This window comes from Mycobacterium sp. B14F4, assembly GCF_039871645.1.
In the GTDB taxonomy this organism is placed as follows: Bacteria; Actinomycetota; Actinomycetes; order Mycobacteriales; family Mycobacteriaceae; genus Mycobacterium.
The window spans coordinates 114127-171134 of sequence record NZ_JBDPMF010000001.1 but is presented as its reverse complement, the minus strand read 5'-3'; the positions used below and the strand labels follow the sequence as shown (position 1 = coordinate 171134).

Annotated in this window: 55 protein-coding genes and 1 other RNA gene (2 of these 56 only partly in view); 39 read left to right on the top strand and 17 right to left on the bottom strand. The window is 66.8% G+C overall.

Translation table 11 applies throughout. The features are described 5' to 3' along the window. A protein-coding gene (locus tag ABGB19_RS00820) for a DUF4189 domain-containing protein (protein ID WP_347683011.1) crosses the window boundary here: on the bottom strand, nt 1-499 show its 5' portion. Its footprint begins 227 nt before the window's first position; the window shows 499 of its 726 coding nt (coding positions 1-499); the start codon lies at nt 497-499; its stop codon lies beyond the left edge, outside the window. A gap of 298 nt (nt 500-797) precedes the next feature. On the opposite strand from ABGB19_RS00820, the gene ABGB19_RS00815 reads away from it, so the two are divergent. The 3 genes from ABGB19_RS00815 to ABGB19_RS00805 are packed head-to-tail and all read left to right on the top strand — an operon-like array spanning nt 798 to nt 1944. Then, complete coding sequence (locus ABGB19_RS00815; RefSeq protein WP_347683009.1) at nt 798-1127, top strand: metalloregulator ArsR/SmtB family transcription factor; 330 nt, start codon at nt 798-800, stop codon at nt 1125-1127. Further along, nucleotides 1124-1585, top strand: a complete 462-nt coding sequence (locus ABGB19_RS00810; protein WP_347683007.1) for an SRPBCC family protein — start codon at nt 1124-1126, stop codon at nt 1583-1585. The genes ABGB19_RS00815 and ABGB19_RS00810 overlap by 4 nt, the downstream gene beginning before the upstream one ends. 2 nt (nt 1586-1587) lie before the next feature. Further along, nucleotides 1588-1944 carry a VOC family protein gene (locus ABGB19_RS00805; protein ID WP_347684646.1) on the top strand — a complete coding sequence of 119 codons (357 nt, stop codon included), beginning with the start codon at nt 1588-1590 and terminating at the stop codon, nt 1942-1944. Nucleotides 1945-2287: 343 nt separating this feature from the next. Here ABGB19_RS00805 and ABGB19_RS00800 read toward each other — a convergent pair whose 3' ends face one another. Next, a complete protein-coding gene (locus ABGB19_RS00800) occupies nt 2288-3913 on the bottom strand; it encodes an alpha/beta fold hydrolase (protein WP_347683005.1) in 1626 nt (541 codons plus the stop codon). 38 nt (nt 3914-3951) lie between these two features. Next, nucleotides 3952-4686 (bottom strand): VIT family protein, encoded by a 735-nt coding sequence (locus tag ABGB19_RS00795; protein ID WP_347683003.1) that lies wholly within the window; start codon nt 4684-4686, stop codon nt 3952-3954. Between the two features lie 104 nt (nt 4687-4790). On the opposite strand from ABGB19_RS00795, the gene ABGB19_RS00790 reads away from it, so the two are divergent. Beyond that, complete coding sequence (locus tag ABGB19_RS00790) at nt 4791-9005, top strand: TIR domain-containing protein (RefSeq protein WP_347683001.1); 4215 nt, start codon at nt 4791-4793, stop codon at nt 9003-9005. Nucleotides 9006-9054: 49 nt separating this feature from the next. Here the strand turns inward: ABGB19_RS00790 and ABGB19_RS00785 are convergent, their stop codons facing one another. Beyond that, nucleotides 9055-10830 (bottom strand): NAD-binding protein, encoded by a 1776-nt coding sequence (locus tag ABGB19_RS00785; protein ID WP_347682999.1) that lies wholly within the window; start codon nt 10828-10830, stop codon nt 9055-9057. Between the two features lie 514 nt (nt 10831-11344). On the opposite strand from ABGB19_RS00785, the gene ABGB19_RS00780 reads away from it, so the two are divergent. Continuing rightward, nucleotides 11345-12106: a hypothetical protein gene (locus ABGB19_RS00780; protein ID WP_347682997.1), complete on the top strand. Its 762-nt coding sequence runs from the start codon at nt 11345-11347 to the stop codon at nt 12104-12106. Nucleotides 12107-13246: 1140 nt separating this feature from the next. Here the strand turns inward: ABGB19_RS00780 and ssrA are convergent. The 9 genes from ssrA to prfB form a co-directional block, all read right to left on the bottom strand. Then, nucleotides 13247-13615, bottom strand: a transfer-messenger RNA (tmRNA) gene (ssrA, locus tag ABGB19_RS00775). 78 nt (nt 13616-13693) lie between these two features. After that, entirely contained in the window at nt 13694-14548 is an 855-nt protein-coding gene (locus tag ABGB19_RS00770) for a maleylpyruvate isomerase family mycothiol-dependent enzyme (protein WP_347682995.1), read from the bottom strand. A 48-nt stretch (nt 14549-14596) separates the two neighbouring features. Next, nucleotides 14597-15577, bottom strand: coding sequence for an alpha/beta hydrolase family protein (locus ABGB19_RS00765; protein WP_347682993.1), 981 nt, complete (start codon nt 15575-15577; stop codon nt 14597-14599). A gap of 99 nt (nt 15578-15676) precedes the next feature. Then, entirely contained in the window at nt 15677-16171 is a 495-nt protein-coding gene (smpB, locus tag ABGB19_RS00760; protein WP_347682991.1) for an SsrA-binding protein SmpB, read from the bottom strand. A 2-nt stretch (nt 16172-16173) separates the two neighbouring features. Beyond that, complete coding sequence (gene ftsX / locus ABGB19_RS00755) at nt 16174-17070, bottom strand: permease-like cell division protein FtsX (RefSeq protein WP_347682989.1); 897 nt, start codon at nt 17068-17070, stop codon at nt 16174-16176. After that, nucleotides 17070-17759, bottom strand: coding sequence for a cell division ATP-binding protein FtsE (gene ftsE, locus ABGB19_RS00750; RefSeq protein WP_347684644.1), 690 nt, complete (start codon nt 17757-17759; stop codon nt 17070-17072). Before ftsE ends, ftsX begins: the two co-directional genes overlap by 1 nt. 36 nt (nt 17760-17795) lie before the next feature. Further along, entirely contained in the window at nt 17796-18233 is a 438-nt protein-coding gene (locus ABGB19_RS00745) for a hypothetical protein (protein WP_347682987.1), read from the bottom strand. Next, nucleotides 18230-19210, bottom strand: coding sequence for a mechanosensitive ion channel family protein (locus ABGB19_RS00740; protein ID WP_347682985.1), 981 nt, complete (start codon nt 19208-19210; stop codon nt 18230-18232). Before ABGB19_RS00740 ends, ABGB19_RS00745 begins: the two co-directional genes overlap by 4 nt. After that, a complete protein-coding gene (prfB, locus tag ABGB19_RS00735; protein ID WP_347682983.1) occupies nt 19200-20315 on the bottom strand; it encodes a peptide chain release factor 2 in 1116 nt (371 codons plus the stop codon). Before prfB ends, ABGB19_RS00740 begins: the two co-directional genes overlap by 11 nt. 153 nt (nt 20316-20468) lie before the next feature. On the opposite strand from prfB, the gene ABGB19_RS00730 reads away from it, so the two are divergent. Then, on the top strand, nt 20469-21833 hold the full coding sequence (locus ABGB19_RS00730; protein WP_347682981.1) for an FAD-dependent oxidoreductase: 1365 nt from the start codon (nt 20469-20471) through the stop codon (nt 21831-21833). A 38-nt stretch (nt 21834-21871) separates the two neighbouring features. Here the strand turns inward: ABGB19_RS00730 and ABGB19_RS00725 are convergent, their stop codons facing one another. Beyond that, complete coding sequence (locus ABGB19_RS00725; RefSeq protein ID WP_347682979.1) at nt 21872-22228, bottom strand: hypothetical protein; 357 nt, start codon at nt 22226-22228, stop codon at nt 21872-21874. Between the two features lie 118 nt (nt 22229-22346). Here ABGB19_RS00725 and hisN point away from each other — a divergent pair, with 118 nt between their 5' ends. From hisN to ABGB19_RS00700, 5 genes are all read left to right on the top strand, one after another. After that, nucleotides 22347-23123, top strand: a complete 777-nt coding sequence (gene hisN / locus ABGB19_RS00720; RefSeq protein WP_347682977.1) for a histidinol-phosphatase — start codon at nt 22347-22349, stop codon at nt 23121-23123. Between the two features lie 30 nt (nt 23124-23153). Continuing rightward, the gene (gene amrS, locus ABGB19_RS00715) at nt 23154-24233 is read left to right on the top strand and encodes an AmmeMemoRadiSam system radical SAM enzyme (protein WP_347682975.1); all 1080 of its coding nucleotides are present in this window, start codon (nt 23154-23156) and stop codon (nt 24231-24233) included. 126 nt (nt 24234-24359) lie between these two features. Continuing rightward, nucleotides 24360-24770 carry a hypothetical protein gene (locus tag ABGB19_RS00710; protein ID WP_347682973.1) on the top strand — a complete coding sequence of 137 codons (411 nt, stop codon included), beginning with the start codon at nt 24360-24362 and terminating at the stop codon, nt 24768-24770. Between the two features lie 134 nt (nt 24771-24904). Further along, entirely contained in the window at nt 24905-26296 is a 1392-nt protein-coding gene (locus tag ABGB19_RS00705; RefSeq protein WP_347682971.1) for an acyl-CoA dehydrogenase family protein, read from the top strand. 31 nt (nt 26297-26327) lie between these two features. Further along, complete coding sequence (locus ABGB19_RS00700; RefSeq protein ID WP_347682969.1) at nt 26328-27539, top strand: acyl-CoA dehydrogenase family protein; 1212 nt, start codon at nt 26328-26330, stop codon at nt 27537-27539. A gap of 17 nt (nt 27540-27556) precedes the next feature. Here the strand turns inward: ABGB19_RS00700 and ABGB19_RS00695 are convergent, their stop codons facing one another. Next, entirely contained in the window at nt 27557-28555 is a 999-nt protein-coding gene (locus tag ABGB19_RS00695; protein ID WP_347682967.1) for an MDR family oxidoreductase, read from the bottom strand. A gap of 89 nt (nt 28556-28644) precedes the next feature. Further along, nucleotides 28645-29616, bottom strand: coding sequence for an alpha/beta hydrolase family protein (locus ABGB19_RS00690; protein ID WP_347682965.1), 972 nt, complete (start codon nt 29614-29616; stop codon nt 28645-28647). A gap of 296 nt (nt 29617-29912) precedes the next feature. On the opposite strand from ABGB19_RS00690, the gene ABGB19_RS00685 reads away from it, so the two are divergent. The 11 genes from ABGB19_RS00685 to ABGB19_RS00635 all read left to right on the top strand — a co-directional run bounded on the left by ABGB19_RS00685 (nt 29913) and on the right by ABGB19_RS00635 (nt 39866). Then, a complete protein-coding gene (locus ABGB19_RS00685) occupies nt 29913-30470 on the top strand; it encodes a TetR/AcrR family transcriptional regulator (protein ID WP_347682963.1) in 558 nt (185 codons plus the stop codon). Between the two features lie 53 nt (nt 30471-30523). Beyond that, the gene (locus tag ABGB19_RS00680; protein WP_347682961.1) at nt 30524-31684 is read left to right on the top strand and encodes an acyl-CoA dehydrogenase; all 1161 of its coding nucleotides are present in this window, start codon (nt 30524-30526) and stop codon (nt 31682-31684) included. An 11-nt stretch (nt 31685-31695) separates the two neighbouring features. Next, nucleotides 31696-32082, top strand: a complete 387-nt coding sequence (locus tag ABGB19_RS00675) for a nitroreductase/quinone reductase family protein (protein WP_347682959.1) — start codon at nt 31696-31698, stop codon at nt 32080-32082. A gap of 85 nt (nt 32083-32167) precedes the next feature. Then, nucleotides 32168-33274: a homogentisate 1,2-dioxygenase gene (locus ABGB19_RS00670; protein WP_347682957.1), complete on the top strand. Its 1107-nt coding sequence runs from the start codon at nt 32168-32170 to the stop codon at nt 33272-33274. After that, nucleotides 33271-34491 carry an alpha/beta fold hydrolase gene (locus ABGB19_RS00665; RefSeq protein WP_347682955.1) on the top strand — a complete coding sequence of 407 codons (1221 nt, stop codon included), beginning with the start codon at nt 33271-33273 and terminating at the stop codon, nt 34489-34491. Before ABGB19_RS00670 ends, ABGB19_RS00665 begins: the two co-directional genes overlap by 4 nt. Further along, nucleotides 34488-35693, top strand: a complete 1206-nt coding sequence (locus ABGB19_RS00660; protein ID WP_347682953.1) for a CoA transferase — start codon at nt 34488-34490, stop codon at nt 35691-35693. Before ABGB19_RS00665 ends, ABGB19_RS00660 begins: the two co-directional genes overlap by 4 nt. Then, entirely contained in the window at nt 35690-36604 is a 915-nt protein-coding gene (locus ABGB19_RS00655) for a hydroxymethylglutaryl-CoA lyase (protein WP_347682950.1), read from the top strand. The genes ABGB19_RS00660 and ABGB19_RS00655 overlap by 4 nt, the downstream gene beginning before the upstream one ends. Nucleotides 36605-36709: 105 nt before the next feature. After that, entirely contained in the window at nt 36710-37321 is a 612-nt protein-coding gene (locus ABGB19_RS00650; RefSeq protein WP_347682948.1) for a TetR/AcrR family transcriptional regulator, read from the top strand. A gap of 12 nt (nt 37322-37333) precedes the next feature. Next, nucleotides 37334-38572: an acyl-CoA dehydrogenase family protein gene (locus tag ABGB19_RS00645; protein WP_347682946.1), complete on the top strand. Its 1239-nt coding sequence runs from the start codon at nt 37334-37336 to the stop codon at nt 38570-38572. Next, the gene (locus ABGB19_RS00640) at nt 38569-39531 is read left to right on the top strand and encodes a phosphotransferase family protein (protein ID WP_347682944.1); all 963 of its coding nucleotides are present in this window, start codon (nt 38569-38571) and stop codon (nt 39529-39531) included. Before ABGB19_RS00645 ends, ABGB19_RS00640 begins: the two co-directional genes overlap by 4 nt. Beyond that, complete coding sequence (locus tag ABGB19_RS00635) at nt 39528-39866, top strand: DUF6285 domain-containing protein (protein ID WP_347682942.1); 339 nt, start codon at nt 39528-39530, stop codon at nt 39864-39866. Before ABGB19_RS00640 ends, ABGB19_RS00635 begins: the two co-directional genes overlap by 4 nt. Here ABGB19_RS00635 and ABGB19_RS00630 read toward each other — a convergent pair. Next, on the bottom strand, nt 39851-40489 hold the full coding sequence (locus tag ABGB19_RS00630) for a class I SAM-dependent methyltransferase (RefSeq protein WP_347682940.1): 639 nt from the start codon (nt 40487-40489) through the stop codon (nt 39851-39853). The genes ABGB19_RS00635 and ABGB19_RS00630 overlap by 16 nt on opposite strands. Before the next feature lie 49 nt (nt 40490-40538). Here ABGB19_RS00630 and ABGB19_RS00625 point away from each other — a divergent pair, with 49 nt between their 5' ends. The 17 genes from ABGB19_RS00625 to nuoN form a co-directional block, all read left to right on the top strand. Beyond that, nucleotides 40539-40934, top strand: a complete 396-nt coding sequence (locus tag ABGB19_RS00625; protein ID WP_347682938.1) for a nuclear transport factor 2 family protein — start codon at nt 40539-40541, stop codon at nt 40932-40934. Nucleotide 40935: 1 nt separating this feature from the next. After that, nucleotides 40936-41469 carry a YceI family protein gene (locus ABGB19_RS00620; protein WP_347682936.1) on the top strand — a complete coding sequence of 178 codons (534 nt, stop codon included), beginning with the start codon at nt 40936-40938 and terminating at the stop codon, nt 41467-41469. A 15-nt stretch (nt 41470-41484) separates the two neighbouring features. Continuing rightward, the gene (locus tag ABGB19_RS00615; RefSeq protein ID WP_347682934.1) at nt 41485-41886 is read left to right on the top strand and encodes a hypothetical protein; all 402 of its coding nucleotides are present in this window, start codon (nt 41485-41487) and stop codon (nt 41884-41886) included. A 165-nt stretch (nt 41887-42051) separates the two neighbouring features. Further along, nucleotides 42052-42423 (top strand): NADH-quinone oxidoreductase subunit A, encoded by a 372-nt coding sequence (locus ABGB19_RS00610; RefSeq protein WP_347682932.1) that lies wholly within the window; start codon nt 42052-42054, stop codon nt 42421-42423. Then, nucleotides 42414-42968: an NADH-quinone oxidoreductase subunit B gene (locus ABGB19_RS00605; RefSeq protein ID WP_238888562.1), complete on the top strand. Its 555-nt coding sequence runs from the start codon at nt 42414-42416 to the stop codon at nt 42966-42968. Before ABGB19_RS00610 ends, ABGB19_RS00605 begins: the two co-directional genes overlap by 10 nt. Continuing rightward, complete coding sequence (locus ABGB19_RS00600; RefSeq protein ID WP_347682929.1) at nt 42965-43684, top strand: NADH-quinone oxidoreductase subunit C; 720 nt, start codon at nt 42965-42967, stop codon at nt 43682-43684. Before ABGB19_RS00605 ends, ABGB19_RS00600 begins: the two co-directional genes overlap by 4 nt. Continuing rightward, nucleotides 43684-45018, top strand: coding sequence for an NADH dehydrogenase (quinone) subunit D (gene nuoD / locus ABGB19_RS00595; protein ID WP_347682927.1), 1335 nt, complete (start codon nt 43684-43686; stop codon nt 45016-45018). Before ABGB19_RS00600 ends, nuoD begins: the two co-directional genes overlap by 1 nt. 58 nt (nt 45019-45076) lie before the next feature. Continuing rightward, nucleotides 45077-45934: an NADH-quinone oxidoreductase subunit NuoE gene (gene nuoE / locus ABGB19_RS00590; protein WP_347682925.1), complete on the top strand. Its 858-nt coding sequence runs from the start codon at nt 45077-45079 to the stop codon at nt 45932-45934. After that, complete coding sequence (gene nuoF, locus ABGB19_RS00585) at nt 45931-47247, top strand: NADH-quinone oxidoreductase subunit NuoF (protein ID WP_347682923.1); 1317 nt, start codon at nt 45931-45933, stop codon at nt 47245-47247. Before nuoE ends, nuoF begins: the two co-directional genes overlap by 4 nt. After that, a complete protein-coding gene (locus ABGB19_RS00580) occupies nt 47247-49640 on the top strand; it encodes an NADH-quinone oxidoreductase subunit G (RefSeq protein ID WP_347682921.1) in 2394 nt (797 codons plus the stop codon). The genes nuoF and ABGB19_RS00580 overlap by 1 nt, the downstream gene beginning before the upstream one ends. After that, entirely contained in the window at nt 49637-50890 is a 1254-nt protein-coding gene (gene nuoH / locus ABGB19_RS00575; RefSeq protein ID WP_347682919.1) for an NADH-quinone oxidoreductase subunit NuoH, read from the top strand. Before ABGB19_RS00580 ends, nuoH begins: the two co-directional genes overlap by 4 nt. Before the next feature lie 10 nt (nt 50891-50900). Continuing rightward, nucleotides 50901-51425: an NADH-quinone oxidoreductase subunit NuoI gene (nuoI, locus tag ABGB19_RS00570; RefSeq protein ID WP_347684642.1), complete on the top strand. Its 525-nt coding sequence runs from the start codon at nt 50901-50903 to the stop codon at nt 51423-51425. Then, the gene (locus ABGB19_RS00565; RefSeq protein ID WP_347682917.1) at nt 51422-52192 is read left to right on the top strand and encodes an NADH-quinone oxidoreductase subunit J; all 771 of its coding nucleotides are present in this window, start codon (nt 51422-51424) and stop codon (nt 52190-52192) included. Before nuoI ends, ABGB19_RS00565 begins: the two co-directional genes overlap by 4 nt. Then, on the top strand, nt 52189-52488 hold the full coding sequence (gene nuoK, locus ABGB19_RS00560) for an NADH-quinone oxidoreductase subunit NuoK (protein ID WP_347682915.1): 300 nt from the start codon (nt 52189-52191) through the stop codon (nt 52486-52488). The genes ABGB19_RS00565 and nuoK overlap by 4 nt, the downstream gene beginning before the upstream one ends. A 7-nt stretch (nt 52489-52495) precedes the next feature. Continuing rightward, nucleotides 52496-54376 (top strand): NADH-quinone oxidoreductase subunit L, encoded by a 1881-nt coding sequence (gene nuoL / locus ABGB19_RS00555; protein WP_347682913.1) that lies wholly within the window; start codon nt 52496-52498, stop codon nt 54374-54376. Then, nucleotides 54373-55938 (top strand): NADH-quinone oxidoreductase subunit M, encoded by a 1566-nt coding sequence (locus ABGB19_RS00550; protein ID WP_347682911.1) that lies wholly within the window; start codon nt 54373-54375, stop codon nt 55936-55938. Before nuoL ends, ABGB19_RS00550 begins: the two co-directional genes overlap by 4 nt. After that, nucleotides 55935-57008: the 5' portion of an NADH-quinone oxidoreductase subunit NuoN gene (nuoN, locus tag ABGB19_RS00545; RefSeq protein ID WP_347682909.1), read on the top strand. 507 nt of this gene lie beyond the right edge of the window; 1074 of the gene's 1581 nt are visible here — the first part of the coding sequence; its start codon is at nt 55935-55937; its stop codon lies beyond the right edge, outside the window. Before ABGB19_RS00550 ends, nuoN begins: the two co-directional genes overlap by 4 nt.

Sequence of the window (57008 nt, the reverse complement as noted above, 5' to 3'; positions counted from 1 at the left end):
CCGTCGGCCCCTGCAACGGCGCCGGCGGTGGCGGCGGCTCGTTCGGCGGCGGGGGCTGGCTGGCCCCACTCGAGCAGCCCGACACGATGACCTTCGCGCCCTGCTGATTCTGCAGCTTGCTCGTGGCCTTGCTCTGGGCGGTGCCAAGCGACGGGTCAGACGCACCGGTCATTTCGCCGTAATCGTTCGACGCGGCCGCGGCGCATTCGTTCTTGGCGATGACCTGAGTGACGCAGTGGCTGGCGCCGTTGTTCTGACAGTTGGTCAGCGCGCCCTGGCCGGCCTGTTCTTGGGTGGAACTGATCGCCGAGCCTCCGGCCATCGTGACGGGGGGGTTTTCATTGACATATCCGATGGCCAGCCCGATGTACTGGTCGGCTGCATACGCGGGCGCAGGGGCGCTCACCATGCCGACGACGATCGCGGCTGCGGCCGCCACGATGGCGGCGGCGATGGTCCGGCCTCGGCAGCCGGCGCGGCCCTGATAGGTGGTTGTCATGTTCGACTCCTGTGAGTTGATAGCTGCCCGGGGGCCGCGCTCCAGGAGTTGGACGCTGCCTACAGCCCGGACAGGGTGCGGATTGGCGGACTGATCGTTCGGCCTTTCGTTGCGGGTGTTGTATTCGTGCCTGCTGAGTATTCGCCCCTTACATCGCTTGTTCTACCCGTTTGGCAATATCGCCGTCGGCAAACGGCCGGCGTAGGGGCCCGGAGCCGATAGCCGCCCCTACTTCGATGCACCCGAATGGTTAACCAGTTACTTGACTTTTCGCTGATCGATCGCAATAGTTAAGTATGTGCCTAACCAATCCGGGTCTAACGAGGTCGGTCGCGTTTTTCACGCACTCGCCGACCCGACCCGTCGGGCGATCGTGGAACGGCTCGTTCACAGGCCAGCGCCGGTCAAGGCGCTGGCCGAGCCGCTGGCGATGTCACTGCCTGCGGTGATGCAGCACCTGACGGTGCTGGAAGGAGCTGGCGTCATCGTCACCGAGAAAGTCGGCCGAGTGCGCAGCTGCCGGATCGAACCGACGGCCCTGCGTGAGGCCGAACGCTGGCTCAGCGCCCAACGCACGGAATGGGAACGGCAGCTCGATCAACTCGACGACTACCTGAAGGGAACGTGATCATCGAAGTAACACACTCGACATTCACGCTGGAACGCCACTACCCGGCCTCGGTCGAGCGGGTGTTCGAGGCGTGGGCGGATCCGGAGGCGCGCAAGCGCTGGATGGCTCAGGGAGCAGAGCACTCCCAGAACTTCGTGGTCGGTGGCCTCGAGACCGTCAGAGGGATCGACGGACAGGGCCGCCCGTTGACCTACGAGGCGCGGTACGCCGAGATCGTGCCCAACGAAAGGATTCTCACGACGTCCACACTGCATACCGCAGACCGGCTGTCGACCGTCTCGGTCACCAGTGTCGAGTTCCGTGCGGACGGAACTGGCACCCTGCTGGTGCTGACCGAGCACGGCGTGTATCTCCCCGGCCAGGAACAACCTGCTTGGCGTGAGCACGGCACCGCCCAGCAACTGGACACCCTGGCCGCTGAGTTCGCCGAAACCACTGCGACAGAGGAGAACTGATGATGACTCACGTTGATTACGTACTGGCAGTGGTCGCGGTGAGCGACATCGAGGCGGGCAGGTCCTGGTACACAAGACTTTTCGGCCGCGAACCTGACAACAATCCGATGCCGAACCTGGTCGAATGGCAGGTCACCGAAGGCGGCTGGGTGCAGGTGACCGAGGATCGCCTGCGCGCCGGCAACGGGATGCTCAACCTGGCGGTGTCCGACATCGAGGAAGGCGCTCGCGAACTCCGTGAGATGGGTCTTGGGAATGGCGAGATCATTGATGCCAATAAGGGCGTACGACTCTTTGCGCTCGCCGATCCTGATCACAACATGATTCAGCTGGTCGGCAATTTCCGAGTGAAGTATTGACCACGGGAACGTCGCGCGGCTCTGGTGCGGACACGTAGGTGTCCGCACCGCGTGAGCCGGCCACCCGTCTCGCCCCCTCAGGAACGACCTAGGTCAACAAAGAAGGGCCGCATCTCTGCGGCCCTCTTTGTGGAGCTGCCGGGAATCGAGCCCGCGACGAAACCCCAGGTGAGCTGCGGAAACCCTGAGTTCCAATACGCGAAACAACGTAGAATGACGCAACGCACCTGCGGGTACGCGACAGGTGTTGACGGCGTCAACACGTAGTCGCGCCTTCCCAATTCGATTTCCGGGGTTTGCGGATCAGGTAGCCGCTTGCGCCGTCACGTGTTGCCGTCGATCTTTATGACCCCGGCGCTTGATCGAATGGTGATTGGTCTTGGTTGCAGCCGGTACCTAGGGGCGGCAGCAGGCCGGAAAACAGGTAATCGCGTTTGACGCGTTCTGCGCAGGTGCTCGCGACATACATACTGGTATGTCCTGAGCCCTCTGTTACCACCACTCGGGCCTCATACAACTGGGCTGCACCGGCATATGCGCCCGCCAGCGGAGTGGCGGGGTCGTTTCTCGTGTTCAGCACCAGAATCGGCGCGGAAGTGCGCCGGTTCCAGGGACCCGTATGGCGGTCGGCGTCGTGGCCGCGCCAGAACGCGCACGGCATCACGTCGAAGACCGAGATGCGGCCGAAGTCCGGTGACGCCGCATCCGCCGCCAGCGCCGCTCGGCTGTACGCGGCGAGGTCGGTCGGCACAGTGCTGTCACTGCACTGGATCGCGTCGTACGCCTCCTCACGATTGCTCAAGTACAACCTGTCGACATCAGCCGGGGGCGGATCACTGCCCGTTATCGCGTCGATGAGTTCTGGTGCTGCGGTGCCAGTGTCGGAGAATTGCTGCAGCAGCTCGGCGAGTTGAGGGTAAGTGGACGGCTTCGGCAGTGTCGCGGCCGCCATCTCCGGGTAGGTCCACGCGTGGCCGTAGACGAGAACAGGTGACGTGCGCGAACGTTCGACCAGCGCCGCCCACTTGGTTCTGGGATCGCCTTCGGAGAACGCGCAGCGTTGGCCGGCCGCGGAACAGTCCCGCAAGAACTCGTCGAACGCCGCGGACGTGCCGGTCACGACATCTTGTCGGGCGTTGAGCGGGACAGTATCCCCCTCGGCGCCGTGACCGTTGACGTTGCCTTCGAAGTCGATCGAGCCGTCCAATGCCATCGCACGGACGCGACCCGGGAAGAGGTTGGCGTAGATCGCGCCCAGCTGGGTGCCGTAGGAGATGCCATGATATGTCAACGACGAATCGCCAACCGCGCGACGTAACAATTCGAGATCGCGTGCTGCGTTCGCAGACGAGACGTGATTCAGGATCGGGCCGGCCTGCTGCCCACAGCGGTCGGCCAAGTTTTTTGACCAGTCGAAAAGTTCCTGCTCTCCGCCGGCATCCATGGGAAGGCCCGGACTAGGCACGAGAACCTGCCACTGCTCGGCTGCGTCGGAAAAACAGCGCACCGCGGCGCTGCGCGCTACCCCCCGCTGATCCCAAGACACGAGGTCGAATCGCGATCGCAGTTCCTCTGAGAACAACCAGGGCCACCTCGCACGTCCGCGCAGCCGGTCAACGCCGGACTGACCGGGACCCCCGAAATTGATGAACAACGTTCCGATCCGGTTGTGTGTATCGGTCGCGGGCAGTTTGATCACCGCTAGTTGAATCTGCTCGTCGCGCGGCCTGTTGTAGTCCAACGGGACTTCCGCTTTCCCGCAGACGAATCCGTCACCGCAGTCGGCCCAGCCCAAAGTGGGCGTACCGGCACCTTCGGTCAGCTGATCGATGTAGGGGTCGGCTGCCCCAGGATCGGCGACCGTCGGCGAAAACGCGCCCAACGGAACGGCACTGAGCACGACCACCAAGGCCAGGAATGCCAAGCGAAGCCACGACCGGGCCGCCGTCGGCTCCGCCCAGATCGACATGCTGGCAGAACGTTGCGGTGAAGTCGACATGATTGGCGTTATCCGATTGCCGAGCCGACGAGATGACCGATGGCGAACGTGATCGCCATGGCAAGCGCCCCGCCTACGGCCACGCGCAGGATCGGCCGTAGGGGTTTTGCGCCGCCAAGCCGGGCGGCGACCCATCCGGTGATCGCCAGAGCAAGCAGCACCGTGGCGACCGTGACCGGAACCCGGGCGTGCGGTGGCGGTAGAAGAATCGCAATGAGCGGCAGGAGTGCGCCGATGGTGAACGACACCGCGGAGGAGATCGCCGCCAACCAGGGATTCGTCAAGTTCTCGGGATCAATTCGCAACTCGAGCTCCGCATGCGCGGCTAGCGGATCGAAAGCGGTCAGCTCGGTAGCGGCCTGGCGCGCAGTCTGCGGGGACAGACCTCTTGCCTCGTACAGGGCTGTCAATTCGTCCATTTCGGCGTCGGGCTGCAGTTTCAGTTCCTGGCCCTCTTTGTGAAGCATTGCCCGCTCGGTGTCGCGTTGGGTGCTGACGGACACGTACTCGCCAACGGCCATCGAGAGTGCGCCGGCCGCCAGGCCCGCGATGCCGGCAGTAAGCACCGGCCCTCGGTCGCCGGAGGCTGCGGCAACGCCGACAACAATGCCCGCAGTCGACACGATCCCATCGTTGGCGCCCAAGACGGCGGCGCGTAGCCAGTTGAGTTTGTTGGTGACCGACCCGTGGTGTGGCTTCGCCGTAGTTGGCTTGGGGACGCCGCCCACTCGGTCCGCTGTCATGAGTTGAGGCTATTCGGCCGCTGACGCATACGCAGGTTTACGGCAAAGCAAGCTCGTCGCTCGACAACGGGGTCTAACCTGCGACTAACCAGCCCAAGGATGACATGTCGCGAATATTCCTCAGCCATTCGAATCTCGACGCGCGGGAGGCGTTGGCGCTGAAGCGCTGGCTGGTGGATCAGGAACCGCCGCTGGCGACTGACATATTCCTCGACATCGATCCGGAGGTGGGGCTGCGACCGGGCGAGCGATGGAAGGACAGACTGCAGCAGGCGAGTGCGAAATGCGAAGCCGTGGTCTGCCTGCTGTCAAGCAACTGGGAAGCGTCCCATGAGTGCAGGACCGAATACCGCGTCGCAGAGAACTTGAACAAACAAATTCTGTGTGCCCGCCTCGAGCCGTCGGCCGGCGATGACTTGACGTCGGAGTGGCAGAGGTGCGACCTCTTCGGCGAGAGCGATATGACCTCGATCGATGTGAGCGGTGGACCACCGGTCATGTTCGCCACCACGGGCTTGTACCGGTTACGAGACGCCATCCGCGGGACCGGCATCAGTGCGCATTCATTCGTATGGCCGCCGCCGGACGACGTTGATCGGGCTCCGTATCGCGGCTGGGAACCGTTCGAACAGGTCGATGCCGCGGTGTTCTTCGGCCGGGATGCGCCGATCGTGCACGGGCTCGACGACCTCCGCGGCATGAGACTGGCCGAGACGAAGTCGATGTTCGTAGTGTTGGGTCCGTCCGGCACAGGCAAGTCGTCGTTTCTACGCGCTGGTTTACTGCCGCGGTTGGCCCGCGAAGATCGCCGGTTCACGCTGTTGGGCGTCGTGCGGCCCGGTCGCAACGCGCTGACGGGCGATACCGGTCTGGCAGCTGCCATTTGGCATGCCCGAGACAGGATCGCCTTAAAGGCACCAAGCCTCGGCGAGATCAAGTCCGCGTGCACGGACGATATCGAGCGACTTCGTGAGTTGCTGATCGAAGTGCAACAAGCAGCGGCGGATCGCTTACCGGACCCGGTTCGCGTCGACGCTGCACCGACCCCTCCGACGCTGATACTGCCGTTGGACCAAGCCGAGGAGTTGTTCTCCGCCGACGCCGGAGTTCAAGGCGCGGAGCTGATATCGCTGATTCGGCAGCTGACGGTACGAACCGATCTGCAACCGCTGAGCCTGATCGTGGTCGCCACCATCCGGACCGACCGATATGAGGTCATGCAGACGCATCCCGAGCTGGCCGGCGTGGAATCAAGAGTTTTCGACGATCTGAAGCCGATGCCGCCGACCCAGTTCAAGGAGGTGATCACCGGCCCGGCGGCCCGGGCCAGCGAAGGGGGGCGCCGCCTCGCCGTATCGCCTGACCTGGTGGAGAGACTCCTCGTCGACGCCGCCGAGGGCGCCGACACACTGCCGATGTTGTCTTTGACGCTGGCGCGCCTGTATGCCGATTACGGCTCGACGGGTGAGTTGACAGTCGAGCAGTACGAGGCGATGGGCGGGATGCGCCGTGTCGTCGAGACGGAGATCAATGAGGTCCTCAGCGCCGATCCCGGCCAACGGCGCCACCAACTCGACTGTCTGCGAGCGGCTTTCATCCCCTGGCTCGCCACGGTAAACCCCAATAATGACCAGCCGATGCGTCGGATGGCCCGCTATGACGACTTACCCGAGGAAGGCAGACCGCTGATCGACGCACTGGTCGCCAAACGGCTTCTACTGAAGGACCAGCGCGACGGTCACGTCGTGGTCGAGGTCGCCCTCGAAAGCCTGCTGCGCCAATGGGATGACCTGGCGGATTGGCTACGCGAGCAGCGCCAGGAACTCCAGGTCGCCGATGACGTCGAGCGAGCCGACACGGCGTGGCGGAGCAACGGGAAAGACCCGGCGTGGTTACTCGCCGGCTCCCGTCTTGCTGATGCCGAAAAAGTTGTCGGATCTTCCACTTTCACGCAGCGGATGAATCCAGTTCGCGAATACCTCGATGCTTCACGACAAAGCGAGAACGAGCGGGTCGCCGCTGAGGAAGAACGCGTGCACTCCGAATTACGCAATGCGCAAGAACGGCAAGCCCAGGCTGAAGCGCACTCACTCGACCTGCGCAGGCGATCCCGGATTTTGCGGGTCGTTCTCGCAGTGACGGCGGTAGTGGCGTTGGTTGCGGCTGCCGGACTCGTCTACGCCATGAGCGCACGCGATCAGGCGCAAGAACGGTTCCGCCAGGCGACGAGCGTGCGACTGGTCTCCGAGGCGAACGCAATATTGGACAGCAGCAGGCCGGGCACGGACGCCAAGGCGTTGCAGCAACTACTCGCTGCTAACGCCCTCTCTCCCAACACACTTGAGGAGGAGCTGTATTCAGTGGCGGTAAGGACTTTCAACACCCTCAAGATCATCGAGACCTCGCGGGACATCGTCGGAGGTGCCTTCAGCCCTGCAGCCGTCTTCAGCCGCCAAGGTGACCGCTTCGTCACCGGAGGCAACGAGGGAAGGTTGCACTTGTGGGACACCGAGACCGGCCGACAGGTGGGCCAGGACTTGATCGGACATGCCGCCTGGGTCAACGACGCGGCGTTCAGTCCCGATGGGCACCGGATCGCATCCGCAAGTGACGACGGCACCGTACGGCTGTGGAGCGCGGATACCGGACAACCGATCGGGCCACCGCTGCTAGGCCATCAAGACGAGGTGTGGGCCGTGTCGTTCAGCCCAGACGGACTCATGGTTGCCTCCGGCAGCGTCGACACATCTGTGCGGCTGTGGAACGCGAAAACGGGCCAGCCCATCGGCGCCCCGATGAAACATCCCGCCCGAGTCCACACCGTCGAATTCAGCCCCGACGGGCGGCGCCTGGCCACTGGCAGCTCCGATGCGACCGTGCGCTTGTGGGACATCAAAACCGGTCAGCAACTCGGGCCTCCCCGCAAGGTCGACGAGGACGAAGGCGAAGACGTGATCGACGTGGCGTTCAGCCCCGACGGCCGCTTGTTCGCCTCGTCGACCAGCGACGGGGATGTGCAGTTTTGGGACGCTGGGACTGGCGAGCCCACCGGCGCTCCCCTCACCGGTCATGGGACCCAGGTGCTCAGCCTGGCGTTCAGTCCCGACGGCCACAGGCTTGCTGACGGAGGTGCCGACGGTGCGGTTCGGCTGTGGAATGTCGACACCAGGCAACCGCTCGGTGCCCCCATGCTGGGTCACAAAACTGCGGTGTGGACTTTGTCGTTCAACCCAGACGGAACTCGCCTACTGTCTGGGTCGCAGGACGGGGTGATCCGATTGTGGGATGTCGGCATACGTCGTCCGCTTATCGCCCATATCGGCGGGGTGTCCAGCGTGGCGGTGAGCCCTGACGGACGTCGCATCGCTTCGGCTGGGGATGGCGGTACCGCACGCCTGTGGAACGCAGACACCGGCCAACCGATCGGTAAGGCGCTTGTGGGCAGCGGGGAGCCGCTGTCCAGCATCGCCTTCAGCCCGGACGGACGGCGTCTGGTTACCGCCGGCGCCGATGGCGCCGTCTGGATGTGGGACGCAGACACCGGCACGCCCACCGGCGCACCGATCAGTCTCGGGCAGGGAAAACTAACCAGTGTGGCGTTCAGCCCCGATGGACGCCGCCTGGTCATCGGCGGCGGCGGCACTGTCCGGTTGTGGGATGTCCAACGGGCGGGCCCCATCGGTGCACCGCTAATCCATGGCGAACTCGTCCACGCCGTGGCGTTCAGTCCCGACGGGAACCGCATCGCATCCGGCGGGATGGAGGAGGGCAACAACGGCTCAGTGAAGCTATGGGACGCCAACACTGGTCAGTTGATGGAGGAGACCACGATTGGCGACGCGGAGGCCATTGTCTGGGCAGTGACCTTCAGCCCCGACGGGCGGCGCATCGCGGCGGCAGGTGCCGACGGCGTCGTTCAGTTGTTGAATGCGGCCTCGCTCGAGAACACCGGCCAGCTACTGAAGGGCCACGAGGACACGGTCGCCGGCCTAGCGTTCAGCCCGGATGGCCGCACACTGGCTTCCGCGAGTCGCGACGAAACCATCCGGTTGTGGAACGTCGAATCCGGCCAGCAATCCGGCGACGCGTTGACCGCGCACACCGATGACGTTGACAGTATTGCGTACACGCCCGACGGCCAGCGCCTCGTTTCGGGCAGCGCGGACCGAACGGTCCGGGTTTGGCCGGCTCTTGCCGATCCAAAAGAATTGTGCGACAAGATTACTCAGAACATGAGCCACAAGCAGTGGAACGAGTGGGTGGCTCACGACATCGACTACATCAAGGTCTGCCCCGATCTGCCACTTGCTTCCGACTAGCGAGCTGTCGATCGACGAGACCACCCATACCCAATCGGCAGCAATTCCCCTAGCGATCGTCGCCGATGAGCGTCGGCTGTCCGACATGGCGCGCGCTCGCGGCGGACCGCACGGCCTTGAGATCCACCAGAGCGAGCGCGTCCGGGATCTGACGCACGGCGTCGCGATCCAGGTCGGCGATGTCGTCCGGCAGCTCATCGAACGGAATCAGATACGGCGAAGTCTTCCGCTCGATGTCTTTCGACCCGAGCCGCCAGCCGGACTCCAGACGTTCGGTCACCCATCGTTTGTGCTCGGCGATCGCCAGCATTTCGAATTCCTCGTCGGTGAACTCGAACGCTGGTGCGCGTATGTCATGCAGCGGAGCAATCGTGCACCCGATGCTGCGAAGCTTGACCGGCATGTCACGGGCTTGAGCTCGATTGGATTCCCTGCGCGACTCGTCCAGGTCGGACCACGGCGGTGCGTCATTGCCGACGGCGAGTTGCCCTGCCCGCCAACGGTCGTGGATGGCTACCGCGATCCTCTCGAACGACCCGCCCGCAACGAATTCGGCTGTGCACGTGCGTTCGAGCGCGGGGAACACGCTGACGTTCGTCAGTTCGCCGCTGGCGGTCGCGTCGGTGATGAGTCTGGCCACTCCATCCGTGCGTGACAATACGACGACGAACGGCACCGTCGGATCAAGGTCGTGGCGCAATCTGAGCATGCCCTCGATCGCGTCTTCGTCGCGATATGCGCTCACGTAGGCGCGCGTCACAGGGGGCGCTCCCGCCTCGGCATGCATCGCGTCGAGTCGATCCAGATCACGCACCGACATCGACGATTCGATGAATCGGCACACCGATTCGAGGGCCGGGTATCGGTCGAGGAGCCCGCGAACGCGATCCTGGGCCTGGTCGTCGACAACCGTGACCCATAGCGGCGTTTCGTCAGTTCGGTCGGTGAACCAGCCCCACGCCGCGTGTTTCACCAACCAGATTCCCGTCGCATCAAGGCGACTGACGAGAATGTGTGGCCGGCCGTTCTCCCCGGCCGTGATCGGGAAATCGTCGAGGCACAGCCGTGCGCTGATCTCGTCGATGTTGAAGAAGTCCAGCGACGATTGGGCACCGTCCGTGGAGTTCGCCTCCTGGACCCGCAACAACCGGCACAGCTCCGGGTTCTCGATTCGAGCCAGACAACGCAGCTGACCGCGTCGGCGACCGGTCACGAATCGCCGTGCCACGGCGACGATCTCGGTGTTCACCGCATCGTCCGGGCACACCGCGAGAAGTTGGCCCGCACGCTGCAGCCCGGCCTCACGCAGCGTGGCTTCCAGCCGCGCGTCGCCCAAGATGACTGGGCTGCGCCAACTGCGACATGCCTGTAGGAACGAATTCGCGGGGTCCAATTCAACGACGACAACCTGATAGCCGGCCTGGCGCAGACGGTCCCCGAACAAGCTGCCGACATAGCCCAGTCCGCAGATTATGACGTGGCCCCGCATCAGTGGGATGCGAAGCTGTTGAAACCGATCGTGAAACAGCAAAATCAGCCCGCTCAATGCAGCGTATCCGGACACCAGCGGCGCGAGGATTCGAGCGATCTCGAGAGTCACCGGTAACCCGGTCGTGCCGGGTGACCCCATCAAGAACAGCTTGAGGGTGTTGTAAGCGATGTCGGTCGCCTGAGGGGGATGCTTAACCGCTCCCTCGACGTACAGCTCGTACAGGTACTCGGTGTATCCCACCCAGCCAAGCGCAAAGGCGACCATGGCGGCGACACCGAGCAGCGCCCACCGGAACTCAACGACGATGGGTGCAAGAGACCGCGGAGAGATCATCGGGACCCTTGTACGTAGGTCAAGTCTTCCTCCACAAGCCACCTAGGAGAACCGCTATCGGCCGAGCGTAACCCGGTCACATGATGCTGCGAGGGGGAAGCGGCATGTGCCCGCCAAGGCGTGCACAAATGACATCGGCGGCTCGTACCGGGATGGCGTCCGCCTGCGCCACATCACTGCATGCGTATGCCGCCCCGGTTCAGTTCTTGGACTGCCACCTGAGTTCGTCGGACTCGTGGGTGATTGTCCCGTCCCCTTCCGAGCGACGCTGTGGTGCGAGCGAAGCCGACCATATGTGGTTGCAAGAGAAAGCGACATGGGGTCCCAGACTCAATCAGAAAGCGGCGGAGCGGACACCACTCATACCTCTCATACCTCTCATACCTCTCATACCTCGGTAGCCACCCTTCTCACCTTCATTCGGCGAATGAGAATGTCTGGTCGATGTAACATTCGACACGATCGCAACCAAGGGTCAGTCGGTTGGGACGGCCGTCGGCAAGCGGAGAAGCGAATGAAGGATGTTTTGATCGGCGTCGCTGTCTTCGCGATGATCTTCGGCGGCGCGTTGTTCGGAATGTTCCTCGCGAAGATCCTTCCTGATCAGCATCTGAGCACTGAATCCCGCGATGCCATCAGGATCGTAATGGCCATGCTGGCAACGTTATCGGCAGTGGTGCTCGGCCTCCTCACTGGTTCCTCGATCAGCTCGCTCGGCGAGAGGGAAGGTGAACTACGCAGCGCGGGCGTGCAATTCATCATGCTCGACCGGACCTTGGCCGAGTATGGGCCGGAGACCGGTCGAACCCGGGCTCTTCTCAAGCAATTGCTTGCAGAGAGGATCAATCAGATTTGGCCGGAGGAAGACGGCGCGGTGTCACTGACGGCGCTGAGTAGCGGGGCCGGAATAGTCTTGGTTCAGCGGGATCTCTTCGCGCTGTCGCCGCAGACGGAACAACAGCGGTGGCTCCGGTCCAAAGCGCTCGAAATCACCGACACCATTGCGGAGTCGCGATGGACGACCATCGAACAGATCGGCAGCAGGTTCCCGTGGGCATTCTTCATTGTTGTCGTGGGCTGGCTAGCAGTTATTTTCGCCAGTTTCGGCCTCTACGCGCCGCGCAACGCCAGCGTGATAGCAGCGTTGCTGATCGCCGCCCTTACACTTGCAGGCCCGATCTTCATGATGCTCGAAATGGATCAGCCTTACGGCGGGATGGTCAAGATCCCCAGCACTTCGCTTCGCGTCGCCTTGGATCAACTGGGTCGATCGTAAATAAAGTCTGAGCCACATGCGGGCGTGGAGTTGACGATTCCTGCACGCCTCCTGCGGCGGTCAAGGGGCGGTTGATCGGCGAAAGGCAAAGCACGTCAACGTGATACGTGACCGCGTGACCGCACGGCCCCGAGAGACTGCGCTGCCGAACCCCGCGTGTGCTCATCGCGGTGACTGGATTGCAGCCGCCAGCGTCACGTTTCTCGAATGACTTATACCGGCGCGAACTCAATGGGATACTACCTATGGCGGCTGCGCGATAACGTCTCGGCCATCTGGAGGAATCATGAATATCGCTCGACTCCTTGGCGCAATGGCCATCTGTGCTCCGCTAGCCATCGGGATAGCGAGTCCCGGCTGGGCCGGCGGTCCGCCTAACTCCACTTCGCCCCCTGTTCCCACCCCAGCCGCTCCCGTCGGGGAGTTGAGCGGCACCTACACCTTTACCGTCGAATCCGGAAACACGACTACGTGGACGGTCACACCGTGTGGCCCAGGCTGCGCCGATGTCGCAGCTACGAATTCTTCGGCCGGTAACGCGCCCTACAACGGGCAGGCGCAGTTGGCTGGCGATCGCTGGAACATGACGGCTGCGCGGCCCGACGCCCTTGTGTGCGAGGACAGCAGTCACGCTGCGGGAACGACCATCTATTCGTGGGGCGCGGTCACACTCGCCGGCACGGCGTTCAGTCAAGGGAGCCCCGGCATGTGTGGCAGCACCGAGCCCGGCGGAACCCGCGGTCCTGCTACCGAGTTCACTTTGACGAAGGTCGGCTAAGCGAATCATCGTGCAGACGCCCTGTCCCCCAGGAGCCGGTGAGGGCTCGGCAGCGCCAGCGACAACAACACCGCCACCGTTATTGGTGATGGCCTCCCCTCCGCGATTGCGGAGGGAGATTCGCAAACCGCGACCCAGCCCCCACTCTGAATCGACGAGGGAGGCCAGGGGTGCAGCCGGGCGAGTCAGTGCGGGTGTCTGCAAGTGCCAGAGCGGACAACGAGCTCGACCGTCGCGGCCGGCCCCGCGCTCCTGAGAAACACGTTGCGGTCATGCCTTCGCCTCGTGTGTGGGCCGGCGTCCTGGCCAGCCGAGACAGACCTTGATCAACGGAGAAGGGCCGCATCTCTGCGGCCCTTCTCTGGTGGAGCTGCCGGGAATCGAACCCGGGTCCTACGGCATTCCCTCAAGGCTTCTCCGTGCGCAGTCCGCTATGCCTCTACTCGGATCTCCTGATCACGCGGACGAGTCAGGATGACGATCCCAGTCGCTGTTTGATGTCCCCACGGGCTCCGCGACCGAACCCGTGGGTGGGTCCCTCTAGCTGATGCCAGACACCGGGTCGAGGGCGTTCCCGGGCTGACAGACTAGCTGTCGCTTAGGCAGCGAGAGCGTAGTCGCGCTGATTGGAATCGGCGCTTAATTGGTTGCAACGACGCTTACGGTGGTCTCTTGCCTGCACCGGCACGCTTCCCTTGATTCGATGCGCGAAGTCGAAACCGTTCAGCCCCTCGCATCCCCGCCGACCTTCGGCAGGACAGTCCATTCTACCGGGTTGAACAACACATGCCAGCCGCTGACTATTCCGGCTAGATCGCGTAGTTGAGGTGCTCGACGACGCGCCTGCCAACCGCCTGGTCACCGCCGTAGACGACACCGTCCGCGTGCTGAGCCAGGGGCGTCCGGCCCCCCGCCAGCCGGGTGAACAGCAGCCCGTCGAGGGTGATCGTGGCCGTGGGCTGCTGGCCGTCGAAATCGTCGACGACCTTTGCCCGGCCGTCTACGACGACGTTGATCGTCCGGGCCAGCGGTCCGGTCAACTCAATCGTGACCCGGGACCCATCGGGCGCCTTACCGAGTTTGCCGACCACGAAGCCCACGCTCGTCGCCATCTCGTCGAGGGCTAGATCCGCGGCCGGCCCCGTCGGATCGGTGGCGGGCTTGCCGACGGCGTCGCGGATGTCGTGTTCGTGCATCCAGCAGTCGAAGATGCGGACCCGCATGAACCGGCCGTAGGTGTCGGGCCCGGCCGGCGTCGCGGTGATCTCGTTCCACACGTCTTCCGGCATCGCGGCCAGGGCCTCTCGTCGCTCGGCGGTGACGGTGCGGTACTTCTCGAGCAGTTCGTCCGCGGGCAGCGTCCGCAGCCTGCGCACCCAGCGCTCGTTCATCGCGCCGATGTCGTTGCGAACGTGTTGGAGCGTCGAGATGTCGACGTCGGCCTCCGGCGTGTCAGGGATATCGGAGCCCTGCAGCATCGACTCGGTCCCGACGACGTGCGCGACGACGTCACGTACCGACCAGCCGGGCAGCGACGTCGGCGCCTGCCATTGGCTTTCGTCGAGTCCGCTGACCAGGTCGTCGATGTCCTGCCACACCGCCGACAACCCCGCCACGACGGCGGCTTTGTCGAGGACGGTCACCGGACGCGAGGGGCCGCTCACCGGGCGACGGTAACGCCCGCCGCCCGCGAGCGTGCGCAAATGCTGCAGTCAGACGCCGAGCGCCGGGCCGATCACCAAGTTCCAGGACTCCCGCATCTCGGAGTCGAACAGACCCCAGGTGTGCGCGCCCTCGGGCCGGACGATGAACGTCACGGGAACACCGGCCGCGTTCGCCGCATCGACGAACTGGCGGCTGCAGTCCAGCGTGATGCCCTCGACGAGCAGCCCGCCGGTGGGCGTCGGGAACCCGGCCGGCAGATTGTCGACCGCGCCGACGCGACCGGCCGAGGCGGCGACGTACACCGCGGTGCCCTTGAGCTTCGCGACGTTGAGCGCCGGGTCGTGCGCCGTCCACTCCGGGCTGCCCTGCGGACCCCACATGTTGGCGGCGTTCCCGCCGCCGCCGAGAACGGTCAACACCGTCTGCGTGTATTGCTTGCCCTGCGACGTCGCCGGGCAACCGCTGTAGGAGCCGACGGCCCGGTACAGCCCCGGTGCCTGGATGGCCAGGTCGACGGCCGCGCCGCCGCTCATCGACAGTCCACCGATCGCGTTGAGCCCGTTGCTGTTCAACTCCTTGTCCATCAACGGCGGCAGTTCCTGCGTCAGGTAGGTCTGCCACTTGTTGCGGCCCAGCGCGGGGTCGTCGGCGATCCAGTCGGTGTAGTAGCTCGACCGGCCGCCGATCGGCGACACCACGTTGACGTTTTTGTTGCCGAAGAACTCACCGATGTTCGTCAGTCCGAACCATCCCTTGTTGTCGACGCCGCCGTCGGCGCCGTTGAGCAGGTAGAAAATCGGCGCCGAGTTGCCGTCCGGCGCGCGGAACACGTCGTTGACGATGACCGTGTTCATCGACGGCGAATAGACCGAGATCTTCTGCCAGCGGTCGGTGACCTGCTCGATACCGGTGATCGACGCACCGGCGGGAACGGGCGCGGCGGGCTGCGCCTGCACCGGCGGGGCCACGCCGACGGTGGACACCAACGCGGCGGCGACCGCGACGATTGCGCTCTTCAGTTTGTTCACGCGGTGATGTTAGTCAAGATCAACTCGCGAGCGACCGGATTTGTACGCACGTTGCGGCGTGTCGGTGTACAGACAGCGGGGGCCCGGGCGGCAGTGCGCTTAGGGCATGCCCTTGGCGCGGCGGCCCAGCTCGCGGGTGATCTCGCGCTGGGCGTCGCGGCGCGCCAGGTCCTGCCGCTTGTCGCGCGCCTCCTTGCCGCGGGCCAGCGCCAACTCGACCTTGACCTTGCCGTCGGCGAAGTACAGCGACAAAGGCACCAGGGTGAGGTTGCCGTCGCGGATCCGGCCGATCAGCCCGTCGATCTCCCTGCGGTGCAACAACAGCTTGCGGTTGCGTCGCGGCGCGTGGTTGGTCCAGCTGCCGTGGTGATACTCGGGAATGTGCACGTTGCGCAGCCAGATCTCGCCGTCGTCGACCGTGGCGAACGCGTCGGCCAGCGAGGCCTGCCCGTCGCGCAGGCTCTTGACCTCGGTGCCCACCAATTGAATCCCCGCCTCGAAGGTCTCGAGGATCGAATAGTTGTGCCGCGCTTTGCGGTTGGTCGCGACGACCCTGTTGTTGGGCGACCTGGACGGGTCCGCTTTCTTGGCCACGACTACCGTCGGATGTAGAGCCGCAGCGTGACGTAAGCGGTGATCCCGGACATCGCCAGCCCCAGGAACAGCATGAACGGGGCGCTGAAGTACAAGACGTCGGCCCAGTCCACCTTGGCGATCAGGTTCGCTTGGTAGAACTGGTCGAGCGCGTTCTCCAGGAACAGCGCGCGCACCAGGATCAGGCCGACGATGGCGATCACCACGCCGATGAGCGCGGCCAGCATCGCTTCGACCAGGAACGGCAACTGCGTGTACCACCGGCTGGCGCCGACCAGGCGCATGATCCCGATCTCGGTGCGCCGGGTGTACGCGGCGACCTGAACCATGTTCGCGATCAACAACACTGCGCCGATCGCCTGCACCAGCGCCACCGCGAACGCGGCGTTGCTGATGCCGTCGAGCACGGCGAACAACCGGTCGATGAGGTCCTTCTGGTTCAGGACGTTGAGCACGCCGGGTCGGCCGACCATCGCCTCGTCGAAGTCCTTGTGCTGCTCGGGGTCGTTGAGCTTGACGACGAACGACGCCGGGAAGGCCTCGCGGCCGGCGACGTCCTTGTACTGCGGGAACTTCTTGATCGCGTCGTCGTAGGCCTCGTCGCGGTTGAGGAATCGCACCGAGCGTACGTCGTCGCGGTCCTCGATCTGTTGGCGCAGCGACTTGCACGGGTCGGCGTCGCACGACGGGTCGTTGGCGGAGACGTCGTTGGTCAGAAAGACCTGGCTCTCCACGCGGTCGAGATAGATGTCACGGGACTGGTCGGCCAGCCGCACCACCAGCAGGCCGCCGCCGAACAGGCCGATCGAGATCGCGGTCGTCAGGATCATCGCCACGGTCATGGTGACGTTGCGACGAAATCCGGTGAGGACCTCGTTGATGAGGAAGCCGAAGCGCACTAGCGGTCCATCCCGTAGATGCCACGCTGCTCGTCGCGCACGAGCCGGCCGAGGCTGAGCTCGACGACGCGCTGGCGCATCGAGTCGACGATGTGATGGTCGTGGGTGGCCATCAGCACCGTCGTCCCGGTGCGGTTGATGCGTTCGAGCAGATCCATGATGTCCTTGCTGGTTTCGGGGTCGAGGTTGCCGGTGGGCTCATCGGCCAGCAGCACCAGCGGCCGGTTGACGAAGGCCCGCGCGATCGCCACGCGCTGCTGCTCACCGCCGGAAAGTTCGGTGGGTAACCGGTTGGCCTTGCCGGACAGGCCGACCATCTCCAGCACGTCGGGCACCACGCGATTGATGGTGTCCGGGCGCTTGCCGATGACCTCGAGGGCGAAGGCGACGTTCTCGAACACCGTCTTCTGCTGCAGCAGGCGGAAGTCCTGGAACACACAGCCGATCACCTGGCGAAGGCTCGGGACGTGGCGGCCGGAGAGCTTGTTGACGTGGAACTTCGAGACGCGGATGTCGCCGGACGTCGGCGAGTCCTCGGCCAGCAGCAGCCGCATGAACGTCGACTTGCCCGATCCGGACGGGCCGATGAGAAAGACGAATTCACCCTTGTCGATCTTGAGCGACACGTTGTCGAGCGCCGGCCGGGCGGACGACTTGTACTGCTTCGTCACGTTGTCCAGGGTGATCATCACGGATCGCCAGTGTAGCGGGGCAAGGCCGCCGCCCTAGCTGGGCGGAGGCGCGATCGTCGTCGGCGTCGGCAGCGGCAGTCCGGGCGGCGGGGGCGTCTCCGGCGGGGTCAGGGTCTGCGTCGTCGGCGGCAGCGGCCCGAAACCGTCGGGGTCCACCACGGTCGTCGTCGGCGTTTCCGTCGTGGGCGAGGTGGGCGACGTGGTGGTCGGGCTGGTCGTCGTCGTGGTGGTCGTCGGCGTCGTCGTGGTCGTGTAGACCGGCTCCTTGGGCCGCCGCACGTTGGTGCGCGGCACCCACGTGTAGTTGGGGTCGGGCACGAAGCCGGGCGGGACCACCGCGGGAGCGGGCGCCTGGGGCTGGGGTTCGGGCTGGAAGCTCTGATTGACCCAGAACAGCGCGGCGAACGCGACGAGCAGGATCACCGTCGACACCCGCATCCGGCCGAACCTGGCCTTCCACCAGTTGGTCACTTCTTCTGCTCCGGCGGGCCCTGGGTCTCCTGTTCGGCGCCACCTGCCGTCGCCGGGTGGACGATGGCGCCCACCATCGGCGTGGCGGCCGTGTCGCCGTGGGTGACGATGCCGGCGCGGGCGAGCGCCGCGATCACCCGGATGCGCAGCCGGCGGCCCACCTCGAATTGCTTGCCCGGCAGCGTTCGGGCGACGATCCGGACGTTGACGGAATCGACCTCGATGCTCTCGACGCCCATCAGTGCCGGTTCGTCGAGCAGCAACTGGCGCAGGTTCACGTCCTCCATCGCGCTTGCGCAGACCTCGTGCAGCAGCGAGTTCACCTCGTTGAGGTCCGCGGTGATGGGCACCGGGATGTCGATCACCGCGCGGGCCCAGTCCTTGGACAGGTTCGTGGACTTGATGATCAACCCGTTCGGGATGGTGAAGACTTCGCCCTCGTTGGAGCGCAGCTTCGTCACCCGGAGGGTGACTTCCTCCACGGTGCCGGTGGCGTCGTCCACACCGACCATCGACAGCGTCACCAGATCACCGAAGCCGTACTGCTTCTCGGTGATGATGAAGAACCCGGCGAGCAGGTCCTGAACGATGCGTTGGGCGCCGAAACCGAGCGCCGCGCCGAGCACCGCGGCCGGTGCCACCAGCGACCCGACCGGGATCGCCAGGGTGTCGCTGACTTCGACCAGCACGATCACGAACAGCAACGCCACCGACACCCACGAGATGACCGACGCCACCGCCTGCCGGTGTTTTGCGCTCTCCGTGCGCACCAGCTGATCGCTTTCCTGGTATTCGGCGTCGATGCGGCGAACGATGCGCCGCGCGCCCCAGTTGATGAACCGGGCTGCCAGCAGTCCACCGATCAGCAGCAGCGCTATCGGCACACCGCGCTCGAGGATCCACACGCCGATGTTGCCGCGCCAGAAGTTCTGCCAGCCGTCGGCGAAGTTCAGTGCAAGTACGGTGCTATTCGTCATCTTTTCTATTGCGCCAACGAATTCCGGCCTCCAGGAATCCGTCGATGTCTCCGTCGAGGACTGCCGCTGGGTTGCCGACTTCGTATTCGGTGCGCAGATCCTTCACCATCTGGTAGGGGTGCAGCACGTAGGAGCGCATCTGATTGCCCCACGAGCTGCCGCCGTCGCCCTTCAAGGCGTCCAGCTCAGCGCGCTCTTCTAAACGCTTGCGTTCCAATAACTTTGCCTGAAGCACCCGCATCGCCGAAACCTTGTTCTGCAGCTGCGACTTCTCGTTCTGGCAGGTGACCACGATACCGGTTGGGATGTGGGTGAGTCGAACCGCCGAGTCGGTGGTGTTGACCGACTGACCGCCGGGACCGCTGGATCGGTACACGTCGACGCGCACATCGCTTTCCGGGATGTCGATGTGGTCGGTGGTCTCGGTCACCGGCAGCACCTCGACCTCGGCGAACGACGTCTGGCGGCGGCCCTGGTTGTCGAACGGGCTGATGCGCACCAGCCGGTGCGTGCCCTGCTCGACCGAGAGGGTGCCGTAGGCGAACGGTGCGTGCACCGCGAAAGTGGCGCTCTTGATCCCGGCCTCTTCGGCGTAGGAGGTGTCGAACACCTCGACGGCGTACTTGTGCTGTTCGGCCCAGCGGATGTACATCCGCATCAGCATCTCGGCCCAGTCGGCGGCGTCCACCCCGCCGGCACCGGACCGGATGGTGACCAGCGCCTCCCGCTCGTCGTACTCGCCGGACAGCAGCGTGCGGACCTCCATCGCCTCGATGTCCTCGCGCAACTGCTTGAGCTCGGCGTCGGCCTCGGCGAGCGCTTCGGCACCGCTGGCGCCGGCTTCCTCGGCGGCCATCTCGTAGAGCACCGGCAGGTCATCGAGGCGCTGCCGCAGCTCCTCCACGCGGCGCAGCTCGCCCTGGGCGTGCGACAGCTCGCTGGTGACCTTCTGGGCGCGGGCCTGGTCGTCCCACAGGTTGGGGTCGGACGCCTCATGCTCGAGCTTCTCGATCCGCCCGCGCAGCCCCTCGACGTCGAGCACCCGCTCCACCGTGGTCAGGGTGGAGTCGAGGGCGGCGAGGTCGGCTTGACGGTCGGCTTCCACGGGAAATCAGGGTACCCGTGACGACATGGGCGCCGGATTGTCCTGACTGGCGGCAAGGATCGAGCTCTCCGTTCTAGCATCGGGTGCGTAACCAGCCCGGCCCCGACGCGACAGCCCCTTTGCGCGTGGCCGGGCAGCGACAGAAGGCGGTAAATGCGCCCATATCACGTGGCGATCGTCGGCTCGGGCCCTTCGGGATACTTTGCCGCGGCGTCCCTGCTGAAGTTCGCCGATGCCAATGATGACGCCGATGTGCGCGTCGACATGCTGGAAATGCTGCCCACGCCGTGGGGTCTGGTGCGTTCCGGCGTCGCCCCGGACCATCCGAAGATCAAGTCGATCAGCTCGCAGTTCGACAAGACCGCGCTGGACCCGCGGTTCCGGTTCTTCGGCAACATCGCCGTCGGCGACCATGTGCAGACCGCCGAGCTGGCCGAGCGCTACGACGCGGTGATCTACGCCGTCGGCGCGCAGAGCGACCGGTCGCTGGGCATCCCCGGCGAGGACCTGCCCGGTAGCGTGGCCGCGGTCGACTTCGTCGGCTGGTACAACGCCCACCCGCACTTCGAGGAGATGGCACCCGACATCTCGAGCGGGCGCGCCGTCGTCGTCGGTAACGGCAACGTCGCCCTCGATGTGGCGCGCATCCTCGTCACCGATCCCGACGTGCTGGCCGCGACCGACATCGCCGACCACGCGTTGCAGTCGCTGCACGACCGCGGCGTCGAAGAGGTGCTCCTCATCGGCCGACGCGGTCCGTTGCAGGCCCCGTTCACCACGCTGGAGTTGCGCGAGCTCGGCGACCTCGAGGGCCTGGGCGACGTGGATGTCGTCGTCGACCCTGCCGATCTCGCCGACATCACCGACGAAGACCTCGAGGCCGCGAGCAAGACCGTCCGCAACAACATCAAGGTGCTGCGCGGTTACGCCGAGCGGGAGGTCAAGGGCGCCAAGCGGCGCATCGTGTTCCGGTTCCGCACCTCCCCCATCGAGATCAAGGGCGACGGCAAGGTCGAGTCGATCGTGCTGGGCCGCAACACGCTCGTCGAGGAGAACGACCGCATCGTCGCCAAGGACACCGGCGAGCGCGAGGAGGTGCCCGCGCAGCTCGTGGTGCGCGCGGTCGGCTACCGCGGCGTGCAGACACCGGGCCTGCCGTTCGACGACCGCAGCGGCACCATCCCGCACACCGATGGCCGCATCGACGGCAGCCGCAACGAGTACGTCGTCGGCTGGATCAAGCGCGGCCCGACGGGCGTCATCGGCAGCAATAAGAAGGATTCGCAGGACACCGTCGACACGCTGATCGCCGACCTGCAGGCGGCATCCCTGGCCGATGTGGGTGCCGACCATTCCGAGCGGCTTGCCGAATGGCTGGTCGAGCGGCAGCCCAAGCTGGTCACCGACGACCACTGGAAGCTGATCGACGAGCACGAACGCGCGGCCGGTGAGCCGCACGGCAGGCCGCGGGTGAAGCTGACCAGCGTCGCGGAACTGTTGCGCATCGGGCACGGCTGACGACGAAGCCCGGCGCGCGAGGACCCTGGGCGCAAGATCTAGAAGGTCTGCGGCGGCGGAGGTGGCGGCGGCATCTCCTGCGGGGCGAACCGCCAGTTGTCGGGGTTCTTCGGCGAGTAGATCACCGGGAGCAACTGGCTGACCGTCGGCCAGTCGTTGACGTCGACCTCGAGGCGTTGGTAGATGACGTGCTCGTTGACGCTCGGCCCGTTGATGACGCCGGTGATCGTGACAAACTGCGGGCCGGTCGCGTCGGCGGGCGGCGGGCTGACGCCCGTGACCAGCAGTTGACCCGCGAGCCAGTCGGCGCCCGCCCCGCGACGGCGCATCAGCATCGGCCCCGCGATCAGCACCAGGGCGCCGACCAACACCAGGATCATGGCGAATTCGAACACACCGACATGGTAGGACGACAGGCGTGCACCCCCGAGGACGAGCGCGAGTGAGGATCGCAGCGAAGCGAGGACCGGTGGGCCCACGCCCGCAGGGCAGGGGACGAGCGGGAGTCGAGGCATGAGACCGTCGGACGATCTGACACTGGCGCTCGCGATGGCCGACGCGGCGGATGCCGTGACGACGGCCCGCTTCGGCGCCGTCGACCTCGTCGTCGAGACGAAGCCCGACATGACCCCGGCGACCGACGCCGACATCGACGTCGAGGCGATGATCCGCCGCCGGTTGAGCGAGGCGCGACCGGACGACTCGGTGTTCGGCGAGGAGTTCGGGGGCACGACGGAGTTCGCCGGGCGCCAGTGGGTCGTCGACCCGATCGACGGCACGAAGAACTTCGTCAGGGGCGTACCGGTGTGGGCCACGCTGATCGCGCTGTTGCGCGACGGTGTGCCGGTCGTCGGCGTGATCAGTGCGCCTGCGCTGCAACGTCGTTGGTGGGCGGTCGAAGGTGAGGGGGCGTACGCGACGGCGGGCGGTCGGCCGGCGCGGCGGCTGCACGTCTCCCAGGTCGACGACCTCGCCTCGGCGAGCCTGGCGTTCTCCAGCCTGTCCGGTTGGGCGGCGCGCGGCATCCGGGAGCGCTTCATCGCGCTCACCGACGAGGTGTGGCGGGTGCGCGGGTACGGCGACTTCTTCAACTACTGCCTCGTCGCCGAGGGAGCCGTCGACGTCGCGGCCGAACCCGAGGTGTCGACGTGGGACCTGGCCCCGCTCGACATCCTGGTCCGCGAGGCGGGCGGCAAGTTCACCAACCTCGCGGGGCGGTCCGGCCCACACGGCGGCAGCGCGGTGGCGACGAACGGCCTACTGCACGAAGCGGTGCTCAGCCGGTTGTGACGGCGGGTAGCGTGGCGGTCGGAGTGCAGCATGACCGTCGATGCGTTCACCGTCTCCACCGAGCACTGGCACCGGCTCGACGACGGCCGGATCCAGTGCGACGTGTGCCCGCGGGCCTGCAGGCTGCGTGAGGGCCAGCGCGGCCTGTGTTTCGTCCGCGCCCGTGCCGACGACCAGATCGTGCTCACCAGCTACGGGCGGTCCAGCGGCTTCTGCGTCGACCCGATCGAGAAGAAGCCGTTGAACCACTTCCTTCCAGGGTCGGCGGTGCTGTCGTTCGGCACCGCCGGATGCAACCTGGCGTGCAAGTTCTGCCAGAACTGGGACATCTCGAAATCGCGCGAGACGGACACCCTCTCCGGCCGCGCCACGCCGGCGGACCTGGCCCGCGTCGCCGAGGAATTAGGTTGTCGCAGCGTCGCTTTCACCTACAACGACCCGACGATCTTCTGGGAGTACGCCGCCGACGTCGCGGACGCCTGCCATGAGCGCGCAATCAAGGCGGTCGCGGTCACGGCCGGCTACATGTGCCCGCAACCGCGTGCGGCGTTCTACCGGCACATCGACGCCGCGAACGTCGACCTCAAGGCGTTCACCGACGACTTCTACCACCGGGTGTGCGCCGCGCGCCTGGCCGATGTGCTCGACACGTTGGTGTACCTGCGGCACGAGACCGAAGTGTGGTTGGAGATCACCACACTGCTCATTCCCGGACAGAACGACAGCGACGCCGAGATCGCCGCCGAATGTGCCTGGATCGCGGGCAATCTCGGTGTCGACGTGCCGTTGCACTTCACCGCCTTTCACCCCGACTACAAGATGGTGGACATTTCTCCGACCCCGCCCGACACGCTGAGCAGGGCGCGCCGGATCGGCCTCGCGGAGGGCCTGCGGTTCGTCTACACAGGCAACGTGCACGACTCCGCCGGCGGCACCACGGTGTGTCCCGGCTGCGGGGACGCCGTGGTGGTCCGCGACTGGTACACGATGCGGCGCTACGCGTTGACCGACGAGGGCCGCTGCCGGACATGCGACACCGCGCTGCCGGGCGTCTTCGGCGGGCCGGTGGGACGCTGGGGCGCGCGGCGGCTGCCCGTGCTGATCAGCTGACCGCAGGTTTGGCGAATTGCCCCTACCGAGACGGGCAAAGGTTCATCCTGGCTGTACGGAAGGAACGACGCGGGCGCATCGCCCGCCACCGGATCGGCGGGCGGGGCCTCTCTCTAAGGGGACACGATGGCTGGAACCGTGAGCCGAATCGGCATCTGCTTCTCGGCGGTTTGCACCCTTGCTCTCAGCGGTAACGCACTCGGATTCGCGGTGGCAGGTGCCGAACCCAATGATCTGTACTGGGATATCGAGGCATACGACGCCTGCATGAAAAAGACCGTCCGAGACGCCAACCAGTGCTGCACCGACTCGGGCGGTTACCCGACCGATGAGCCGCTGGACAACGAGAAGGGCCAGAAGTGCGCGGCGCCACCGGGCGAAGCGCAGGGCGCGGGCGGCTTGATCGCCCCGCCCGGCAAGCTGCCGCCGGGGATAGTGGCACCGATCGGGCCGCCGCAGGTCGCCGGGGACCCAGCGGTGCCGCCGCCACGGCCCTTGCCGCAAGCACCGGTGGTCACCCTCGCCCCTATTGGCTAGCCGGCCGATGCGAGCGAGCGCGCCCGGCCGCCTGTGAGTTGCCTAACAACTTACTCACGAGTCAGTTCGCATACCTTACTCTGGAGTCAGTTCGGCGAGCTCGAACGTCACCCCACTAAGCGAGGCAGTCGACCATGACCAATACCCTGCCGTCGAGAAACGGACCGACACCCAAGCGAACCGGCAAAGAAAGCGCAGTCGGCCTCAAGAAGCACAAGCGCTCGGCGACCGACCTCGGACTCGCGCTGGTCACTCCGCTGGTCGGCCAGGAGTTCCTGGATCGCTACAAGCTGCGCGATCCGCTCAACCGGGGGCTCAAGTACGGCGTCAAGCAGGTCTTCTCCGTCGCGGGCGCGGCCAGTCGCCAGTTCAAGCGCGTGTCCGGAAACCAGAGCGGGCCCACGCGGCTGAAGAAGAGCGGATCGGACTACTTCGACCTCACCCCCGACGACGAGCAGAAGATGATCGTCGACACCGTCGGCGAGTTCGCCGAGGAAGTCATCCGCCCGGCCGCGCGCGAGTCCGACGAAGCCGCCACCTATCCCGGCGACCTCGTCGCGAAGGCCGCCGAACTCGGCATCACCGCGATCAACGTCCCCGAGGACTTCGACGGGATCGCCGCACACCGCGCCGCCGTGACCAACGTGCTGGTCGCCGAGGCACTGTCCTACGGCGACATGGGACTTGCCCTGCCCATTCTCGCGCCCGCCGGCGTCGCGTCGGCCCTGACCCATTGGGGCAGCGCGGATCAGCAGGCCACCTATCTGAAGGAGTTCGCGGGCGAGAACGTGCCGCAGGCGTGCGTGGCGATCGCCGAACCGCATCCGCTCTTCGACCCGACCGCGTTGAAGACGACCGCAGTGCGAACCCCGAGCGGCTACCGCCTCGACGGCGTCAAGTCCCTTGTGCCTGCCGCCGCGAACGCCGAATTGTTCGTCGTGGCAGCGCAACTCAACGGCAAGCCGACGCTGTTCATCGTCGAGTCCTCGGCGAAGGGGCTGAGCGTCACGCCCGATCCGGGCATGGGCATCCGCGCAGCGGCGCTCGGCCAGGTCACTTTGGAGGGCGTCACCGTACCGCTGTCGGCGCGCCTCGGTGAGGGCCAGGCGTCCGACGAGGACTATTCGGAGGCCGTCGCGCTGTCGCGACTCGGATGGGCCGCGCTGGCCGTCGGCACCTCACATGCGGTGCTCGACTACGTCGTGCCATATGTCAAGGAGCGGAAGGCCTTCGGCGAGCCGATCGCCCACAGGCAGGCCGTGGCGTTCATGTGCGCGAACATGGCGATCGAGTTCGACGGGCTGCGGCTGATCACCTGGCGCGGCGCCTCGCGCGCCGACCAGGGCCTGCCGTTCACCCGGGAGGCGGCGCTGGCCAAGCGGCTCGGCGCCGACAAGGGCATGCAGATCGGCCTGGACGGCGTGCAGTTGCTCGGCGGCCACGGCTACACCAAGGAGCACCCGGTGGAACGCTGGTACCGCGACCTGCGCGCGATCGGCGTCGCCGAGGGCATCGTAATTATCTGAGCCGTCATTCCTTAGATCCGAAAGATCAATCATGGCAATCAATCTGGAACTTCCGCGCAAGATCGAAGCGGTCATCGAGAAGGCCCATCAGGGCGCCGCCGAGATGCTGCGGCCGATCTCGCGCAAGTGGGACCTTCGTGAGCACGAGTACCCGGTGGAACTCGACACTCTCGCCACCCTCTTCGAGGGAATCTCGGATGCGAAGGCCTTTGCGTTCGCCGGCGCTGAGGCATTCGCCGGCGGCGAGGCCAAGGACGTCAACCACAACGGCGCCAACATGTCCGCCGTGCTCAACGTGATGGAGATCAGCTGGGGTGACGTCGCTTTGATGTTGTCCGTGCCGCGGCAGGGTCTGGGCAACGCCGCAATCTCCAGCGTGGCCACCCCCGAGCAGCTCGAGCAGCTGGGCAAGGGCGTGTGGGCCGCGATGGCGATCACCGAGCCGGACTTCGGTTCCGACTCGGCGGCGGTGTCGACGACGGCCAAGCTCGACGGCGACGAGTATGTGATCAACGGCGAGAAGATCTACGTGACAGCGGGTTCGCGGGCCACGCACATCGTGGTGTGGGCGACGTTGGACAAGTCACTGGGCCGCGCCGCGATCAAGTCGTTCATCGTGCCCCGCGAATACCCGGGCGTGACGGTCGAGCGGCTCGAGGACAAGCTCGGCATCAAGGCCTCCGACACCGCGGCGATCCGGTTCGACAACGTACGCATTCCCAAGGAGAACCTCCTCGGCAGCCCGGAGATCCAGGTGGAGAAGGGCTTCGCCGGGGTGATGGAGACCTTCGACAACACCCGCCCGGTGGTCGCCGCGATGGCCGTCGGCATCGCTCGCGCCGCGCTCGAGGAACTGCGCAAGATCCTGACCGAAGCCGGAATCGAGATCTCCTACGACAAACCCTCGCATGCCCAGAGCGCGCCCGCCGCCGAGTTCCTGCGGATGGAATCCGATTGGGAGGCTGCGTATCTGCTCATGGTGCGCTCGGCGTGGCAGGCCGACAATCACATCCCGAACTCCAAGGAGGCGTCGATGGGCAAGGCGAAGGCGGGCCGCGTCGCCAGCGACATCACGCTCAAGGCCGTCGAGTTGGCAGGCACCGTCGGCTATTCGGAGGTCACTCTGCTGGAGAAGTGGGCACGCGACAGCAAGATCCTCGACATCTTCGAGGGCACCCAGCAGATCCAGCTGTTGGTGGTGGCGCGGCGACTGCTGGGGCTGTCGTCGGCCGAGCTGAAGTAGGCCCGCCGGCCGGCCCGTCAGAAGCCGTCGTGGACCACCACGCGGGTACGGCCGGTGACGCCGCCGCCGATGATGGTGCGCAACGTGTGCGGCGCCTCGAGCACCGTGACGTCCGTGGTGACCGCATCGAGATGCCGCGGCTTGAGGTCGCCGGCGATCTGCTTCCAGATCTCCCGGCGGGGCTCGATCGCGAGCTGGACCGAGTCGATGCCGGCCAGCGTGATACCCCGCAGGATGAACGGCATCACCGTCGTCGGTAGGTCGGCCGACCGGGCCAGCCCTGAAATCGCGGCGACTGCACCGTAATTCATGGTGCTCAGCGTGTAGGCCAGCGTGTCACCGCCGACACTGTCCACCACGGCGGCCCACTTCGACTTGCCCAGCGGGCGGATCTTCTCGCCCTCCTCGGGCAGTCGCCCGATCACCTGGAAGGCGCCCAGCCCCATCAGGTAGTCGTGCGCCGCGACCTTGCCCGTCGAGGCGATGACCTCGTACCCGAGGCCGGAGAGCAAGTCGACGCTGATGCTGCCGACACCGCCCGTCGCGCCGGTGACCAGAACCGGGCCGTCCTGCGGACGAACCCCGTGCGCGCGAATCGCATTGACGCTCATGGCGGCGGTGAAGCCGGCCGTGCCGATCGCCGCGGCCTCGGCCGTGGTCAACCCGTCGAGCTTGACCAGGTACTCGGCGGGGTAGCGCGCGGTGTCGGCGTAGCCGCCGTGTCGTCCGGTGCCGATGTCGTAGCCGTGAGCCAACACCCGGTCCCCCACCGCGAACTCGTCGGACGAGCTCGCCGTGACGGTGCCCGTGACGTCGATGCCCGGGATCAGCGGATACTCCCGTGCGACACCGCCTTTGGGCGTCACGGCGAGCGCGTCCTTGTAGTTGATCCCCGAGTATTCGACGGCGATCGTCACCTCGCCGTCGGGCAGGAAGCTGTCGTCGACGATCTCGTGCTGGAGGGTGATGTCGCCTTCGGCGTCCTGGTGGGCGATCAGAGCGTTCACTTGGGCCATGCCCTCATTGTTCACTCGGCCCACGCGCAAAGCCGGGGAACGCAGAAGTCCCCCGCCACGCGAGGTGTCGGGGGACCTTGCGGCCGCTGCTAGCCCAGGTAGGAGATGAGGTCGGGCTTCATCTGCTGAAGTTGTTGACCCCAGTACTCCCAGCTGTGTGTACCGGCCGGCGGAAAGTTGAACACTGCGTTGTTGCCGCCGGCGGCGATGTAGTTGTCGCGGAACGTGACATTCGTGCGGATCGTCAGACCCTCGAGGAACTGCGCGGGGATGTTCGCCCCACCGAGCTCATTCGGAGTGCCGTTGCCGCAGTACACCCACAGCCGGGTGTTGTTGGCCACCAGTGCGGGAATCTGCACCATCGGGTCGTTGCGCTTCCACGCCGGATCGGTCTCGGCCGGGCCCCACATCGGGTCGGTCTTGTATCCGCCCGCGTCGCCCATCGCCATGTTGATCAGGCCCGGCCACCAGCCCTCGGACGGGTTCAGGAAGGCCGACAGCGAACCCGCGTAGATGTACATCTGCGGGTGGTAGACCGCCAGGATCATGGCGGAGTTGCCCGACATCGATAACCCCACAGCGGCGTTGCCCGTACTGGACACCCCCCTGTTGGCCTCGAGCCACTGCGGCAGCTCGGCCGTCAGAAAGGTCTCCCACTTGTAGGTCTGGCAACCCGCCTTGCCACACGCCGGCTGGTACCAGTCGGTGTAGAAGCTGGACTGGCCACCCACCGGCATGACCAGTGAGAGCGGTGTCTCGTAGTACCACTCGAACGCCTGGGTCTCGAGGTCCCAACCGTTGAAGTCCTCACGGGCGCGCAGGCCGTCCAGCAGGTAGACCGCATGCGATCCGGTGCCCTTCTGGAACTGCACCTTGATGTCTCGGCCCATCGACGGCGAAGGCACCATCAGGTACTCGACCGGCAGGCCGGGCCGGGAGAACGCCCCCGCGGTGGCCGTCTGTCCGGTTAGCCCCACCACGGCAGGCAACAAGGCCGCCGCGACGGCCGCCACGGTGAAGCGCCGCGCCCACGGGCCACGAATCTTGTCAAGCAAGGTCATTGTGCAGTTCCGTCCATCTTCCGGTCGTCTCAACGAGGTTTTTCCCACCGCGATCGAGCGATCGCCATCGACAGCGCAGCAACTCTTCTACTGCGCTGTCGTGCCCGCTCGACTGAGTCCGGTGCCCGTCGAGCGGACCGAGAAAATTTCAGTTGTCGCGTGTGCAGTAAAACATGTTGACCAGCACGGAGGAACCCCGATTGGTGTCGGCTGCCACTATCCGACGCGAAAACGGAATCGACGTCGGCGTCACGTTTGCCTCGGTGCGCCTCGCCGGCCGCCGTAGGCTGCCGAACATGGCGAACGCCCGCGCTGCCCGCCTGTCGGTCGACGATTGGATCCAGGCCGGCTTCAACATCTTGGCCGAAGAAGGCATTCGGGCGCTCAAGCTGGACCGGCTGTGCGCGCGCGTCGGTGCCACGAAAGGCAGCTTCTACTGGCACTTCACGGACATGGCCGGCTATCGCGAGGCGATGATCGCGGCCTGGGGCGAATTGCGCGACGAGGATCGCCGCCAGATCACGACGACTGCCGACGCGCCGCCGCGTGAGCGGCTGTCGCAAATGATGACGGCGCTCGTCGACGCCCGGCATTGGACCCTGGAGCGCGCCATGCGCGAGTGGGCCCGAACCGACGACGCTGTGGCCGCCAGTGTGCGCGCGTCCGATGCCCGGGTTCTCGACTCGGTCCGGCAGGCGTTCGTCGACTACGGCTTCGACGACGAGGAGGCCGAGGTGCGGGCGAACGCGACGTTCGCCGCGGGCATCGGCTTCCTGCACCTGTCGGGATCGCGGCCCAGTTCACGCGGTGCCGCGGGCCGGGAACGGTTCCTCGACATCATGCTCGCCCGCTGACGCGTGTCGGTGCTGAGGACTTGCATACAAAAAAGTATGGTAGCGTTCGGGGTATGACGGCGATCGTTACCACCGCCATCGACACGGCGTTCGTGGCGAGGCTCGCCGACCGGGCGCCCGAAGCCGAACGGCTGCGACAGCTGCCCGCGGCCACCGTCGACGAACTCATCGCGTCGGGGTTCACCGACCTGCTGGTGCCGGCGCGCTTCGGCGGCCGGCAGGCGCCTTTCCCGGCGATCCTCGACCCGGTGCGGCGGATGGCCCACGGCTGCGCGTCGAGTGCCTGGACCATCGGCTTCTACGCGCTGCACAACTGGATGCTCGCGCTGTTCGACGAGCGGGCCCAGGAGGAGGCGTTCGCGACGCGGCCGTTCCTCGCGCCCGCTCCTCTGGCGCCGACGGGGCGTGGCCTGCCCGCGGACGGCGGCATCCGCCTGACCGGCCGCTGGTCGTGGGCGACGGGCGTGATGCACGGCAACTGGATCATGGTCGGGGTGTTGTGCGGGCCGGACGACGCCATCTATCCCGCGCTGGCACTGCTGCCGATCGACCAGGCGCAGATCGAGGACGTCTGGCACACCGACGGCATGCGGGCCACCGGCTCCAACGACGTCGTCATCACCGATGCCTTCGTGCCCGCGCACCGGCTGGTGCGGGTCAGCGACATTTACACCGGCGCCGCGCCCGGCGCCGCACTGCACGACGCCGACACCTACCGCTGGCCGATGGTGCCCGCCCTGTCGCTGCTGGCGGCGATGCCGGCGCTGGGCAGCGCCGAGCGCGTCGCCGAGATCTACGCCGACCGCCTGTCGCAACGCGTGCTGGCATACGAGGGCGTCACGCAGAAGGACAAGCCGATCGCGCAGGCTCATCTCGGCGAGGCCGAGGTCCGGCTTCGCGCGCTGCGCGGGCTGCTGGCCGACACCGTCGGCGAGATCGAAACCGTCATCGGCGCAGGCGACTCCGTGCCCCGTCCGGTGCGCGCGGCGGCACGGATGGCGGCCGCGCACATCGTGCACGAGTCGCGGGCCGTCATCGCGGGCCTGCTCGAGGCGTCCGGTGCCAGCGCTCATTTCGTCGACAATCCGCTGCAGCGCATCAAACGCGACGTGGACGTGCTGGCCGGCCACGTCGTCTTCGACTACGACACGAGTCGCGAACTGGCGGGCGCGCTGCGCCTGGGTATGAAAGTGTCGCGGACGGCGATGGTTTGAGAGGAGCCCCGATGTCCGACGTGCGGGATCGATTCACCGGTTTCTTCCAGAAGCGGGTGGCCAACCCGCTGATGCGGCGCCTGCCGTTCCAGACGCTGCTCGAGACGACGGGGCGCAAGTCCGGCCAGCCTCGTCGCACCCCGCTGGGCGGCAGCAAGGTCGGCAACCGGTTCTGGTTCGTCTCGGAGTTCGGCGACCGGTCGCAGTACATCCGCAACATCGAGGCCGACCCCAACGTCCGCGTCCGGATCAACGGTCGCTGGCACCGCGGCGTCGCGCATCTGCTGCCCGACGACGACCCGCACGAACGGCTGAAGTCGCTGCCGCAGTTCAACAGCTTCGGCGTGCGCACGTTCGGCTCGAACCTGCTGACGGTGCGCGTCGACCTGACCGACTGACGGCATTGACCCCCGGTTGAAGTAAAAGTAAAGTCAGTTTTAGTTTGGCCCCGGTCTCCCGCCACAGCCGTCGATGGAGCGAACCATGGAATCATTTGTCCACCTGCGCAAAGGCCGCACCCCCAGGCGCCTGCACGCCGATCTGGACGGGCTGAAGGACGACGAACTCGGCCGCGGCGGTTTCGTCGGCCGCACCGCCAACATCTACCGGCGCCACGACCCCACCGCCTATCGGGTTTCCGGGCCGCTGCGCCCGCTCGACGTGATGACCAGCGAGCTCAAGCCCAGCGACGCGACCGACGCCGCGGGCACTCCCCTGCTGCTGTTCAGCAATGCCGACTGCCGGATCTCGCTGAGCCGGCGCGCCGAGGCGATGCCGTTCTTCGTCCGCCACGTCGACGGGGACCTGCTGGCCTTCGTGCACCGGGGCGCCGGCCTGCTCGAGACCGAGTTCGGCCCGCTCCGCTACCGCGAGGGCGACTGGGTCTACGTACCGAAGGCCACGACGTGGCGGCAGGTGCCCGACGGCGAGACCACGCTGTTGTTGATCGAGGCCACCGACGAGTTCCGCGTCCCGCCGCCGGGACCGCTCGGCAGGCACTTCCCGTTCGACCCGTCGCAGGTGGTGGTGCCCGAGCCGGCGCCGATCGACACCGGCGACGGGCCGCAGAAGGACGGAGAATACGAGGTCCGACTCGTCCATGAAGGCGGGCCGACTTCGCTGTTCTACCAACACAATCCGCTCGACGTCGAGGGGTGGCGCGGGGACAATTTCGCGTTCACCTTCAACATCGCCGACTACAACGTCATCGCCAGCGAGAGCGTGCACCTGCCGCCGACCGTGCACCTGTTCATGCAGGCGACCGGGGTGGCCGTGATGAACTTCCTGCCCCGCCCGGCCGAGACCGTGCCCGGCACCGAGCGCCCGCCGTGGTACCACCGCAACGTCGACTACGACGAGGTCTCGTTCTTCCACGGCGGTGATCTGTTCGGCATTCCGATGCCGCCGGGACTCATCAGCCATGCCCCGCAGGGTGTCCACCACGGAGCGCCGGAGAAGGCGCGCGAGCGGGCGCGGCGCAAGTTCGACGAGCAGGACCGCGTCGGGTGGCAGGTCGTCTCGATCGACACCAGCAGGCGACTCACGCCGTCGGCGGAGGTGCTGGCGCACGATCTGGGGCAGCACGCATGACGACCGCAGTGAAGCACGAATACGACCGGGTCCCCTATCTCGTTGCCTTCCAGAACACTTCCGCCGTCCGCGACGTCTACGGCGGCGTCGCGGAACTGGTGGTGCTGGAGAGTCACCTGCTGAGGCCGAAGGACAAAACCTCCGACGCCGGAGCCGCCTCGGCGGCGACATCAGACACCGTGCTGGTGTTCATGCACCCGATCGGCGGCGGGGCGTACCTGCCCATGATGAACGCGCTCGCGCGGGCTGGCCACCACGTCATCTACTGCAACAGCCGCTTCCGTGGCACCGACTCCGCGCTGCTGATGGAGAAGGTCGTCGAGGACCTCGGCGAGTGCATCAAGGACGCCAAGAACCGGCTCGGTTACTCCAAGGTGGTCCTGGCCGGGTGGAGCGGCGGCGGGTCGCTGTCGGTGTTCTACCAGCAGCAGGCCCAGCACCCCACGGTGACGGCGAGCCCGTCCGGCGACGGTCCCGACCTGACCACGCTCGGCCTGATCCCCGCCGACGGGCTGATGCTGCTGGCCGCCCACATCAGCCGCCACGGCACCATGACCGAGTGGCTCGATGCGTCGATCCTCGACGAGTCCGACCCGTCGAAACGGGACCCCGAGCTCGACCTGTACAACCCCGACAACCCCAACCAGCCGCCCTACAGCCAGGAGTTCCTCGACCGGTACCGGCAGGCGCAGATCGCGAGGAACCGCCGAATCACGAAGTGGGTCAAGGAGAAGTTGGCCGAAATAAAAGCGAGCGGAAGACCCGGCGCGGACGTGGAAGAGTTCGCGTTCGTCGTGCACGGCACCATGGCCGACCCCCGGTGGCTGGACCCGACCGTCGACCCGAACGACCGCGCCCCCGGCACCTGCTACCTGGGCGACCCTGCGGTGGTCAACAACAGCCCGGTCGGGCTGGCCCGGTTCTGCACCCTGCGCAGCTGGCTGTCGCAGTGGAGCTACGACGACGCCAACGGCGACGCCGTGCGGTGCGGACCGGACATCGCGGTGCCGACGCTGGTGATCGGCAATCTCGCCGACGACGCCTGCACGCCGAGCCATACCCGCCGGCTGTACGAGGCGATCGGGCATCATGACAAGGAGATGCACGAGATTCCCGGCGCCAACCACTATTACGCGGGCGCCGACCAGCGCGACAAGTTGCGCGAGGCGGTCGGCGTCGTCACCGACTGGCTGCACAGGCACGGTTTCTCGCTATGACCCCGACTGGTCCGCTGGACGGTATCCGTGTCCTCGAGGTCGGCACGCTGATCTCCGGACCGTTCGCGGGCCGGTTGCTCGGCGACATGGGCGCCGAGGTGATCAAGGTCGAGCCGCCGGGCGCACCGGACCCGCTGCGGACGTGGGGCCAGGCCGAACTCGACGGGCAGCACTTCTTCTGGACCGTGCACGCGCGCAACAAGAAGGCCGTGACACTGAACCTGCGCACCGAAGCAGGCCGCGCTCTTTTCCTGGACCTCGTCGAGCGCTCCGACATCATCGTCGAGAACTTCCGGCCCGGCACGCTGGAGAAGTGGAACCTCGGCTACGACGTGCTGCGCGAACGCAACCGCGGCATCATCCTGGTGCGCGTCTCCGGCTACGGACAGACCGGGCCCGAAGCGCACAAGGCCGGCTACGCCTCGGTCGCCGAGGCGGCCAGCGGGCTGCGACACATGAACGGTTTCCCCGGCGGGCCGCCGCCGCGGCTCGCGCTGTCGCTGGGTGACAGCCTGGCCGGGATGTTCGCCGCGCAGGGCGCGCTGGCGGCGTTGTACCGCCGCTCGGTCACCGGCGACGGCCAGGTCGTCGACGCCGCGCTGACCGAGGCGTGCCTGGCGGTTCAGGAGTCGACCATCCCCGACTACGACATCGGCGGCGTGGTGCGCGGCCCGTCGGGCACCCGGCTGGAGGGCATTGCCCCGTCGAACATCTACCGCAGCGCCGACGGCAGCTGGGTGGTGATCGCCGCCAACCAGGACACCGTGTTCCGCCGGTTGTGTGCGGCGATGGGTCAGCCGGAGCTGGCCACCGACGACCGGTTCGCCACCCACGTGGCCCGCGGCCGCAACCAGGACGAACTGGACAAGATCATCGGCGCCTGGGCCGCGGACCGTCAGCCCGGTGACATCATCGAAACACTCAGCACCGCAGGGGTTATCGCCGGGCCGATCAACACGGTCGCCGAGGTCGTCTCCGATCCGCAGTTCATCGCGCGCGGGATGATCGCCGACCACTTCGACGAGCGGATCGGCCGCAACGTCAAGGGCCCCGGCGTCGTGCCGGTGCTCTCGGAGACACCGGGCACCATCCGCTTCGCCGGTTCGTCGGGGCCGGGTCAGCACAACGACGAGATCTACCGCGGGTTGCTGGGCAAGACCGATGGGGAGATCGCCGCACTGCGGGAGGAGGGAGTGCTGTGAACGTGCTACCCGAACATGTCGACATTCGCGACGTCTCGCTGCGCGACGGTCTGCAGATCGAGGAGCCGATCCCGTTGTCGGCCAAGCTCGAACTGCTCGCCGCCGTGGCCGCGACCGGTGTGCGCGAGATGGAGGCCACCGCGTTCGTCTCGCCGTCGAAGGTGCCCGCCCTGGCCGACGCCACCGAACTGGCCTCGCATCTGCAGGAGTTCCGCGACTCGCACGGCATCGACTTCTCGGCGTTGGTGGCCAGCCCCAACGGCGCCAAAAGGGCGATCGCGGCGGGGCTGACGTCGATCGAGTACGTGGTGTCGGCCTCCGACGGCCACAGCAGCGCGAACGTCGGACGCACGTCAGCCGAAGCGACCGCGCAGATCGGGGAGATCACCACGATCGCGCACGACAGCGGCGCGAGCGTGGAGGTGATCGTCGCGACCACCTGGGACTGCCCGTTCGACGGCCCGACGCCGCACCAGCGGGTGGTCGACGTGGTCACCACCGCGCTGTCGAGTGACGTGGACCGGTTGGCCATCGCCGACACCATCGGCACCACCACCCCGCGGCGGGTCACCGAAACCGTCGAGGCGCTGCGCCCGCTGATCGGCGGCGTACCCCTCGGCGCGCACTTCCACAACACCCGCGGCGCCGGGTTGGCCAGCGCCTACGCCGCGGTCAGCGCCGGCGTCACCCGGTTGGACGCCTCGGTGGGCGGGCTCGGCGGGTGCCCGTTCGCGCCGGGGGCCAGTGGCAACATCGCCCTCGAGGATCTGGTTTACCTGTTGCGTGACAGCGGGATTGGAGTCGACGTCGACCTGCCCGCCGCGATCGACGCGGCCGGTGTGGCGCAGCGCCTCGTCGGACACGGGTTGCCGAGTTCACTGCTGCGCGCGGGCGACCGGATACTGGGCTGAGCGTGCCTTCCCGTGTTCGCGCCGCGAATGTAACGCCACGGCGCGTTTTTCGCCGGAGTTGCGCCACCACGTTACGCTCGCCGGCTGAACGGGAGGCGCGCTGACGTGCCCGCCGAGACGCTCAGCGCCAAGGGGCGCCAGACCCGGGAAGCCATCGAGCAGGCGGCGCGAAAGCTGTTCGCCGAGCGGGGCTTTCACGGTACGACGCTGAGCGACATCACCTCGGCGGCGGGCAAGTCACCCGCGGTGTTCTACCGGTACTTCGCCGACAAGGAGGACCTGCTCGCGGCGTTGGCGGAGTCGTTCCTGCACGACATGGTCGCGCCCTCAGGGTCGAGCCTCGAGTTGCCGGATTCCTCGGACGACGACACCTTCTTCCGGTCGGTGGTGACCGGCTACTGGAACATGTTCAAGCAGAACATCGGCATCATGATCGCGGTCGCGCAACTGGCCGCCACGCAACCACGGTTCGCCGCGGTGCAGAACGAGTTCCGCCGGTTCGGCATGGACATCGTCGCCGCTTCCGTGCGCCGCGCCCAGGAACAGGGTTACGGAACCGAGTTGAACCCCGAGCACACCGCGGCGGCGATCGCGCTGCTGTTCGAGAACTTCACCACCGTGTTCGTCGGCACCTCCGGTCTGGGGGTGGACATGACCGACGAGGACGCCGTCGCGACGCTGTCGACGATCTGGAAGAAAACGTTGTACGGGTTCTAACTAGGAGTCACTGTGGATTTCACCCTGCCCGACCATCTGCCCGGGTTGCTCGCCGAGATGGATGCCTTCATCGAAGCCGAGATCAAACCGCTCGAGCGCGAGCACATCCAGTACTTCGACAAGCGCCGGGAGCATGCGCGCACCGACTGGGACAACGGCGGCATCCCGCGGCGCGAGTGGGAGGACCTGCTCGGCGAGATGCGCAGGCGCGCCGACGCGGCCGGGTGGCTGCGCTACGGCCTGCCGTCGCAGTTCGGCGGCCGCGACGGCAGCAACATCGACATGGCGGTGATCCGGGAACACCTGGCGCACAAGGGCCTCGGGCTGCACAACGACCTGCAGGACGAGTCGTCGATCGTCGGCAACTTCCCGCAGGTGATCATGATGGACCGGTTCGGCACGGACGCCCAGAAGGCCGAGTGGACCGAAGCGCTGATCACCGGTGAGCGGTCGATGGCCTTCGGCCTCACCGAACCCAACCACGGCTCCGACGCCACCTGGCTGGAGACCGTCGCGGTACGCGACGGCGACGAGTGGATCATCAACGGCACCAAACGGTGGAACACCGGCGTGCACCGGGCCACCCACGACCTGATCTTCGCCCGCACCTCGGGAGACCCCGGCCAGGCGCGGGGCATCACCGCGTTCCTGGTGCCGTGCGACGCGCCCGGATTCACGGTGCCGTACTACTGGTGGACGTTCAACATGCCCACCGACCACGGCGAGGTGGAACTGCGCGACGTCCGGGTGCCCGTCGATGCGGTGCTCGGCGAGGTGGACCGCGGCCTCGAGGTCGGGCAGACCTTCCTGCACGAGAACAGGATCCGCCAGGCCGCCAGCAGCCTCGGCGCGGCGCAGTTCTGCATCGACCGCGCGGTGGCATACGCAACAGAACGCAACGTGTTCGGCAAGCCGCTGGCGGTGAACCAGGCCGTGCAGTGGCCGCTGGTGGAGCTGCAGACCGAAGCGCAGATGGTGCGGCTGCTGGTGTATTACGCGGCCTCCGAGCTGGACCGCAACCACCACATGGAGGTCTCCGACAAGGTGTCGATGGCCAACTACCGGGCGAACAGGCTGGTGTGCGAGGCCGCCGACCGGGCGATGCAGGTGCACGGCGGCGTCGGCTACAGCAGGCACGAGCCGTTCGAGCACATCTACCGCCACCACCGTCGGTACCGGATCACCGAGGGCGCCGAGGAGATCCAGATCCGGCGGGTGGCCCAGCGGCTGTTCGGGTTCGGGCGCAAGTGAAGTCAGAACTCGAGGCGGTGCTGCGCCCGGTCCTCGGGGACGGCGTCGCCGTCGACAACCTGCGGGCGCTGACCGGCGGTGCGAGCCGGACGACGTGGGCGTTCGACGCGGTGGCTTCGGGCGCGATGCGGGCGCTGATCCTGCGCACCGGCCCGCCCGATGACGTGCACGCGCCCATGGAACTCGAAGCGGCCGTACAACAGCGCGCCGCGGCCGCCGGGGCGCCCGTGCCGCACATCCTGTGCGCCGACAACTCCCCTGCCGCACTGGGCAATCCGTATCTCATCTGCGACGCCATCGAGGGCGAGACGATCGTCCGCAGGATCCACCGCACGCTCGACGACGCGGACCGCGACCGGCTACTGCGCCAGTGCGCTCGAGCCCTCGCCGCCGTCCACCGCGCCGACTACGACGGCGTCGGGCTGGCGGCCTCGGACCAACTCACCGAATGGCAGGACCGGCTCGACGAGATGGGCGACACCACCGCGACTTTCGAGTGGGCGTTCCGCTGGCTCACCGCCCACCGACCGCCGCCGTCGCGGCAGGTGCTGGTGCACGGCGACTTCCGGATGGGCAACCTGATCGTCGACGAGTCGGGGCTGGCGGCGGTGCTGGACTGGGAACTCGTCCACCTCGGGGAGGTGTACGAGGACCTCGCCTGGTTCTGCATCCGGGCGTGGCGCTTCGGCGCACCCGAGGACCTCGGCGCCGGGGGGCTGGGCAGCGTCGAAACCTTCCTGTCGGCTTACGAATCCGCCGCGGGTGAGGCGCTCGACCGGGATGTGTTCCGGTGGTGGCTGACGGTGGCCACGCTGCGCTGGGGGGTGATCTGCCGGTTCCAGGCCGAGCGGCACCTCTCCGGTCAGACAGTGTCGGTGGAGCTCGCGGCGATCGGCAGGCGGGTCAGCGAAACCGAATGGGATGTGCTCGATCTGCTCGAGGGAGGCGGTCCGAAATGAGCGGTGTCCACGGGCGGCCGACGGCGGCGGAGCTCGTCGCCGCGGTGGCCGGTTTCCTCGAGAAGGACGTGCGGGACTCGACCGAGGGTCACGTGAACTTCCATTCGCGCGTGGCCGCCAACGTGCTGCGCATCGTCGAGCGCGAACTGCTCGACACGACGGCCGGGGACGTCGCCGACGCCCTTGCCGGGCTCGGCTTCGTCGACGAGACGCAGCTGGCCGAGGCCATCCGCGGCGGCCTGCTCGACGGCCGGTCGGCCGAGGTGCTGCCCGTGCTGCGGACGATCGTGCGGCACCGACTCGACGTCGCCCACCCCGGCTATGCCGACGGATAGCGGCGGGCCCTCGCCAGCCAGGCGGGCACGTCGACCAGCGAACCGACCGCAAGATTGAAGGTCTCGACGTGGGACTCACCGATCACGCCGCGATAGGTCGTGGTGTCGAGCGCCTCCAAGGCCCAGCCTTCACCGAAGGCCGTGCGGATGTCGTATTCGCTGACCTCGGGGCCGAACCGGTGACCCTGGTCCGACAGGGCCAGCACGTGCACCAACCCGCCGGGCCGGCACGCGCCGTGCAGGCTACGCACGTACCGCGCGCGGTCGCCGTCGTCGAAGATGTGGAACAGCGCGCTGTCGAGGATGGTGTCGTAGCCCCGGTCCGTGGGCAGGGTCATCGCGTCGGCCACCTCGAAGCGGGCGTCGACGCCCTTGGCGACGGCGTTGGTCCGGGCGTGTTCGATGGCCGACGGCGCGAAGTCGACGCCGAGCACGTCGTAGCCGAGGCGGGTGAGCAGGATGGTGTGCTCACCGGTGCCGCAACCGACGTCGAGGATCGCGCCGCGCAGCATGCCCGTCTTCTCCAGCTCGACGACCGCGGGTTGTGGCTCGCCGATCACCCACGGTGCGGTTCCGGTCTTGTAGGCGTCGTCGAATAGCGAGACAGTAGGTGTGACATCCATGCAGCCAGTGTTCAACCTCAACCAACCTTGAGGTCAAGGAGGAGAAATCGTGACCGTTGTCGACGCCGACACCGTCGCCGACGTTGCCGATCGCCTGTTCCGGGCGATCGAGGGCGGCGATCGCGAGGGTGTTCAGCAGTTGTGGAACGACGATGTGGTGGTCTGGAAGACCGCCGACGGCGACCGCGATAAGGACCGGGCGCTGCGGGTCATCAACTGGTTCATCGACACCACGACGCAGCGCCGCTACGAGGTTCTCGACCGCCGTTACTTCGACGTTGGCTTCGTCCAACAGCACATCCTGCACGCCACCGGGCGCAACGGCGGTTCGATCGCGATGCGGGTCTGTCTCGTCGTGCGACTGGGCGCCAACGGACGGATCAGCCGCATCGACGAATACTTCGACCCCGCGCAGATGGCACCGCTGCTCACGGGAGGGAACTGACATGGCAAGTCTGAGCGAGTTTTTCAGCGATCCGAGTTCGGCCGGGACGTGGACCCTCGATCCCGACGGGTCGACGATCACGGTCAAGGCCAAGTCGATGTGGGGGCTGGTGCCGGTCAAGGGCCGCTTCACCGAATTCGGCGGCGAAGGCCAACTGGCTGCTCCGCAAACGGTTTCCGGCCGCGTCGACATCAAGGCCGCATCGCTGCGCACCGGCATCCGCAAACGCGACCAGCACCTGCACTCCGCGGATTTCTTTGAAGCCGAGAAGTTCCCGGACATCAGCGTCGTCGTCTCCTCGGCGGACGCGGTCGACGGCGACTCCCTCGACCTGCGCGCGCAGCTCACCATCAAGGGCACGACGAAACCGTTGACGCTGCGGATCACCGTCGCTCCGGTCGGGGACGGCGGCATGCGGCTCACCACGCAGGCCACCCTCAACCGGCAGGACTTCGGCGTCGACGGCAACCTGATCGGCATGATCGGCGACACCGCGACGATCTCCGGCGACTTGGTGTTCCGGCGCGCCGGCTAGCCGTACCATCGCCGCATGGTCGAGTCATCGCGTCCGTTGCGGGTCCTCGTGTACAGCGACAACCCCAGGACTCGTGAACAGGTGCGGCTGGCGCTCGGCAAGCGGGTGCATCCCGAGCTGCCGGAGCTGACCTATTTCGAGGTGGCGACCGGCCCGATGGTCATCCGGCAGATGGACCAGGGCGGGTTCGATCTGGTGATCCTCGACGGCGAAGCCAGCCCGACCGGCGGCATGGGAATCGCCAAGCAACTCAAGGACGAGATCGCCGACTGCCCGCCGGTCCTGGTGCTCACCGGGCGTCCCGACGACGCGTGGCTGGCGACCTGGTCGCGCGCGGAGGCCTCGGTTCCGCACCCGATCGACCCGATCCGCCTCGGTGACGCCGTCGCGTCACTGCTGCGTGCGCCGGTGCAATAGCCAGAAATCACGTATTCGCCTGTCGCACTTGCCTGTTGAGGGCACGCCGACATGGCGAGGTGTTGCTTATAGCGATACTAATCAAAAGGTGTGGCCCTCATCGCCAAGCCCGCTAGGGTGTGGGTAAGCTCACATCGACAGCCCACGAGGGAGCGTTTGCTCGGTATGGATTTGTACACGCCAATCCTGGTGCTTGGCGCTATTGCGGCCCTTTTCGCGGTCGGCTCGGTCGGCATAGCTCTGCTTGTCGGCCCAAGACGCTACAACCACTCCAAACTCGAGGCCTACGAATGCGGCATCGAACCGGTGCCGGAGTTGGCCAGCGCGCATTCGGCAGGCCAGCGGTTTCCGATCAAGTACTACCTGACGGCGATGCTGTTCATCATCTTCGACATCGAGATCGTCTTCCTCTACCCCTGGGCGGTCGCATTCGACAGCTTGGGGCTGTTTGCCCTGGTAGAGATGCTGCTCTTCATGGTGGTGGTGTTCGTGGCATACGCGTACGTCTGGCGGAGAGGAGGTCTGGCATGGGACTAGAGGAGAAGCTGCCCGCCGGGATCCTGCTGTCGACGGTCGAGAAGGTGGCGGGCTACATCCGCAAGGGCTCGCTGTGGCCGGCAACCTTCGGGCTGGCCTGCTGCGCGATCGAGATGATGGCGACCGCCGGACCGCGGTTCGACATCTCCCGGTTCGGCATGGAGCGGTTCTCGGCCACGCCGCGGCAGGCCGATTTGATGATCGTCGCCGGTCGGGTGAGCCAGAAGATGGCGCCGGTGCTGCGCCAGATCTACGACCAGATGGCCGAGCCCAAGTGGGTGCTGGCGATGGGCGTGTGTGCCTCGTCGGGCGGGATGTTCAACAACTACGCGATCGTCCAGGGCGTCGATCACGTCGTGCCCGTCGACATATACCTGCCCGGATGCCCGCCGCGGCCCGAGATGCTGCTGCACGCAATCCTCAAGCTGCACGACAAGATTCAGGAGATGCCCCTCGGCGTGCACCGCGAGGAGGCTATCCGCGAAGCAGAGAAGGCGGCGCTGGCGGTTACGCCGACCATCGAGCTCAAAGGCCTGCTGAGGTGACCGAGAACGACAACGGCGCCGCGGCCGGTGCCGAGCCGGGCCCCCAGGCCGACATCACGCCCCCGGAAATCATCGGTGTGCGCCGCGGCATGTTCGGCGCCGAGGGATCCGGCGACACGTCGGGCTACGGCCGCCTGGTGCGGCCGGTGGCGCTGCCGGGCGGCTCGCCGCGCCCTTACGGCGGCTATTTCGACGAGGTCGTCGACGGTCTTGTCCGAGCCCTGGGTGAGGACGGTTACGCCGCGGGCGTCGAGCGGGTGGTGGTGTACCGCGAGGAGCTGACACTCGAGGTCAGGCGCGAGCAGCTGCCCACGGTCGCCCAGGCGCTGCGTGACGATCCGGCGCTGCGCTTCGAACTGTCTCTGGGCGTGAGCGGGGTGCACTACCCCGAGGACGCGGGCCGCGAACTGCATGCGGTCTATCCGCTGATGTCGATCACCCACAACCGCCGCATCCGCGTGGAGGTCGCCGCACCCGACGACGACCCGCACATCCCGTCGCTGTTCGGCGTGTATCCCACCGTCGACTGGCACGAACGGGAAACCTACGACTTCTTCGGCATCATCTTCGACGGCCATCCCGCCCTGACCCGCATCGAGATGCCCGACGACTGGGTGGGCCACCCCCAGCGCAAGGACTACCCGTTGGGCGGAATTCCGGTGGAGTACCACGGCGCCGAGATTCCGCCACCGGATCAGCGGAGGGCCTACAGCTGATGAGCACATCGGACACCCCGCCCGATTCGGGCGGTTCCGAAACGGTGGTCGTGGTCGGCGGCCAGGACTGGGACGAGGTCGTCGCGGCCGCCCGCAAGAACGCCGAAGCCAATGCGGGCGAACGGATCGTGGTGAACATGGGCCCGCAGCATCCGTCCACGCACGGCGTGCTGCGCCTGATTCTGGAGATCGAGGGCGAGACCATCGTCGAGGCCCGTGCGGGCATCGGCTATCTGCACACCGGGATCGAGAAGAACCTCGAGTACCGCACCTGGACCCAGGGCGTCACATTCGTCACCCGAATGGATTACCTGTCACCGCTTTTCAACGAGACGGTGTACTGCCTCGGTGTCGAGAAGCTGCTCGGCGTCACCGACGACATCCCCGAGCGCGCCAGCGTCATCCGCGTGATGATGATGGAGCTCAACCGCATCTCCAGCCATCTGGTCGCGCTGGCGACCGGCGGCATGGAGCTCGGCTCGATGGGCGCGATGTTCTACGGGTTCCGCGAACGTGAGCAGATCCTGTCGATCTTCGAGACCATCACGGGGCTGCGGATGAACAACGCCTACATCCGGCCCGGCGGCGTGGCGATGGACCTCCCCCCAGAAGCCGTCCCGCAGATCCGCGACATGCTCAAGCTGATGCCCAAGCGGCTCAAGGATCTCTCCGATCTGCTCAGCGAGAACTACATCTGGAAGGCGCGCACCCAGGGCATCGGTTATCTCGACCTGACCGGCTGTATCGCATTGGGCATCACCGGACCGTGCCTGCGTTCCACCGGCCTGCCCCACGACCTGCGCCGGGCGCAGCCCTACTGCGGGTACGAGAACTACGAGTTCGACGTCATCACCGACGACGCCTGTGATTCGTACGGCCGCTACCTGATTCGCGTCAAGGAGATGGACGAGTCGCTGAAGATCATCGAGCAGTGCCTCGACAGGCTGTCCCCCGGCCCGGTGATGATCACCGACAAGAAGCTGGCGTGGCCGGCCGATCTGACGCTCGGGCCCGACGGCCTGGGCAACTCGCCCGAGCACATCGCCAAGATCATGGGCCACTCGATGGAGGGGCTGATCCACCACTTCAAGCTCGTGACCGAGGGCATCCGCGTGCCGCCTGGCCAGGTGTACGTCGCGGTCGAGTCACCGCGCGGCGAGCTGGGCGTGCACATGGTCTCCGACGGCGGCACCAGGCCCTACCGGGTGCACTATCGCGACCCGTCGTTCAACAACCTGCAGGCCGTGGCGGCGATGTGCGAGGGCGGCATGGTCGCCGACGCGATCACCGCGGTGGCGTCGATCGATCCGGTGATGGGCGGGGTGGACCGCTGATGAGCGCTTGCGCGTGGGGGCACCTCCCGCCCGAAGGGCAGGGGGAGAAGAGACAGTCATGAGTGTGTTTCTCGAGCTGGGTCAGCGACCCGACGAACCCGGCCCGCCGATCCACGGGCCGGTGTCGTATCCGGACGACGTCGCCGCCCGCCTGGCCGCCGACGCGGAGACGATCATCGCCCGCTACCCACAGGGGCGTTCGGCGCTGTTGCCGCTGCTGCACCTCGTGCAGTCCGAGGACGGCTGTCTCACGCCGGCGGGCATTGCGTTCTGCGCCAGGCAGTTAGGCCTGACCGACGCCGAAGTCACCGCGGTGGCCACGTTCTACTCGATGTACCGTCGCACGCCGACGGGCGAGTACCTGGTCGGCGTGTGCACCAACACGCTGTGCGCAATCATGGGCGGCGACGCGATTCTCGAAGCGCTGGAGGACCATCTGGGCCTGCACGCCGGCGAGACCACCGCCGACGGTCGGGTCACGCTCGAACACGTCGAATGCAACGCGGCGTGTGACTACGCGCCGGTCGTCATGGTCAACTGGGAGTTCTACGACAACCAGACACCCTCGTCGGCACGCGATCTCGTCGATGGGCTGCGCGCAGGCACTCCCCCCGACCCGACGCGAGGCGCGGCCCCGTTGTGCACGTTCCGGGAAACCTCGCGCACGCTGGCCGGCCTGCCCGTACCGCGTTCCGGCGGTGGCCGGCCGGGTGAGGCCACGCTGGCGGGGCTGCGGGTGGCCCGGGACCGCGGCATGTCCGCACCGGAGGCCGACGCACTAGCCCAACCGCGCGAAACCCCCGACGACGCGAAAGCCGGTGCCGAGGCCACCAGCGACGCGCCCGCCCCGGGGCCGTCGGCGACGGTGCCGCCGAAACCCGACACCACCGAGACGGCAACGGATTCGAAGCGATGACCGCACTGACTCCCGTCCTGAGCCGGTTCTGGGACGAACCCGAGCCGTGGTCGCTGGACACCTACCGCCGCCACGACGGATACCGCGCCCTGGAGATGGCGCTGGCGATGGATCCCGACGACGTCGTCGCGCTCATGAAGGACTCGGGACTGCGGGGCCGCGGCGGTGCGGGCTTCCCGACCGGCACCAAGTGGTCGTTCATCCCGCAGGGCGACACGGGCGCCGCCGCGAAGCCGCACTACCTCGTCGTCAACGCCGACGAGTCGGAACCCGGTACGTGCAAAGACATTCCGTTGATGCTGACCACGCCGCACTTCCTCGTCGAAGGCGTGATCATCGCGGCGTACGCGATCCGGGCCCACCATGCCTTCATCTACCTGCGCGGCGAGGTGGTCCCCGTGCTGCGGCGACTGCAGGCCGCGGTCGCCGAGGCGTACGACGCCGGGTACCTCGGCACCGACATCAACGGTTCCGGATTCGACCTCGAGCTGATCGTGCACGCCGGTGCGGGTGCATACATCTGCGGTGAGGAGACCGCGCTGCTGGACTCGCTGGAGGGCCGTCGCGGCCAGCCCCGGCTGCGGCCACCGTTTCCCGCGGTCGCGGGCCTGTACGCCTGCCCGACCGTGGTCAACAACGTGGAATCCATCGCCAGCGTGCCGCCGGTGATGCTCAACGGCGTGGACTGGTTCCGGTCCATGGGTACGGAGAAGTCGCCGGGGTTCACGCTGTACTCGCTGTCGGGGCACGTCACCAATCCCGGCCAGTACGAGGCGCCGCTGGGCATCACGCTGCGCGAACTGCTCGACTACGCGGGCGGAATCCGTGCCGGGCACACGCTGAAGTTCTGGACTCCGGGCGGTTCCTCGACGCCGCTGCTGACCGACGAACACCTCGACGTGCCACTGGATTACGAGGGCATGGCCGGTGTCGGCACCATGTTGGGCACCAAGGCGCTGCAGATCTTCGACGAGACCACGTGCGTGGTGCGCGCCGTGCGTCGCTGGACCGAGTTCTACGCCCACGAGTCGTGCGGCAAGTGCACGCCGTGCCGCGAAGGCACCTACTGGCTGGCACAGATCTACGAACGCCTCGAGACGGGTGCCGGCACCGAAGCCGACATCGGAAAGCTGCTCGACATCTCCGACAACATCTTCGGGAAGTCGTTCTGCGCGTTGGGCGACGGCGCGGCCGCCCCGATCATGTCGTCGATCGAGTTCTTCCGCGACGAGTACATGGCGCACCTGTCCGGCGGCTGCCCGTTCGACCCGCACGCCTCGACACTGATGGCCACCGAGGGGGTGCGTGTGTAATGACGCAGACCGCTGACACCGGCGCCGTCGCCGCCCGGGTCGAGATGGTGCAGCTCACCATCGACGGCGTGCAGGTCAGTGTGCCCAAGGGCACGTTGGTGATTCGCGCCGCCGAACTGATCGGCATCCAGATCCCCCGGTTCTGCGACCATCCGCTGCTCGACCCGGTGGGCGCCTGTCGGCAGTGTCTCGTCGAGGTCGAGGGCCAACGCAAGCCGATGGCGTCGTGCACCATCACGTGCACCCCGGACATGGTGGTGCGGACGCAGCTGACGTCGGAGGCCGCCGACAAGGCGCAGCAGGGCGTGATGGAACTGCTGCTGATCAACCACCCGCTGGACTGCCCGGTGTGCGACAAGGGCGGCGAATGCCCGTTGCAGAACCAGGCGATGTCCAACGGCCGCGCGGAGACTCGGTTCGACGACGTCAAGCGGACCTTCCCCAAACCGATCAACATCTCCTCGGAGGTGCTGTTGGATCGCGAGCGCTGCGTGCTGTGCGCGCGGTGCACCCGGTTCTCCGAACAGATCGCCGGCGATCCGTTCATCGATCTGCTGGAGCGAGGTGCTCGCCAACAGGTCGGCATCGCCCCCGGCGAGCCCTTCCAGTCGTATTACTCGGGCAACACCGTGCAGATCTGCCCGGTCGGCGCGCTCACCGGCGCCGCGTACCGGTTCCGCGCCCGGCCGTTCGACCTGGTGTCCAGCCCCAGCGTGTGTGAGCACTGCGCGTCGGGATGCGCGCAGCGCACGGACCACCGCCGCGGAAAGGTGATGCGCCGCTTGGCCGGTGACGATCCACAGGTCAACGAGGAGTGGAACTGCGACAAGGGCCGATGGGCGTTCACCTACGCCACCCAGGGTGACCGCATCACCACCCCGATGGTCCGCGACGAGGACGGCACACTGCGGGTGGCCTCCTGGTCCGAGGCGATCGGCGTGGCCAGCGCCGGCCTGGCCACCGCACGCGGAAACGCGGGTGTGCTCGTGGGCGGACGGGTGACGGTGGAAGATGCCTACGCCTACTCGAAGTTCGCCCGGATGGTCTTGCAGACCAACGACATCGACTTCCGCGCGCGGGCACACAGCGCCGAGGAGGCCGAATTCCTCGCTGCGCACGTCGCAGGCCAACCGATGACGGTCACCTACGCCGACCTGGAGAACGCGCCCGCCGTGCTGCTGGCCGGGTTCGAACCGGAAGAGGAATCGCCAATCGTCTTCCTGCGGTTGCGCAAGGCCGTCCGCAAGAAGGGTCTGCAGGTCAAGTCCGTCGCCCCGTTCGCCAGCCGCGCCTTGGTCAAACTTCGGGGTCAGTTGATCGCCGCCGTACCGGGTGGCGAGGCGGCGGCGCTGGACGGACTGGCCGACGACGCACAGTTGACGATGCCCGGCGCGGTGATCCTGGTCGGCGAACGATTGGCCACCTCACCCGGGGCGCTCACGGCCGCAAGCAGGTTGGCCGCGGCGACCGGCGCCCGCTTGGCGTGGATTCCGCGACGGGCCGGCGAGCGCGGCGCCCTGGAGGCCGGGGCACTGCCAGGTCTACTGCCCGGTGGTCGCCCGCTGTCCGATCCGGCAGCCCGCGAACAAACGTCGGCGGTGTGGAGCTTCGGTGAACTGCCGGATACGCCCGGCCGGGACACCACAGGCATTCTCGACGCCGCGCGCAGCGGCGAATTGGGCGCGCTGGTGATCGGCGGGGTGGAACTCGCCGATCTGCCCGACCCCGAAGCGGCATCGGCCGCGATCACCGCCGCGCCGTTCGTCGTCAGCCTCGAACTGCGGGAAAGCGCGGTCACCGAGGCGGCCGACGTGGTGTTCCCGGTCGCCCCGGTGGTGGAGAAGGACGGCGCATTCATGAACTGGGAGGGGCGGATTCGTCCCTTCGGCCCGTCGCTGCAGAGCAACGCCGCACCCGACCGGCGGGTGCTCGGGTTCCTGGCCGACGAGTTCGGTATCGACCTGAACACGGCGAGCGCGACTGCTGCGGGCGAGGAGATGGCGCGGCTCGGGCTGTGGGGCGGTCGACGGCCGGGTGCGCCGACGGTGGCGGCGGCGCCGCCCAACCGACCGGGCGGGGGGCAGGCCGTGCTGGCCGGCTGGCGGCTGCTGCTGGATGCCGGACGCCTGCAGGACGGCGAACCACATCTGGCTGGCACCGCGCATGCCACGGTCGCACGGATGTCGGCGGCCACCGCAGCCGAGATCGGGGCGGCCGACGGCGATCCGGTGACCGTGGGCACCGACCGGGGGCAGCTCACGCTGCCGCTGGCGATCACCGCGATGCCCGACGCAACCGTGTGGGTGCCGCTGAACTCCGTCGGTTCGCAGGTGCATCGCACACTCGGAGTGACCACCGGAGCCGTCGTGTCGATCGGGCGGGCAGAACGATGACCTATCCGGATCCGACGCTCTTCGGCCACGACCCGTGGTGGCTGATCCTCATCAAGGCCGTCGCGATCTTCGCGTACCTCATGCTCTCGGTGTTGATCGCGATCCTGATCGAGCGAAAGCTGCTCGGCTGGATGCAGATGCGACCGGGCCCCAACCGCGTCGGACCGTGGGGGCTGCTGCAGTCCCTGGTGGACGGCGTGAAGCTGGCGCTCAAGGAGGGGCTAATCCCCGCCGGGGTGGACAAGTTCGTCTACCTTGCCGCCCCGGTGATCTCGGTGGTGCCCGCCTTCATCGCATTCGCGGTCATCCCGATGGGCGGCGAGGTGTCGATCTTCGGGCACCGCACCGCACTGCAATTGACCGACATGCCGGTCGCGGTGCTCTACGTGCTGGCTGCGACGTCGATCGGGGTGTACGGAATCGTGCTGGCGGGCTGGGCCTCCGGCTCGACCTATCCCCTCCTCGGCGGATTGCGGTCGAGTGCTCAGGTGATCTCCTATGAGATCGCGATGGCGCTGTCATTCGTGGCGGTGTTCATCTACGCGGGCACGATGTCGACGTCGGGCATCGTCGCGAGCCAACAGGGTCTCTGGTTCATCTTCCCGCTGCTGCCATCCTTCATCGTCTACCTCATCTCGATGGTCGGCGAAACCAACCGCGCCCCATTCGATCTGCCAGAGGCCGAGGGTGAACTGGTCGGCGGGTTCCACACCGAGTACTCGTCGATCAAGTTCGCGATGTTCATGCTCGCCGAGTACGTCAACATGACCACGGTGGCCGCACTGGCGACCACACTGTTCCTCGGCGGTTGGCACGCCCCGTGGCCGATCAACATGTGGGACGGCGCCAATACCGGGTGGTGGCCACTGCTGTGGTTCGTCGCCAAGGTCTGGGCCTTCATGTTCTTCTTCTTCTGGCTGCGCGCCACCCTGCCGCGCATGCGCTACGACCAGTTCATGGGGCTGGGCTGGAAGATACTGATGCCGGTCTCGCTGGCGTGGATCGTGATCGTGTCGAGCGTCCGCGGCCTGCGCAACCAGGGCTACGACGGGCTCACGACGGCGTTGATCACGGTGGCCGCAGTGGTGGGGCTGGCACTGCTGTTCGCGCTCTGGAGAACGGTGCGGCGCAGGACCATTCGCAAGATTCCCCTGCAGGACCCGGATTCCGGGGTGTTCCCGGTGCCACCGCTGCCGTCGAGGGAGATGGCCTCGAGGGAGATGACTTCAAAGGAGAAGACGGATGCCTAAGTTCCTCGAGATGCCTAAGTTCCTCGACGCGATCGCGGGTTTCGGGGTCACCTTCAGGACCATGTTCAAGAAGCGGCTCACCGAGCAGTATCCGGAGAAGCCCGGACCGGTCGCCAAGCGGTACCACGGCCGTCACCAGTTGAACCGGTATCCCGACGGCCTGGAGAAGTGCATCGGCTGCGAACTGTGCGCGTGGGCCTGCCCCGCCGACGCCATCTACGTCGAGGGCGCCGACAACACCGAAGACGAACGGTACTCCCCCGGTGAGCGATACGGCAGCGTCTATCAGATCAACTATCTGCGCTGCATCGGGTGCGGGCTGTGCATCGAGGCCTGCCCCACCCGCGCGCTCACGATGACCAACGAGTACGAGATGGCCGACGACAACCGCGCCGACCTGATCTGGGGCAAGGACAAACTGCTCGCCCCGCTGAAGTCGGGCATGCTGCCGCCGCCGCACCCGATGGCGCCCGGCAGCACCGACGAGGACTACTACCGGGGCAACATCAAACCCGCGACCGAGGACGCCCGGTGACCCTCGACTACCTCGCGACGGCGGTCGTCGACGGCGGCGTTCCCACGTCGACGACGGAAGCGGTGCTGTTCTGGGTGCTGGGCGCCGTCGCGGTGCTCGGCGCGATCGGCGTCGTTGCCGCCCCCAAAGCGGTGTACTCGGCGATGTTCCTGGCCATGACGATGATCGTGCTCGCCGTCTTCTACATCACGCAGGACGCGCTGTTCCTCGGCGTCGTGCAGGTCGTGGTCTACACCGGCGCGGTCATGATGCTGTTCCTGTTCGTGGTGATGCTGATCGGCGTCGACTCCTCCGAGTCCCTGGTGGAAACCATTCGGGGACAACGTGTCGCGGCGATCGTCGTCGGAATCGGGTTCGGTGTGCTGGTGATCGCCGGCATCGGCAGCGTGTCGATCGGCGGGTTCACCGGGTTGGCGCAGGCCAACGCCAACGGCAACGTGCAGGGACTGGCCGCGTTGATCTTCACCCGGTACCTGTGGGCGTTCGAGCTGACCGGTGCGCTGCTGATCACCGCCGCGCTGGGCGCCATGGTGCTGGCGCACCGGGAGCGGTTCGAGCGCCGAAAGACCCAGCGCGAGTTCGCTCAGGAGCGCTTCAAGCCGGGCGGGCACCCGACGACGCTGCCCACGCCCGGTGTCTACGCGCGCAGCAACGCCGTCGACGTGGCCGCACGCCTGCCCGACGGATCGGCGTCCGAGCTGTCGGTCAACGCGCTGCTACAGAAGCGCACCGTCGGGCAGACCGACGGCAACGGGGGCGCCGAGTGAACCCCGAGAACTACCTCTATCTGTCGGCGCTGCTGTTCACCATCGGCGCGTCCGGGGTGCTGCTGCGCCGCAACGCGATCGTCATGTTCATGTGCGTCGAGCTCATGCTCAACGCGTGCAACCTCGCCTTCGTGACGTTCTCGCGAATGCACGGTCACCTCGACGGGCAGGTGGTGGCGTTCTTCACGATGGTGGTTGCCGCGTGTGAGGTGGTGATCGGCCTGGCGATCATCATGACCATCTTCCGCGCCCGCCGGTCGGCCTCGGTCGACGACGCCAATCTGCTGAAACACTAAGGGTGCGATGACAACTCCTGTGTGGCTGACGATCGCCCTGCCGCTGGCCGGCGCGGCGATACTCCTCTTGGGCGGGCGCCGCACCAACGGCTGGGGCCACCTGCTGGGGTGCGCGGCCTCTCTCGGCTCGTTCGTGGTGGGAGCGCTGCTGTTCGCCGACATGCTGGGCCGCGACGCCGAGCACCGGACGATCCACGAGTCGCTGTTCAGCTGGGTCCCGGTGGCGAGCCTGCAGGTCGACTTCGGGTTGCAACTCGATCAGCTGTCGATGTGTTTCGTGCTGCTGATCACCGGTGTCGGCTCGCTGATCCACATCTACTCGATCGGGTACATGGCCGAAGATCCCGAGCGGCGCCGGTTTTTCGCGTATCTGAACCTGTTCCTGTCGGCGATGCTGCTGCTGGTGCTGGCCGATAACTACCTCGGCCTGTACGTCGGCTGGGAGGGCGTCGGCCTGGCGTCGTACCTGCTCATCGGGTTCTGGTCGTACAAGCCGTCGGCGGCCACCGCGGCCAAGAAGGCGTTCGTCGTCAACCGCGTCGGCGACGTCGGCCTGGCAGTCGCGCTGATGGTGATGTTCGCCCACATCGGATCCGTCTCGTTCGACGGCGTTTTCGGGGCCGCGCCGGAGGTCGGCGAGGGCGTGCTGACGGCGATCGGCCTGCTGCTGCTGTTGGCGGCGTGCGGTAAGTCCGCGCAGGTACCGCTGCAGTCGTGGCTGGGCGACGCGATGGAGGGTCCGACGCCGGTGTCGGCGCTCATCCACGCCGCCACGATGGTCACCGCCGGTGTCTACCTCATCGTGCGCTCCGGCCCGGTCTTCGACCTGGCGCCGACCGCGCAGCTGGGCGTAGTGATCGTCGGTGCGGTCACGCTGCTGTTCGGCGCGGTCGTCGGATGCGCGAAGGACGACATCAAGAAAGCGCTTGCGGCGTCGACCATGTCGCAGATCGGCTACATGGTGCTCGCCGCGGGTCTGGGTCCGGCCGGCTACGCGTTCGCGATCATGCACCTGCTCACCCACGGCTTCTTCAAGGCCGGCCTGTTCCTCGGTGCCGGTTCGGTGATGCACGCCATGGACGACGAGGTCAACATGCGCCGCTACGGCGGGCTGCGCAAGGCCCTGCCGATCACGTTCGCGACGTTCGGCCTGGGCTACCTCGCGATCATCGGCGTGCCGCCGCTGGCGGGCTTCTTCTCCAAGGACGGAATCATTGAGGCCGCGCTCGGCGCGGGCGGGGTGAAGGGCCTCATCCTCGGCGGCGCAGCCATTCTCGGCGCGGGCATCACCGCGTTCTACATGACGCGCGTGATGCTGATGACCTTCTTCGGCGACAAGCGCTGGGCGCCCGAGACGCATCCGCACGAGGCGCCCAAGGTGATGACGTGGCCGATGATCCTGCTCGCGATCGGTTCGGTCGGGTCCGGGGCTGCGTTCGCCATCGGCGGCACGCTCGAGCACTGGCTCGAACCCGTCGTCGGTGCACACGACATCCACCACGTCGCACCGGTGTGGGTGGTGACCATCGTGATCCTGTCGGTGGTGGCCGTCGGTATCGCGGTCGCCTACCGCATGTACGGCCGCCGGGCGGTGCCGGACGAAGTGCCCGCCGGGTCGGCGCTCACCGTCGCCGCCCGCAACGATCTGTACGGTGACGCCTTCAACGAAGAGTTCTTCATGCGGCCGGGACAGCTGCTCACCAGGGGGCTGATCGAGATCGACGACGAGGCGGTGGACGGCGCGGGCACCGGGCTGGCCGCGGTGGTGTCCCGAACATCGGCGGGGCTGCGGCGCTTTCAGACCGGCTTCGCCCGAACGTACGCATTGGCGATGTTGGCCGGTGCGGTCCTGCTGGTCGGCGCGATCCTGGCGGTGCAGCTGTGGTGACGACATTCCCTTGGTTGACGGTGCTGTGGGCGGTGCCGATCGTCGGCGCCGCGGTGGTGATCCTGCTGCCGGCCTCACTGCGCGCAGCGGCGAAATGGCTTGCGCTGGTGGTGTCCGTCGTCGTCCTGGTCATCACGGTGCTGCTCGCGGTGCAGTTCGAGCCGGGAGGCGAGCAGTACCAGTTCATCGAGTCCTACCGGTGGATCCCGTCATTCGGCACGGGCTACATCCTCGGGCTGGACGGCATCGCCCTGGCGATCGTCGCGCTGACCGCGGTGCTGGTGCCGCTGCTGCTGATCGCGGGCTGGAACGACGTCAGCGACAAGGCGGCCTGGGGTGGCCGCTCGACACACGCCTATTTCGCCCTGACCCTGGCCGTCGAGGGCATGGTCATCATGTCGCTCGTCTCGCTGGACGTGCTGCTGTTCTACGTGTTCTTCGAGGCGATGCTGATCCCGATGTACTTCCTCATCGGAGGCTTCGGCGGCGCGGGACGTTCGAAGGCCGCCGTGAAGTTCCTGCTGTACAACCTGTTCGGCGGCCTGATCATGCTCGCGGCGGTGATCGGTCTCTATGTCGTCACCGCGCAGAGCGACGCGTTCGAGGCGGGCACGTTCGACTTCCGCGCGATCGTCGCGGCGGTGTCGAGCGGCGAGTTCGCCGTCAACCCGGCGATCATGCACATGGTTTTCCTCGGGTTCATGTTCGCGTTCGCGATCAAGGCACCGCTGTGGCCGTTCCACCGCTGGCTGCCCGACGCGGCGGTGGAGGCCACGCCTGCCAGCGCGGTGCTGATGATGGCGGTCATGGACAAGGTCGGGACCTTCGGCATGCTGAGGTACTGCCTGCAGTTGTTCCCCGACTCCTCAGCGTATTTCCGCCCGCTGATCATCACGCTCGCGGTGATCGGCATCGTCTACGGCGCCGTTGTGGCGATCGGGCAGACCGACGTGATGCGCCTGATCGCCTACACGTCGATCTCGCACTTCGGGTTCATCATCCTGGGCATCTTCGTGATGACCAGTCAGGGCCAGTCCGGCTCCACCCTGTACATGGTCAACCATGGACTGTCCACCGCCGCGCTGTTCCTGATCGCTGGATTCCTGGTGTCGCGCAGCGGGTCTCGCCTCATCGCGTCCTACGGCGGCGTTCAGAAGGTCGCCCCGGTGCTGGCGGGCACATTCCTGGTCGCGGGCCTGGCCACCCTGTCGCTGCCCGGCCTGGCGCCGTTCATCAGCGAATTCCTGGTCCTGATCGGCACATTCACCCGCTACCCGGTGTTTGCGGTGTTCGCCGCGACCGCGCTGGTGTTGTCGGCCGTCTACATCCTGTGGATGTACCAGCGCATGATGACCGGCCCGGTCAAGGACGGCAACGACCGGCTACGCGACCTGGTGCCGCGTGAAATCCTGGCGATCGCACCGCTCATCGCGCTGCTGATCGTCCTGGGGGTGTATCCGAAGCCGGCGCTGGACGTGATCAACCCGGCGGTCACCCACACGTTGACCACCATCGATCAGCCTGACCCGGTTGCCCCGATCGCGGAAGGGCCGATGCGATGACCGTGCAAGCTCCCACCGTCGAATACGGGCTGATCGCCCCGATGCTGATCGTGTTCGCGGTGGCGATCACCGGCGTCCTCGTGGAGGCGTTCCTGCCGCGGACGAGCCGCTACGCCGCGCAACTGACGCTCAGCCTGGGCGGCCTGGCCGCCGCGGTGGTCGCCGTCGTGATGCTCGTCCGCGACCTGCACGGCTCCGTGGGCCAGCCCGCGGTGATGGGCGCAGTCGTCGTCGACGCCCCGGCGTTGTTCCTGCAGGGGACCATCCTGCTGGTCGGTGTGCTCGGCATCCTGCTGATCGCCGAACGCCAGATCGGTGCGCAGGCCGACGGGCGCAGCGCCGGGCGCGGGCTGGACGCGTTCACCCCGCAGGCGTCGGCCGTACCCGGTGCCGTCGCCGAGCAGCTGGCCACCAAGGCCGGTGTCATCCAGACCGAGGTGTTCCCGCTGACGATGTTCGCGATTGGCGGCATGCTGCTGTTCCCGGCGGCCGACGATCTGCTGACGATGTTCATCGCGCTCGAGGTGCTGTCGTTGCCGCTGTACCTGCTGTGCGGGCTCGCGCGCCGCCACCGCCTGCTGTCCCAGGAAGCGGCGATGAAGTACTTTCTGCTCGGCGCGTTCTCGTCGGCGTTCTTCCTCTTCGGCGTGGCGATGCTGTACGGCTACGCAGGCACTCTCGATCTGCGCGCGATCGCCGACGTGGTGGAGTCCGGGTCGGGTAAGACCTCGCTTGCCTTGATCGGCACGGGCCTGCTGCTGGTGGGCCTGCTGTTCAAGATCGGTGCGGTGCCGTTCCATTCGTGGATCCCCGACGTCTACCAGGGCGCGCCGACGCCGGTCACCGCGTTCATGGCCGCCGCCACCAAGATCGCGGCGTTCGGCGCCATGCTGCGCGTCTTCTACGTCGCACTGCCGGAACTTCGCGACGACTGGCGCCCCGTGCTGTGGGCCGTCGCGATCCTGACGATGGTGGTCGGCACGGTCACCGCGATCACGCAGACCGACGTCAAGAGGATGCTGGCCTACTCGGCGGTGGCGCACACCGGGTTCATCCTCACCGGCGTGATC

What these genes read in the sequence shown, in the direction of transcription:
- ABGB19_RS00805 (WP_347684646.1), top strand. Translation starts at nt 1,588, where the DNA reads ATGACTCACGTTGATTACGTACTGGCAGTGGTCGCGGTGAGCGACATC.
- ABGB19_RS00800 (WP_347683005.1), bottom strand. Translation starts at nt 3,913, where the DNA reads ATGTCGATCTGGGCGGAGCCGACGGCGGCCCGGTCGTGGCTTCGCTTG.
- ABGB19_RS00795 (WP_347683003.1), bottom strand. Translation starts at nt 4,686, where the DNA reads ATGACAGCGGACCGAGTGGGCGGCGTCCCCAAGCCAACTACGGCGAAG.
- ABGB19_RS00790 (WP_347683001.1), top strand. Translation starts at nt 4,791, where the DNA reads ATGTCGCGAATATTCCTCAGCCATTCGAATCTCGACGCGCGGGAGGCG.
- ABGB19_RS00785 (WP_347682999.1), bottom strand. Translation starts at nt 10,830, where the DNA reads ATGATCTCTCCGCGGTCTCTTGCACCCATCGTCGTTGAGTTCCGGTGG.
- ABGB19_RS00780 (WP_347682997.1), top strand. Translation starts at nt 11,345, where the DNA reads ATGAAGGATGTTTTGATCGGCGTCGCTGTCTTCGCGATGATCTTCGGC.
- ftsE (WP_347684644.1), bottom strand. Translation starts at nt 17,759, where the DNA reads ATGATCACCCTGGACAACGTGACGAAGCAGTACAAGTCGTCCGCCCGG.
- ABGB19_RS00740 (WP_347682985.1), bottom strand. Translation starts at nt 19,210, where the DNA reads ATGACGAATAGCACCGTACTTGCACTGAACTTCGCCGACGGCTGGCAG.
- ABGB19_RS00730 (WP_347682981.1), top strand. Translation starts at nt 20,469, where the DNA reads ATGCGCCCATATCACGTGGCGATCGTCGGCTCGGGCCCTTCGGGATAC.
- hisN (WP_347682977.1), top strand. Translation starts at nt 22,347, where the DNA reads ATGAGACCGTCGGACGATCTGACACTGGCGCTCGCGATGGCCGACGCG.
- amrS (WP_347682975.1), top strand. Translation starts at nt 23,154, where the DNA reads ATGACCGTCGATGCGTTCACCGTCTCCACCGAGCACTGGCACCGGCTC.
- ABGB19_RS00710 (WP_347682973.1), top strand. Translation starts at nt 24,360, where the DNA reads ATGGCTGGAACCGTGAGCCGAATCGGCATCTGCTTCTCGGCGGTTTGC.
- ABGB19_RS00705 (WP_347682971.1), top strand. Translation starts at nt 24,905, where the DNA reads ATGACCAATACCCTGCCGTCGAGAAACGGACCGACACCCAAGCGAACC.
- ABGB19_RS00700 (WP_347682969.1), top strand. Translation starts at nt 26,328, where the DNA reads ATGGCAATCAATCTGGAACTTCCGCGCAAGATCGAAGCGGTCATCGAG.
- ABGB19_RS00695 (WP_347682967.1), bottom strand. Translation starts at nt 28,555, where the DNA reads ATGGCCCAAGTGAACGCTCTGATCGCCCACCAGGACGCCGAAGGCGAC.
- ABGB19_RS00690 (WP_347682965.1), bottom strand. Translation starts at nt 29,616, where the DNA reads ATGACCTTGCTTGACAAGATTCGTGGCCCGTGGGCGCGGCGCTTCACC.
- ABGB19_RS00685 (WP_347682963.1), top strand. Translation starts at nt 29,913, where the DNA reads ATGGCGAACGCCCGCGCTGCCCGCCTGTCGGTCGACGATTGGATCCAG.
- ABGB19_RS00680 (WP_347682961.1), top strand. Translation starts at nt 30,524, where the DNA reads ATGACGGCGATCGTTACCACCGCCATCGACACGGCGTTCGTGGCGAGG.
- ABGB19_RS00675 (WP_347682959.1), top strand. Translation starts at nt 31,696, where the DNA reads ATGTCCGACGTGCGGGATCGATTCACCGGTTTCTTCCAGAAGCGGGTG.
- ABGB19_RS00670 (WP_347682957.1), top strand. Translation starts at nt 32,168, where the DNA reads ATGGAATCATTTGTCCACCTGCGCAAAGGCCGCACCCCCAGGCGCCTG.
- ABGB19_RS00665 (WP_347682955.1), top strand. Translation starts at nt 33,271, where the DNA reads ATGACGACCGCAGTGAAGCACGAATACGACCGGGTCCCCTATCTCGTT.
- ABGB19_RS00660 (WP_347682953.1), top strand. Translation starts at nt 34,488, where the DNA reads ATGACCCCGACTGGTCCGCTGGACGGTATCCGTGTCCTCGAGGTCGGC.
- ABGB19_RS00635 (WP_347682942.1), top strand. Translation starts at nt 39,528, where the DNA reads ATGAGCGGTGTCCACGGGCGGCCGACGGCGGCGGAGCTCGTCGCCGCG.
- ABGB19_RS00630 (WP_347682940.1), bottom strand. Translation starts at nt 40,489, where the DNA reads ATGGATGTCACACCTACTGTCTCGCTATTCGACGACGCCTACAAGACC.
- ABGB19_RS00620 (WP_347682936.1), top strand. Translation starts at nt 40,936, where the DNA reads ATGGCAAGTCTGAGCGAGTTTTTCAGCGATCCGAGTTCGGCCGGGACG.
- ABGB19_RS00615 (WP_347682934.1), top strand. Translation starts at nt 41,485, where the DNA reads ATGGTCGAGTCATCGCGTCCGTTGCGGGTCCTCGTGTACAGCGACAAC.
- ABGB19_RS00610 (WP_347682932.1), top strand. Translation starts at nt 42,052, where the DNA reads ATGGATTTGTACACGCCAATCCTGGTGCTTGGCGCTATTGCGGCCCTT.
- ABGB19_RS00605 (WP_238888562.1), top strand. Translation starts at nt 42,414, where the DNA reads ATGGGACTAGAGGAGAAGCTGCCCGCCGGGATCCTGCTGTCGACGGTC.
- nuoD (WP_347682927.1), top strand. Translation starts at nt 43,684, where the DNA reads ATGAGCACATCGGACACCCCGCCCGATTCGGGCGGTTCCGAAACGGTG.
- nuoE (WP_347682925.1), top strand. Translation starts at nt 45,077, where the DNA reads ATGAGTGTGTTTCTCGAGCTGGGTCAGCGACCCGACGAACCCGGCCCG.
- nuoF (WP_347682923.1), top strand. Translation starts at nt 45,931, where the DNA reads ATGACCGCACTGACTCCCGTCCTGAGCCGGTTCTGGGACGAACCCGAG.
- ABGB19_RS00580 (WP_347682921.1), top strand. Translation starts at nt 47,247, where the DNA reads ATGACGCAGACCGCTGACACCGGCGCCGTCGCCGCCCGGGTCGAGATG.
- nuoH (WP_347682919.1), top strand. Translation starts at nt 49,637, where the DNA reads ATGACCTATCCGGATCCGACGCTCTTCGGCCACGACCCGTGGTGGCTG.
- nuoI (WP_347684642.1), top strand. Translation starts at nt 50,901, where the DNA reads ATGCCTAAGTTCCTCGACGCGATCGCGGGTTTCGGGGTCACCTTCAGG.
- nuoL (WP_347682913.1), top strand. Translation starts at nt 52,496, where the DNA reads ATGACAACTCCTGTGTGGCTGACGATCGCCCTGCCGCTGGCCGGCGCG.